General features: G+C 58.8%; 58 protein-coding genes, 2 tRNA genes and 3 pseudogenes. 27 read left to right on the top strand and 36 right to left on the bottom strand.

The window, feature by feature from the left end; translation table 11 throughout:
* The first annotated feature begins 421 nt into the window (after positions 1-421).
* Complete coding sequence (locus AC07VU_RS26155) at positions 422-1,045, top strand: HAD family hydrolase (protein WP_495030750.1); 624 nt, start codon at positions 422-424, stop codon at positions 1,043-1,045.
* Between the two features lie 23 nt (positions 1,046-1,068).
* Here AC07VU_RS26155 and AC07VU_RS26150 read toward each other — a convergent pair whose 3' ends face one another.
* Positions 1,069-2,082, bottom strand: a complete 1,014-nt coding sequence (locus AC07VU_RS26150) for an AraC family transcriptional regulator (protein ID WP_495030800.1) — start codon at positions 2,080-2,082, stop codon at positions 1,069-1,071.
* A gap of 171 nt (positions 2,083-2,253) precedes the next feature.
* On the opposite strand from AC07VU_RS26150, the gene AC07VU_RS26145 reads away from it, so the two are divergent.
* The 7 genes from AC07VU_RS26145 to AC07VU_RS26115 all read left to right on the top strand — a co-directional run bounded on the left by AC07VU_RS26145 (position 2,254) and on the right by AC07VU_RS26115 (position 7,916).
* Positions 2,254-3,105: a 3-hydroxybutyryl-CoA dehydrogenase gene (locus AC07VU_RS26145; protein ID WP_495030749.1), complete on the top strand. Its 852-nt coding sequence runs from the start codon at positions 2,254-2,256 to the stop codon at positions 3,103-3,105.
* Positions 3,098-3,694: a TetR/AcrR family transcriptional regulator gene (locus AC07VU_RS26140; protein ID WP_062822931.1), complete on the top strand. Its 597-nt coding sequence runs from the start codon at positions 3,098-3,100 to the stop codon at positions 3,692-3,694. Before AC07VU_RS26145 ends, AC07VU_RS26140 begins: the two co-directional genes overlap by 8 nt.
* 489 nt (positions 3,695-4,183) lie before the next feature.
* Positions 4,184-4,372, top strand: a complete 189-nt coding sequence (locus AC07VU_RS26135; protein WP_150050007.1) for a DUF1843 domain-containing protein — start codon at positions 4,184-4,186, stop codon at positions 4,370-4,372.
* Between the two features lie 34 nt (positions 4,373-4,406).
* Positions 4,407-5,051, top strand: coding sequence for a DUF1842 domain-containing protein (locus tag AC07VU_RS26130; RefSeq protein ID WP_053260436.1), 645 nt, complete (start codon positions 4,407-4,409; stop codon positions 5,049-5,051).
* Positions 5,052-5,104: 53 nt separating this feature from the next.
* Complete coding sequence (locus AC07VU_RS26125) at positions 5,105-5,686, top strand: DUF1842 domain-containing protein (protein ID WP_087088417.1); 582 nt, start codon at positions 5,105-5,107, stop codon at positions 5,684-5,686.
* A gap of 148 nt (positions 5,687-5,834) precedes the next feature.
* Positions 5,835-7,298: a GDL motif peptide-associated radical SAM/SPASM maturase gene (locus tag AC07VU_RS26120; RefSeq protein ID WP_007932309.1), complete on the top strand. Its 1,464-nt coding sequence runs from the start codon at positions 5,835-5,837 to the stop codon at positions 7,296-7,298.
* A 204-nt stretch (positions 7,299-7,502) separates the two neighbouring features.
* Positions 7,503-7,916: a VOC family protein gene (locus AC07VU_RS26115; RefSeq protein ID WP_053260434.1), complete on the top strand. Its 414-nt coding sequence runs from the start codon at positions 7,503-7,505 to the stop codon at positions 7,914-7,916.
* Between the two features lie 48 nt (positions 7,917-7,964).
* Here AC07VU_RS26115 and AC07VU_RS26110 read toward each other — a convergent pair whose 3' ends face one another.
* On the bottom strand, positions 7,965-8,471 hold the full coding sequence (locus AC07VU_RS26110; protein WP_495030748.1) for a winged helix-turn-helix transcriptional regulator: 507 nt from the start codon (positions 8,469-8,471) through the stop codon (positions 7,965-7,967).
* A gap of 115 nt (positions 8,472-8,586) precedes the next feature.
* Here AC07VU_RS26110 and fabF point away from each other — a divergent pair, with 115 nt between their 5' ends.
* Positions 8,587-9,855, top strand: a complete 1,269-nt coding sequence (gene fabF / locus AC07VU_RS26105) for a beta-ketoacyl-ACP synthase II (protein WP_495030747.1) — start codon at positions 8,587-8,589, stop codon at positions 9,853-9,855.
* Positions 9,856-9,946: 91 nt separating this feature from the next.
* Here fabF and AC07VU_RS26100 read toward each other — a convergent pair whose 3' ends face one another.
* The gene (locus tag AC07VU_RS26100; protein WP_207255304.1) at positions 9,947-10,402 is read right to left on the bottom strand and encodes a MarR family winged helix-turn-helix transcriptional regulator; all 456 of its coding nucleotides are present in this window, start codon (positions 10,400-10,402) and stop codon (positions 9,947-9,949) included.
* A gap of 309 nt (positions 10,403-10,711) precedes the next feature.
* On the opposite strand from AC07VU_RS26100, the gene AC07VU_RS26095 reads away from it, so the two are divergent.
* Both AC07VU_RS26095 and AC07VU_RS26090 read left to right on the top strand, forming a co-directional pair.
* Positions 10,712-11,266 carry a cytochrome b gene (locus AC07VU_RS26095; RefSeq protein WP_053260432.1) on the top strand — a complete coding sequence of 185 codons (555 nt, stop codon included), beginning with the start codon at positions 10,712-10,714 and terminating at the stop codon, positions 11,264-11,266.
* A gap of 281 nt (positions 11,267-11,547) precedes the next feature.
* Positions 11,548-13,356, top strand: a complete 1,809-nt coding sequence (locus tag AC07VU_RS26090) for a calcium-binding protein (protein WP_274306264.1) — start codon at positions 11,548-11,550, stop codon at positions 13,354-13,356.
* A 285-nt stretch (positions 13,357-13,641) separates the two neighbouring features.
* Here AC07VU_RS26090 and AC07VU_RS26085 read toward each other — a convergent pair whose 3' ends face one another.
* Entirely contained in the window at positions 13,642-13,839 is a 198-nt protein-coding gene (locus AC07VU_RS26085; protein WP_150049999.1) for a hypothetical protein, read from the bottom strand.
* An 873-nt stretch (positions 13,840-14,712) separates the two neighbouring features.
* The gene (locus tag AC07VU_RS26080) at positions 14,713-15,243 is read right to left on the bottom strand and encodes a hypothetical protein (RefSeq protein ID WP_274306263.1); all 531 of its coding nucleotides are present in this window, start codon (positions 15,241-15,243) and stop codon (positions 14,713-14,715) included.
* Positions 15,244-15,438: 195 nt separating this feature from the next.
* Here AC07VU_RS26080 and AC07VU_RS26075 point away from each other — a divergent pair.
* Positions 15,439-15,771 (top strand): annotated as a pseudogene (locus tag AC07VU_RS26075) (SOS response-associated peptidase family protein); the annotation flags it as partial.
* Here the strand turns inward: AC07VU_RS26075 and AC07VU_RS26070 are convergent.
* Together AC07VU_RS26070 and AC07VU_RS26065 are read right to left on the bottom strand one after the other, a co-directional pair.
* A complete protein-coding gene (locus tag AC07VU_RS26070) occupies positions 15,761-16,282 on the bottom strand; it encodes a lysis system i-spanin subunit Rz (protein ID WP_420801062.1) in 522 nt (173 codons plus the stop codon). The pseudogene AC07VU_RS26075 and the gene AC07VU_RS26070 sit on opposite strands and share 11 nt — an antisense overlap.
* Positions 16,279-16,830, bottom strand: a complete 552-nt coding sequence (locus tag AC07VU_RS26065; RefSeq protein WP_123410827.1) for a glycoside hydrolase family 19 protein — start codon at positions 16,828-16,830, stop codon at positions 16,279-16,281. The genes AC07VU_RS26070 and AC07VU_RS26065 overlap by 4 nt, the downstream gene beginning before the upstream one ends.
* Before the next feature lie 78 nt (positions 16,831-16,908).
* Between AC07VU_RS26065 and AC07VU_RS26060 the strand changes: the two genes are divergently transcribed.
* Together AC07VU_RS26060 and AC07VU_RS26055 are read left to right on the top strand one after the other, a co-directional pair.
* Complete coding sequence (locus tag AC07VU_RS26060) at positions 16,909-17,649, top strand: FkbM family methyltransferase (RefSeq protein ID WP_277588310.1); 741 nt, start codon at positions 16,909-16,911, stop codon at positions 17,647-17,649.
* 236 nt (positions 17,650-17,885) lie between these two features.
* Positions 17,886-19,046, top strand: a pseudogene (locus tag AC07VU_RS26055) (IS3 family transposase).
* A 127-nt stretch (positions 19,047-19,173) separates the two neighbouring features.
* On the opposite strand, the gene AC07VU_RS26050 reads toward AC07VU_RS26055, so the two are convergent.
* Together AC07VU_RS26050 and AC07VU_RS26045 are read right to left on the bottom strand one after the other, a co-directional pair.
* Entirely contained in the window at positions 19,174-20,520 is a 1,347-nt protein-coding gene (locus tag AC07VU_RS26050) for a phospholipase D family protein (RefSeq protein ID WP_495030746.1), read from the bottom strand.
* A 119-nt stretch (positions 20,521-20,639) separates the two neighbouring features.
* A pseudogene (locus tag AC07VU_RS26045) lies at positions 20,640-20,939 on the bottom strand (IS66 family transposase); the annotation flags it as partial.
* 322 nt (positions 20,940-21,261) lie between these two features.
* Between AC07VU_RS26045 and AC07VU_RS26040 the strand changes: the two are divergent.
* From AC07VU_RS26040 to AC07VU_RS26025, 4 genes are read left to right on the top strand one after another with little or no spacing between them, the layout of a single operon-like run.
* Positions 21,262-23,190 carry a hypothetical protein gene (locus tag AC07VU_RS26040; protein WP_495030745.1) on the top strand — a complete coding sequence of 643 codons (1,929 nt, stop codon included), beginning with the start codon at positions 21,262-21,264 and terminating at the stop codon, positions 23,188-23,190.
* A 15-nt stretch (positions 23,191-23,205) separates the two neighbouring features.
* Positions 23,206-24,414, top strand: coding sequence for a hypothetical protein (locus AC07VU_RS26035; protein WP_495030744.1), 1,209 nt, complete (start codon positions 23,206-23,208; stop codon positions 24,412-24,414).
* Positions 24,411-24,812 (top strand): hypothetical protein, encoded by a 402-nt coding sequence (locus AC07VU_RS26030; protein ID WP_495030743.1) that lies wholly within the window; start codon positions 24,411-24,413, stop codon positions 24,810-24,812. Before AC07VU_RS26035 ends, AC07VU_RS26030 begins: the two co-directional genes overlap by 4 nt.
* A gap of 1 nt (position 24,813) precedes the next feature.
* Positions 24,814-26,667: a DEAD/DEAH box helicase gene (locus AC07VU_RS26025; protein ID WP_495030742.1), complete on the top strand. Its 1,854-nt coding sequence runs from the start codon at positions 24,814-24,816 to the stop codon at positions 26,665-26,667.
* 401 nt (positions 26,668-27,068) lie between these two features.
* Here the strand turns inward: AC07VU_RS26025 and AC07VU_RS26020 are convergent.
* From AC07VU_RS26020 to thrS, 9 genes are all read right to left on the bottom strand, one after another.
* Positions 27,069-27,145: transfer RNA gene (locus tag AC07VU_RS26020), tRNA-Pro, on the bottom strand.
* A gap of 90 nt (positions 27,146-27,235) precedes the next feature.
* The gene (locus tag AC07VU_RS26015; RefSeq protein WP_007920509.1) at positions 27,236-27,592 is read right to left on the bottom strand and encodes a MerR family transcriptional regulator; all 357 of its coding nucleotides are present in this window, start codon (positions 27,590-27,592) and stop codon (positions 27,236-27,238) included.
* Complete coding sequence (ihfA, locus tag AC07VU_RS26010) at positions 27,573-27,875, bottom strand: integration host factor subunit alpha (RefSeq protein WP_002553164.1); 303 nt, start codon at positions 27,873-27,875, stop codon at positions 27,573-27,575. The genes AC07VU_RS26015 and ihfA overlap by 20 nt, the downstream gene beginning before the upstream one ends.
* Positions 27,876-27,878: 3 nt before the next feature.
* Positions 27,879-30,257, bottom strand: a complete 2,379-nt coding sequence (gene pheT / locus AC07VU_RS26005; protein ID WP_495030741.1) for a phenylalanine--tRNA ligase subunit beta — start codon at positions 30,255-30,257, stop codon at positions 27,879-27,881.
* Positions 30,258-30,293: 36 nt separating this feature from the next.
* Positions 30,294-31,310: a phenylalanine--tRNA ligase subunit alpha gene (gene pheS / locus AC07VU_RS26000; RefSeq protein WP_277588278.1), complete on the bottom strand. Its 1,017-nt coding sequence runs from the start codon at positions 31,308-31,310 to the stop codon at positions 30,294-30,296.
* 109 nt (positions 31,311-31,419) lie between these two features.
* Positions 31,420-31,776 (bottom strand): 50S ribosomal protein L20, encoded by a 357-nt coding sequence (rplT, locus tag AC07VU_RS25995; protein WP_007905879.1) that lies wholly within the window; start codon positions 31,774-31,776, stop codon positions 31,420-31,422.
* 30 nt (positions 31,777-31,806) lie between these two features.
* Positions 31,807-32,001 (bottom strand): 50S ribosomal protein L35, encoded by a 195-nt coding sequence (gene rpmI / locus AC07VU_RS25990; protein ID WP_002553160.1) that lies wholly within the window; start codon positions 31,999-32,001, stop codon positions 31,807-31,809.
* Between the two features lie 60 nt (positions 32,002-32,061).
* The gene (gene infC, locus AC07VU_RS25985; protein WP_169914426.1) at positions 32,062-32,613 is read right to left on the bottom strand and encodes a translation initiation factor IF-3; all 552 of its coding nucleotides are present in this window, start codon (positions 32,611-32,613) and stop codon (positions 32,062-32,064) included.
* Positions 32,613-34,535, bottom strand: a complete 1,923-nt coding sequence (thrS, locus tag AC07VU_RS25980; RefSeq protein ID WP_495030740.1) for a threonine--tRNA ligase — start codon at positions 34,533-34,535, stop codon at positions 32,613-32,615. Before thrS ends, infC begins: the two co-directional genes overlap by 1 nt.
* A 386-nt stretch (positions 34,536-34,921) precedes the next feature.
* Here thrS and AC07VU_RS25975 point away from each other — a divergent pair, with 386 nt between their 5' ends.
* Both AC07VU_RS25975 and AC07VU_RS25970 read left to right on the top strand, forming a co-directional pair.
* Positions 34,922-35,221 (top strand): hypothetical protein, encoded by a 300-nt coding sequence (locus AC07VU_RS25975; protein ID WP_009043058.1) that lies wholly within the window; start codon positions 34,922-34,924, stop codon positions 35,219-35,221.
* A 293-nt stretch (positions 35,222-35,514) separates the two neighbouring features.
* On the top strand, positions 35,515-35,727 hold the full coding sequence (locus AC07VU_RS25970) for a cold-shock protein (protein ID WP_003179963.1): 213 nt from the start codon (positions 35,515-35,517) through the stop codon (positions 35,725-35,727).
* Positions 35,728-35,800: 73 nt separating this feature from the next.
* Here the strand turns inward: AC07VU_RS25970 and AC07VU_RS25965 are convergent, their stop codons facing one another.
* Both AC07VU_RS25965 and AC07VU_RS25960 read right to left on the bottom strand, forming a co-directional pair.
* The gene (locus tag AC07VU_RS25965) at positions 35,801-36,112 is read right to left on the bottom strand and encodes an I78 family peptidase inhibitor (protein WP_274306136.1); all 312 of its coding nucleotides are present in this window, start codon (positions 36,110-36,112) and stop codon (positions 35,801-35,803) included.
* Between the two features lie 161 nt (positions 36,113-36,273).
* Positions 36,274-36,579: a hypothetical protein gene (locus AC07VU_RS25960; RefSeq protein WP_495030739.1), complete on the bottom strand. Its 306-nt coding sequence runs from the start codon at positions 36,577-36,579 to the stop codon at positions 36,274-36,276.
* A gap of 163 nt (positions 36,580-36,742) precedes the next feature.
* Between AC07VU_RS25960 and AC07VU_RS25955 the strand changes: the two genes are divergently transcribed.
* Positions 36,743-36,955 (top strand): hypothetical protein, encoded by a 213-nt coding sequence (locus tag AC07VU_RS25955; protein ID WP_007920523.1) that lies wholly within the window; start codon positions 36,743-36,745, stop codon positions 36,953-36,955.
* 34 nt (positions 36,956-36,989) lie between these two features.
* Here AC07VU_RS25955 and AC07VU_RS25950 read toward each other — a convergent pair whose 3' ends face one another.
* From AC07VU_RS25950 to AC07VU_RS25915, 8 genes are all read right to left on the bottom strand, one after another.
* Entirely contained in the window at positions 36,990-38,018 is a 1,029-nt protein-coding gene (locus tag AC07VU_RS25950) for a nucleoside hydrolase (RefSeq protein WP_007920524.1), read from the bottom strand.
* 40 nt (positions 38,019-38,058) lie between these two features.
* On the bottom strand, positions 38,059-38,463 hold the full coding sequence (rbsD, locus tag AC07VU_RS25945; RefSeq protein WP_007920525.1) for a D-ribose pyranase: 405 nt from the start codon (positions 38,461-38,463) through the stop codon (positions 38,059-38,061).
* Positions 38,460-39,377, bottom strand: a complete 918-nt coding sequence (gene rbsK / locus AC07VU_RS25940; RefSeq protein ID WP_274306133.1) for a ribokinase — start codon at positions 39,375-39,377, stop codon at positions 38,460-38,462. Before rbsK ends, rbsD begins: the two co-directional genes overlap by 4 nt.
* A gap of 22 nt (positions 39,378-39,399) precedes the next feature.
* On the bottom strand, positions 39,400-40,419 hold the full coding sequence (locus tag AC07VU_RS25935) for a LacI family DNA-binding transcriptional regulator (RefSeq protein WP_457276000.1): 1,020 nt from the start codon (positions 40,417-40,419) through the stop codon (positions 39,400-39,402).
* A 3-nt stretch (positions 40,420-40,422) separates the two neighbouring features.
* Positions 40,423-41,400 (bottom strand): ABC transporter permease, encoded by a 978-nt coding sequence (locus AC07VU_RS25930; RefSeq protein WP_053278214.1) that lies wholly within the window; start codon positions 41,398-41,400, stop codon positions 40,423-40,425.
* Complete coding sequence (locus tag AC07VU_RS25925) at positions 41,397-42,950, bottom strand: sugar ABC transporter ATP-binding protein (RefSeq protein ID WP_101337359.1); 1,554 nt, start codon at positions 42,948-42,950, stop codon at positions 41,397-41,399. The genes AC07VU_RS25930 and AC07VU_RS25925 overlap by 4 nt, the downstream gene beginning before the upstream one ends.
* A 57-nt stretch (positions 42,951-43,007) precedes the next feature.
* Positions 43,008-43,964: a sugar ABC transporter substrate-binding protein gene (locus AC07VU_RS25920; protein WP_009043052.1), complete on the bottom strand. Its 957-nt coding sequence runs from the start codon at positions 43,962-43,964 to the stop codon at positions 43,008-43,010.
* Positions 43,965-44,210: 246 nt separating this feature from the next.
* The gene (locus AC07VU_RS25915; protein WP_274306131.1) at positions 44,211-44,660 is read right to left on the bottom strand and encodes a hypothetical protein; all 450 of its coding nucleotides are present in this window, start codon (positions 44,658-44,660) and stop codon (positions 44,211-44,213) included.
* A 323-nt stretch (positions 44,661-44,983) separates the two neighbouring features.
* Between AC07VU_RS25915 and AC07VU_RS25910 the strand changes: the two genes are divergently transcribed.
* From AC07VU_RS25910 to AC07VU_RS25900, 3 genes are all read left to right on the top strand, one after another.
* Positions 44,984-46,072: an asparaginase gene (locus AC07VU_RS25910; protein WP_007920539.1), complete on the top strand. Its 1,089-nt coding sequence runs from the start codon at positions 44,984-44,986 to the stop codon at positions 46,070-46,072.
* A 235-nt stretch (positions 46,073-46,307) separates the two neighbouring features.
* Positions 46,308-46,544: a DUF1654 domain-containing protein gene (locus tag AC07VU_RS25905; protein ID WP_007920547.1), complete on the top strand. Its 237-nt coding sequence runs from the start codon at positions 46,308-46,310 to the stop codon at positions 46,542-46,544.
* Between the two features lie 4 nt (positions 46,545-46,548).
* Positions 46,549-47,238: an endonuclease gene (locus AC07VU_RS25900; RefSeq protein WP_457275999.1), complete on the top strand. Its 690-nt coding sequence runs from the start codon at positions 46,549-46,551 to the stop codon at positions 47,236-47,238.
* A gap of 103 nt (positions 47,239-47,341) precedes the next feature.
* Here the strand turns inward: AC07VU_RS25900 and AC07VU_RS25895 are convergent, their stop codons facing one another.
* Entirely contained in the window at positions 47,342-47,698 is a 357-nt protein-coding gene (locus AC07VU_RS25895; protein WP_101337355.1) for an SPOR domain-containing protein, read from the bottom strand.
* A 267-nt stretch (positions 47,699-47,965) separates the two neighbouring features.
* On the opposite strand from AC07VU_RS25895, the gene csrA reads away from it, so the two are divergent.
* A complete protein-coding gene (gene csrA, locus AC07VU_RS25890) occupies positions 47,966-48,160 on the top strand; it encodes a carbon storage regulator CsrA (protein ID WP_007920550.1) in 195 nt (64 codons plus the stop codon).
* 348 nt (positions 48,161-48,508) lie between these two features.
* Positions 48,509-48,757, top strand: a complete 249-nt coding sequence (locus AC07VU_RS25885) for a hypothetical protein (protein WP_007920551.1) — start codon at positions 48,509-48,511, stop codon at positions 48,755-48,757.
* Between the two features lie 64 nt (positions 48,758-48,821).
* On the opposite strand, the gene AC07VU_RS25880 is transcribed toward AC07VU_RS25885, so the two are convergent.
* The 7 genes from AC07VU_RS25880 to AC07VU_RS25850 form a co-directional block, all read right to left on the bottom strand.
* Positions 48,822-49,283, bottom strand: coding sequence for a DUF2214 family protein (locus AC07VU_RS25880; RefSeq protein ID WP_495030738.1), 462 nt, complete (start codon positions 49,281-49,283; stop codon positions 48,822-48,824).
* A gap of 135 nt (positions 49,284-49,418) precedes the next feature.
* On the bottom strand, positions 49,419-50,825 hold the full coding sequence (locus tag AC07VU_RS25875; RefSeq protein ID WP_219734950.1) for a carbohydrate-binding protein: 1,407 nt from the start codon (positions 50,823-50,825) through the stop codon (positions 49,419-49,421).
* A 117-nt stretch (positions 50,826-50,942) separates the two neighbouring features.
* Positions 50,943-51,572 carry a lytic polysaccharide monooxygenase auxiliary activity family 9 protein gene (locus AC07VU_RS25870; protein ID WP_495030737.1) on the bottom strand — a complete coding sequence of 210 codons (630 nt, stop codon included), beginning with the start codon at positions 51,570-51,572 and terminating at the stop codon, positions 50,943-50,945.
* 323 nt (positions 51,573-51,895) lie between these two features.
* Positions 51,896-52,246 (bottom strand): hypothetical protein, encoded by a 351-nt coding sequence (locus AC07VU_RS25865; protein ID WP_007920558.1) that lies wholly within the window; start codon positions 52,244-52,246, stop codon positions 51,896-51,898.
* Between the two features lie 156 nt (positions 52,247-52,402).
* Positions 52,403-52,765, bottom strand: a complete 363-nt coding sequence (locus AC07VU_RS25860) for an NUDIX hydrolase (protein ID WP_277588270.1) — start codon at positions 52,763-52,765, stop codon at positions 52,403-52,405.
* Between the two features lie 169 nt (positions 52,766-52,934).
* Positions 52,935-53,402, bottom strand: coding sequence for a DUF3757 domain-containing protein (locus AC07VU_RS25855; protein WP_277588269.1), 468 nt, complete (start codon positions 53,400-53,402; stop codon positions 52,935-52,937).
* Positions 53,403-53,825: 423 nt separating this feature from the next.
* Positions 53,826-53,902 (bottom strand) — tRNA-Val (locus AC07VU_RS25850).
* Between the two features lie 183 nt (positions 53,903-54,085).
* On the opposite strand from AC07VU_RS25850, the gene AC07VU_RS25845 reads away from it, so the two are divergent.
* The gene (locus AC07VU_RS25845) at positions 54,086-55,369 is read left to right on the top strand and encodes an NAD(P)/FAD-dependent oxidoreductase (protein ID WP_277588268.1); all 1,284 of its coding nucleotides are present in this window, start codon (positions 54,086-54,088) and stop codon (positions 55,367-55,369) included.
* Positions 55,370-55,649: the final 280 nt, after the last annotated feature.

Raw genomic sequence — 55,649 nt, 5'->3', positions numbered from 1 at the left:
GGAGTGAGGGTATGCCGAGCCTAGGCGAGGCAACGAGTGGTGGGGCAAAGCGTTTTGGTTACTTTGGCGCTTTTCCAAAGTGACCCGCTGTAAAAGCGGAACCGTAAGTGGCCGTGACCGCAGGAATGGATATGTACCCAGTCCAAAAAATGCAGCGCCAGAGCCGACGCCATCGCGAGCAAGCTTCGCTCCTACAGATACAGAAGCCCACAACATAACCGCCAGTGGCCGTGACTGCAGGAATGGATATGTACACCATCCAAAAATGCAGCAGCAGAGTGTCGACGGATAAAAGGATGACGCTAGCCCTGCCCCCAAAAGCCCCGACGCCCCCGCATACCGACACGCCAGCAAATTGCATTGCGCCGCCTGCCGTCGCAGGATGTCGCCCTGACCCACAACCGCTCAAAAGGACGTGCTGATGACAATTCGTGCTGTGGTTTTCGATTTTGGTGGCGTGCTGTTCGACTGGAGCCCGCACCACCTGTACCGCCAACTGATCCCCGACGATGCCCGCCGCCAATGGTTCCTCGAGACCATTTGCACCCAGGCCTGGAATACCCAGCAGGACGCCGGGCGGCCCCTGGCCGAAGCGACCCGCAGCCTGGTGGCCGAACACCCGGAGCATGCGCCGCTGATCGAGGCCTATTACGGGCGCTGGCCGGAAATGCTCCGCGGCCAGCTGGATGACGGCGTGGCCTTGCTGGAAGAACTGCACCAGGCGCAGATGCCGCTGTTCGGGCTGACCAACTGGTCCCAGGAGACCTTCCCCTACGCCTGGGACAACTATCCGTTCCTCCAGCGTTTTCGCGACATCGTGGTGTCCGGGCAGGAGCGGCAGATCAAGCCTGACGCCGAGATCTACCACACCGCCCTGCAGCGCATTCGCGCGCACCTGCCGGAGGTGGCGCCGCAGGAGTTGGTGTTCATCGACGACCACGCGCCGAATATCGTCGCCGCCAAGGCCCTGGGCTGGAATGCGATTGAGCACCGGTCGGCGGCAGAGACGCGACGGCAGTTGCAGGTCTTGGGGTTGGCGGTTTGAACTGACGCCGGCGCGCCAGCCCGTCAGGTCATCGGCTGGTAGCGCGCGCGATAGCGCCCGGGACTTTCGCCGGTCCATTTCTTGAACGCGCGGTGGAAGGCGCTGGGCTCCTGGAAGCCGGTGCGCTCGGCGATTTCGCCGATGCTCGCGCGGCTCTGGCGCAGCAGTTCGACGGCCATGGCGCGGCGCACTTCGTCCTTGATCTCCTGGTACGACACGCCTTCGCGCTCCAGGCGCCGACGCAGGGTGCTGGGGCTGACCTGCACCTCGCCGGCGAAGGCTTCCAGGGTCGGCCACTGGCTGTAGTGACTGCGGCGCAGGCGTTGATAGACCTGGGTCGCCAGGCCGTGCTGGTTGCGAAAACGGATCACCAGCCACTGCGGCGCGCTGCGCAGAAAGACCTTGAGCGAGGCCAGGTCCTGGACCACCGGCAGGCGCAGGAAACGGCTGGCGAATTCGATTTCGGTGCGCTCGGCGCCGAAGGTCAGGTTCGGCCCCCAGAGCAAGGCATCGTCGCTCAGGGACAGGCGCGGATAACGAAAGTCGGCGCGGTCGATGGGAATGCGCCGCCCGCCGAGCCAGCACAGCAGGCTGATCATCAGCACCAGGAAGGTCTCTTCGCCAAAACGCCCGGCGGCGTCATCGCAAGGCTGGCTGTCGAGGCTCAGCACCGCGCGCTTGCCGCGCACGCTGAGGCTGCCACGGAAGTCGCGCAGGAACAGGCCGAAATTGGCCAGGCATTGGCGCAAGGCCTTTTCCAGGGTCGGCTCCTGGATCAGCCCGCGGCAGATCAGGGCGAACGCCCCCGGCGGCAGGCCGTGGGAATCGAGCTGGAAAAACTCGTCGCCCAGCTCGCGGATCTGGATCAGCCACAGGGCCGCGAACGCGCTGGCCGGCACCCGCGCCTCGGGCTGGCCGAGCAAGGCCGGATCGATGCCCGCTTCGGCCAGCACCGCGGCCAGGCGCTCGGGCCGCTCACGCAAGGCGTGGACCATCACCTGCACGAAGTAGACCGCGACCGAATCCTTTTCCCGCATGGAATGACTGCTCTCTGTGGCTGTGGACATGGCAAAAAACGCCAGCGCGGCTGAGCGCTTTTGGCATAGGCCGGGGTCGGCGCGGGCACTAGACTCGCGCCTCGAAGGTTGCATTGCAAGACGCGCTCGCGCTGCGCTGCGACACCTCCGGACGAAGAAAGAGAAGCCAAGATGAATCTGCAGAATATCGGTGTGATCGGCGCCGGCACCATGGGTAACGGTATCGCTCAGGTCTGTGCCCAGGCCGGGTTCGAAGTGACCTTGCTGGACATCAGCGACAGCGCCCTGCAAAAGGCCGTGGCCACCGTGGCCAAGAACCTCGACCGGCAGATTGCCAAGGGCAGCCTGGACGAAGCACAGAAACAGGCGACCCTGGGGCGCATCCGCACCAGCACCGACTATGCCAGCCTGGTCGACGCACAACTGGTGATCGAAGCGGCCACGGAAAACCTCGAGCTGAAACGGCGGGTGCTGCAACAGATCGCCGCCCAGGTTTCCAGCACCTGTGTCATCGCCTCCAACACCTCGTCGCTGTCGATCACCCAGCTCGCCGCCAGCGTCAGCGCGCCCGAGCGCTTTATCGGCCTGCACTTCTTCAACCCGGTGCCGGTGATGGGGCTGATCGAAGTGATCCGCGGCCTGCAGACCAGCGACGCGACCCACACCCTGGCCCTGGACATGGCCACCCGCCTGGGCAAGGTCGCGATCACCGCCGGCAACCGCCCGGGCTTCGTGGTCAACCGGATCCTGGTGCCGATGATCAACGAGGCGATCCTGGTATTGCAGGAAGGCCTGGCCAGCGCCGAGGACATCGACGCCGGCATGCGCCTGGGCTGCAACCAGCCGATCGGCCCGCTGGCCCTGGCCGACCTGATCGGCCTGGACACCCTGCTGGCGATCCTTGAGGCCCTCTACGATGGCTTCAACGACAGCAAATACCGGCCCGCGCCGCTACTCAAGGAAATGGTCGCCGCCGGTTACCTGGGGCGCAAGACCGAACGCGGCTTCCACCGCTATGGCTGAGCGTTGCTCGCGTTTTGCCGAAAGCCGCGACAAGGCCCTGGAGCTGTTCGCCAGCAAGGGTTTCGGCCAGGTCGGCATGCGCGAGCTGGCGAGCCACCTGGGGCTGACCCCGGGCTCGCTGTATCACCATTACCCGAGCAAACAGCACCTGCTGCTGGACCTGATCGAAGAGTTCTACGACGAACTGCTCGGCACCCTGGGGCGCATCGAACGGCGGCGCAAGGCGCCGGACGATCGCCTGCGCACCCTGATCCGCGCCCACCTGAAACTGCATCGGGAACTGCCTCGGCATTTCCGTCTGGTGGAGCGCGACAGCGGTTGCCTGAATCAGGACCAGCAGCAGCGCGTGCGTCAGCTGCGCGAGCAATATGAACGCCGCCTGCTGATGCTCCTCGGCCCGCTGCCACGGCTCGGCGACGCGGCGCTGCTGGCCACCGGGCATGCCATCGCCAGCCTGCTCAACAGCGCGCCCGGCTGGCTGGACGAACAGCCACTGACCGAGCACGAGCGCGAAACCCTGCTGGAACACCTGCTCAGCGGCGCCCTGGAACGGCTGTTGAACAGCGCGCCGCAGAGCGCCGTGGCCTGAACCGCGGCGCAACGGCAATTGCCGACCACCCCGCCAAATCACCGCACCTGCGACCATCGACTGCCGACCGCATTCCCACAGACAACAACCGCCCCTGTAGCCGCTGCGCATTCCCTCTGGCAAAAAATGACCTCCTGTAGCCGCTGCCGCAGGCTGCGTGAAGGCCCGCAGGGGCTTCGGCGTCCGTGAGTTCGCCGCGAGCCTGCGGCTCGATCGCAGCCTTCGGCAGCGGCTACAGGTAAGGTGGATGGCGGGGCATGTTAAGTGGCGGCGCCGGCTTGTATTCATTCCTTGTAAGCGGTGGGTCGCTGATTGCCAAACGCGCTATAGGGCCGCGCCAGTTCCTTGTCCTGCCTGGATATATTTTTTCCCGATAACGGCTATTCAAAGTTATTTGTTCACCCTCGCGTTTGCCCCGTGCCCGGCCTGCTTAACTGCAAAAGCTGCCGGATAGCGCAGTCTCTACAATCTCCCACGGAAGGCAACGCCATGAGTTCATCCTCGCTCCACCCCATCACGCCTTATGGCGTGGCGATTCAAGAAGCAATCTCCCTCGGCAACCTGCCGCAGATGAAGTCCCTGCTCAAACAACGCGATACATCCCAGAAAGAATCCAAGGATCTGAGCAGCGCTTACGAGCAGTTGGCACAGGAAGTCGCCCGTCTGGAACGGCGCTAAGGTCGTTCCATTTTCTAATGCACTGGAGGCAATCATGTCCGGTTCCACTTCGTCCAATCTTGGCTTGTTTCCCCTCAGCTACCGGATCGGCACTTCGATCCCCGGCGCGCCGAGCCTCACCCTTGACCTGCTGGTCTACACCCCCGAGCAGACCGTGCGCGGCACCTCGCTGGTGACCCAGGCCACCAACCCGCCGCTGGAGCTGCAGTCCGATGTGTGGGGGCAATACACCTACCTGACCGTCATGCCACCCAGCACCAGCAAGATCCTGGTCACCGCCCAGGGTAATCAGGGCGGGCCGGGCTCGAACTCGATCATCACTTTCAAGATTCAACTGGTGGTGGATCACGACTGGAAGAACGGCATCGCCAACTACCAGTACTACAACGGCCAGCGCTGGGTATCGGTGGAGAACGTTCCCGCCCACCTCGTCGAGTCGGTGCCCTCCTACGCCTTCTCAGCCTTGCCGATACCGCTGGAGCCCGGCCCGGTCCTGCTGCCCTATCCACCGATCACCCCGCTGTATGCCGCGCCGATTCATGGCGCCATCGCCAGCGGCGACCTGGCCCAGATGAAGAGCCTGGCCAGCCTGGCCCAGCAGCAACTGGAGCAATTGCCCCAGCTGCGCAGCGCGCTGGACGCGGCCAAGGACGAGATCGGCAGGCTCGAGCGACGCTGACCATGGCGCGCCAACCCATCCGGCTTCCCTGAACAAGAACAAGGAGTTGCACCATGCAAACTGGACTGTTCCATACCCGCATCCAAGCCACCACGGGGCTGTTGGGTGCCCCGGTTCTGACCCTCGACCTGTTGGTCAACACCGTGCAGAAAAAAGTCAGCGGCGTGGCCCGAGTGTTCAAGAGCACCTACCCGCCGGTGAACTTCTTCGCCGACGTGTGGGGCGATTACTCCCAGTTACAGCTGCACCCGTCGACCGAAGGCCACATCATCCTGAGCCTGACCGGCAACCCCAGCGGTCCGACCAGCCAGATCGCCGCGACCTTCCAACTGCACGGGATTCTCGGGCTCGACTGGGCCAGTGGTTTCGCCAGCTACAAATACTGCTACCAGGGCAACTGGCAGGACGTGCAGCACGCCACGGTCAGCCAGGCATCGATCCCGCACCCCGAGCCCGTGCCTCATCACCCCGTGCCGCTGTATGCGGTGGCGGTGCAGCAGGCACAAAGCAGCGGTGACCTGGCGCAGCTCAAGGCGGTCGTCCGCCAGGGCGAGCAGCAACTGGCCAGCGGCGATGCGCTGCGCAGCGCCTTGCAGCAGCTGAACGCCGAGATCGCCCGCCTCGAAGCTCGCTGAAAGGTGGCGTCCGGGCCTGGCCTTCCCCAGGGCCAGGCCCGGGTCCCCACTGGCAAACCCTTTGTCCGCCCGGGCCGGCATCGCCAGGGACGGCGCGGACATCCGCCAGGTTCGTGCCGCGCGCCTGTGTGCGCGCAAAGGACTGTCCATGTCAGCCAATCGCCCCGCCCGCTACCTCAGCGAAACCGACCTCAAGCGTTACGTACCGGTGCATGTGGTCTGGGAAATCACCCTCGCCTGCGACCTCAAATGCCTGCATTGCGGCTCGCGCGCCGGCCACCGACGCCCCAATGAATTGAACACCCAGGAATGCCTCGACGTGATCGACGCCCTCGCCGCCCTCGGCACGCGGGAGGTCACCCTGATCGGCGGCGAAGCCTATTTGCGCAAGGACTGGACCCGCCTGATCCAGGCCATCCACGACCACGGCATCTACTGCGCGATCCAGACCGGCGGGCGCAACCTGACCCCGGCGAAAATGCAGGCCGCGGTGGAGGCCGGGCTCAACGGCGTGGGGGTTTCGCTGGACGGCCTAGCGCCCTTGCACGACGCCGTGCGCAATGTCCCAGGCTCCTTCGACAAGGCCGTGGACACCCTGCGCCGGGCCAAGCAGGCCGGGCTCGCGGTCAGCGTCAACACACAGATCGGCGCGGCCACCCTGCCCGACTTGCCGGAGCTGATGAACCAGATCATCGAACTGGGCGCCACCCATTGGCAGATCCAGCTGACGGTGGCCATGGGCAACGCGGTGGACCACCCGGAACTGCTGCTGCAACCCTATCAACTGCTGGAAGTGATGCCGCTGCTCGCGCGCCTCTACCGCGAAGGCCAGGAACGCGGCCTGCTGATGAACGTGGGCAACAACATCGGTTACTACGGCCCTTACGAGCATATGTGGCGCGGCTTCGGCGACGAGCGCGTGCACTGGAGCGGCTGCGCCGCCGGGCAAACGGTGCTGGCCCTGGAAGCCGACGGCACGGTCAAGGGCTGCCCTTCGCTGGCGACGGTGGGGTTTTCCGGCGGCAATGTGCGCGACATGAACCTGCACGACATCTGGCACTACAGCGAGGGCATGCATTTTGGCCGCCTGCGTTCGGTCGACGACCTCTGGGGTTATTGCCGCACCTGCTACTACAACGACGTGTGCCGCGGCGGCTGCACCTGGACCTCGCACTCGCTGCTGGGCAAGCCCGGCAACAATCCGTACTGCCACTACCGCGCCCTGGACCTGCAGAAAAAGGGCCTGCGCGAACGCATCGTCAAACTCGAGGACGCCGCCCAGGCGTCGTTCGCGGTCGGTCGCTTCGACCTGATCACCGAACGCATCGACACCGGCGAGACGGTCAGCAGCGTCAGCGACAGCGGCCAGGTGATCAAGCTGGCGTGGATCAACCAGGGGCAGAAATCCCCCGAGGAAGGACGCCTGCCCACCCAGCTGGCGCTGTGCCGCGGCTGCTGGCAGTACATCCATGCCCACGAAACCACCTGCCCGCACTGCTCGGCCGATGTGGCCAGCGCCGAGGCCGACTACCTGGCCGACCGCGCCCGGCAACAGGCGATCATGGATCGCCTGACTGGCCTGCTGGGTATGCCCCAGACGCGTCTGGTATAGCCAACCTAGGCCCGCCGCCAACCGGGCGGCGGGCCGTGCCCCAAGGGTGATAACCCGCCACGGGGCCATGAGAAATCCGTCTAAAAACAAGCCCATTGCCACACAGGTTTAGGCTTTGCTAGTGAAGGCCTCACCCCATCAGCTTTTGCCAGCGGGCTGGCTCACCCGGCGCGCCCGCGGCCCCTGCCATCCGGGAGTCCCAGCATGAAAATCAATCCCTATCTGATCTTCAACGGCGATTGCGCCGCCGCCTTCAAGTTCTACGCCCAGTGCCTGCAAGGCACCCTCGAAGTGATGATGACCTTCGGCGAAAGCCCCGCCCGCGACCATGTTCCCGCCGAGTGTCACGACCGGGTCATCCACACCCGCCTGCTGGTGGGCGACCAGGCCATTATGGGCTCGGACAGCACGCCCGACCGGCCATATTCGGGTATCCACGGCTGCTCGATATCACTGAATGTCGACAGCATCGCCGAGGCCGAGCGGGTGTTCGCCGCGTTGGCGGACCAGGGCACTGTGCAGATGCCGTTGGAGGCCACCTTCTGGGCGGCGCGCTTCGGCATGCTGGTCGACCGCTTCGGCGCCTCGTGGATGGTCAACTGCGAAAAGGACCAGTGACAAGCGCCTGTCGTTAAGCCAGGGGGGCCGCGGCGATCCGCGGCCCCTTCAGGCCTCGCCCTCGGCCTCCATCGCCCGCAGCCCCTCCAGCCGCTGACGTATGCCTTCGCTGGCCATCGGCCCGGCCTGGACCGTGCACGCCTCCAGCGGCACCGGGCGGCCATCGGCCAGGTCGGCCATCATCGGCCGCACCGGCCTGCCGGTGGCGCGCTCGACGATCTGCACGCTTTCCCCTTCCGGCGCGTAATGGCGATTGCCCCAGGCGACGAACGCCATCAGCACCACACGAAAATCCTCGCCCCGGGCCGTCGGCACATATTGGTAGCGCAGCGGCCGCTGGCTGTAGGCCTGACGCTCCAGCAAGCCGTCCTCGACCAGCGAATTCAAACGCCGGGTGAGCATGTTGGGGGCGATCTGCAGGCTGCGGGAAAACTCCTCGAAACGCCGCAGGCCATGCAGGGCATCGCGCATGATCAGGATGCTCCACCACTCGCCCACCCGTTCCAGACTGCGGGCAATCGGGCATTCGTCGTGAAGGAGGGTCTTGCGTTGCATGGCGGTTCCTCGGATTTCGCAGTTGCGTATTTGTGGTTCGGGCATGTTACTTTCATGATGATAGTGACGTCCATAGAGCGACACACCCCACACGAGATGAAGGAGCACAAAGGTCATGAACAAACGCATTGTCGTCACCGGCATGGGCGCATTGACCCCGCTGGGCTGCGGCGTCGAACAGGTCTGGCAACGCCTGCTGGCCGGGCAGTCGGGTATCCGCCGGCTACCGGAAGCATTGATCGGCGACCTGCCGATCAGCATCGGCGGCCAGGTTCCCGACCGCATCCAGGACCCGCAGGCCGGCTTCGATCCGGACGCGCTGCTGGCGCCCAAGGAACAGCGCAAGATGGACCGCTTCATCCTGTTAGCCCTCGCCGCCGCCCAAGAGGCGCTGGCCCAGGCCGGCTGGGCGCCGCAGACGGCAGAGGCGCAGGAACGTACCGCCACCATCATCGCGTCGGGCGTGGGCGGTTTCCCGGCCATCGCCGACGCCGTGCGCACCACCGACAGCAAGGGGCCGCGCCGTCTTTCGCCGTTCACCATTCCGTCCTTCCTCAGCAATATGGCCGCCGGTCATGTGTCGATCCAGCATGGCCTGAAGGGGCCGCTGGGCACGCCGGTGACGGCCTGCGCCGCGGGCGTCCAGGCCATCGGCGACGCCGCGCGGATGATTCGCGCCGGGGAGATCGACGTCGCGGTCTGCGGTGGCACGGAAGCCACGATTCACCGGGTCAGCCTGGCCGGTTTCGCGGCCGCGCGCGCCCTGTCGAGCGACTTCAACGACACGCCGGAACGCGCATCGCGGCCCTTCGACCAGGCGCGCGACGGCTTCGTGATGGGCGAAGGCGCCGGGCTGCTGGTGATCGAGGAGCTGGAACACGCCCTGGCAAGGGGAGCCACGCCGATCGCCGAACTGGTGGGCTACGGCACCAGCGCCGACGCCTATCACATGACCGCCGGGCCGGAGGACGGCGACGGTGCCCGCCGCGCCATGCAGCAGGCGTTGCGTCAGGCCGGCGTCGAGCCGTCCCAGATCCAGCACCTGAACGCCCACGCGACCTCGACCCCGGTGGGCGACAAAGGCGAGCTGGCGGCGATCAAGAGCGTGTTTGGCAACCACAGCGACCTGGCCATCGCCTCGACCAAGTCGGCCACCGGCCACCTGCTGGGCGCCGCCGGCGGGATTGAAGCGATCTTCACCATCCTGGCGCTGCGCGACCAGATCGCCCCCGCCACCCTCAACCTGGAAAACCCGGATGCCGGCGCCGAAGGCCTCAACCTGATTCGTGGCCAGGCCCAGCCTCTGGCGATGGAATACGCCATGTCCAACGGCTTCGGGTTTGGCGGGGTGAATGCCAGCGTGCTGTTCCGGCGCTGGGGGTAAGGCCGGGATTGTTCGCCGGGCACAGGGCGGTTTCAGTGCGGCTTCGCTGAAACCTCGACGTGCCCGGCCAGCCTTGTGCAACGGGGTATTTTCAGTTGGTTGTCGACACGTCCGGCACCTTCGCCAGGTTGGCGTGCATGCGCATCAGCATGGCTTTGAGCTGCTCCACTTCCGCCTCGCTGAAACCCTGGATGGCCACCTCCTCCCAATACATCGCCCGTGGTACCAGCGACTCCACCAGGGCCAACCCCGCGGGCGTCAGGCTGATGCAGACCTGACGGCCATTGGCGTCCTGCCGCTCGCGCAGGATCAACCCCAGCTTCTGCATGTTGGTCACTTGCCGCGACAAGGTGGAGATCTCCGCCGAAACCCGTCCGCCCAGCTCGCCAAGGCTGAGCCCACCCTGTTCCCGAAGCACCGCAAGCACTCGGTACATGACCAGCGTCAGGCCATGCTCGCCAAGCTCCTGGGAAAAGCACTCGCCCATGCGCACCCCGACACGAGTGACCAGGTAAGGGACGGCGGTGGAAAAACAGTAACTGTTCAAAGGTTCAGACCTCGGTATCCATTGCTGAGACGGCTCTGCGCGGGGGCATGTTACGTCGTTGAGCTGATCCGGTGAAATGCGCCTGTCCCTTTCATTCGACACTGCCCGAATGGAGATGGTGGAAAACATGCACTTACAACTATTGCAAATACAACACTTGCAAATACAAATATCTGTTGAAATACTCCTTCCGCGATCGCCCTCGACCCAAGGCCGCCATCGCGTTCCGAGCCAAGGAGGCGACACCCGGTTGACTCAACCGACGGCAACCCGGAGTCCTTCCACCGTTCACAACGGCAGATTGTCCCTATGAATGCTTCCTCTTCCTACAGTCTGGCAGCACGGCTTTTCCACTGGAGCATGGCGCTGATCATCATCGGCGCCTGGCTGATCGGTTTTTACTCCGCCAACCTGCGTGGCGATGTGCCCAGGGGCGGCCCGGCGGTCTTCGTGCACAAGGCGATTGCCAGCACCGTGCTGTTCCTGCTGCTTGCCCGGCTCTGCTATCGCTTGACCCACCGCTACCCGGCCATGCCCAGCAGCGTCTCCAGGGCGATGTCCGGTATCGCCCATATCGCCCACGCCCTGCTCTACCTGATCGCCATGTTGGCCGTGCCGCTTTCGGGCTGGTACTGGAGTTCGGTCGCCGGTCACCCGATACCGCTGCTGGGTCTGTTCAACCTGCCGCCCATAGCGCCGGTGGATCAGTCCCGCTACGACCTGGCCATGTGGATACATCGCCTGCTGTCCTGGGGCGCCGGCGCCTTGATCCTGGTCCACGTGCTGGCGGCGTTCAAGCATCACTTCTTCGACAAGGACGACATTCTTGCGCGCATGTTGCTCAGGGTTCGCCGCCGCGGCTGACGCCCGGGCTGGAAGGTAGAGAGGATGGGCGGCTGCAAGCCACCCTCGAGCTAACCAAACTGTAATGACGCCGGATTTATAGCGGCTGGATCGGGCTTTTACTAGGACGATCGTGCCAATGCCCCCCTTGCCTGGCCCACACCCTCCAAATGAATGAGTAGCTTGGGCGCAGATTCCGGAGCGCGCAGTCACCAGGCTCTGAAATCCGAGCGAAGAAGAACAAGAAGACTTCAGCTCTTGTTTTTGTTCATGACTTTTTAGTTTGTGAGGGAAAACGAACCATGGCGATATTCGACTACAAGGGCCAAGACGGCCGCGTGCTGATTTCAGATGCCTGGAACCTGGCCACCTACACCAGCGGCGTAGCGACGGTAGGCGCGCTCTATCACTTGCCCGGGGCGGTCCTGGGCGAAGGCAACACCTTTGTCCTGCCCAAGGGCTGGCGCGAGATCAGCGCCAGCGACCTGGGCATCGACGGCAGCCACCTCGACCTGACAGGCAGCTTCAAGGGCGAAAACGTATCCGGCTCCCAGGCCAAGGTATTCGGCCAATACGACGAGAGCGGCAAGCTGGTGAAAATGGGCTTTTCGATTGCCGGCACCAACTCGCCGATGGACTTGCTGGGATACCCGGCAATGATCGACAACTCCTATATCCACGGCTACGACTACCTGCTCGACTCGATCAAGAACTACGCCACCAGCCATAACCTGACGGGCAAGGATGTGCTGGTCACCGGCTACAGCCAGGGCGGCTCCGTGACCAACAGCATGTACCTGGGCAGGGAAAACCTGGCCGACGGCTTTTTCAAGGATTCGGACTACTTCGGCATGGCGTCGCCAAAGGCCAGCAACAGCGACGGAATCTTCAACTTCGGCTTCGAAAACGACATCGTGCACCGGCTGATCGGCGAACAGACCGACCTGAGCGGCGCCATTCTCGCGGCCCTCAAAGGCAGTGACGCCAGCTACACCTCGACCACCGACAACATCGTGCTGTTCGACACGGTCTACGCTTTGCCCACCTGGCCCAACGGCCCCTTCTCCGTGATCAATCCCAACGGTTGGGTGGCGCACCTGGAAGGCGTTTTCATCAACCCCATCCAGCGCATCGGCCAGTCGACGTTCTACGACTACATCGAGCGTGACAGCACCATCGTCATCAGCAACCTCGACCCGGTCAGCCGCAGCTTTACCTGGGTCAGCGACAAATACTCCCCCACCTCCAACCACTTCGGCACACCGGCCTTTCTCCTCGGCACGGACAGCGCGGACAAGCTGCAGGACGGCAGGAACGACGATTTCCTCGACGGCTTCGCCGGCAACGACAGCTTCAGGGTCAGCACCGGCACCGACATCGTCGCCGGCGGTGTGGGCGACGACAAAGTCTTCCTGCAGGGTACGGTCACCAGTTACGAAGCCGTGCGCCTGAGCGATGGCAGCCTGTTTCTCAACGACACCAATGGGCGTTACGGCCTCAAGGAGCTGCACGACGTCGAGCATGTCGAGTTCGAAGGCCTCCTGGGCCAGGCCTTGACCCCGGCCTTTACCGTGACCGGCAGCAAGCTCGATTTCGAAGGCCTGTTCGGGTCGGACAAGAGCTACGCCAAGGCCACCGAAGGCACGCAGTTGGCAGACCTGCTGAAAGGTACCGCCTCCCGCGACCTGATCTTCGGCCAGGGCGGCGACGATCTTATCGAAGGTGGCGCGGGCAATGACCTGCTGCACGGTGGAAACGGCAACGACACCCTGCTCGGCGGCAGTGGCAATGACGCACTCTACGGCGGCGCGCACAACGACATTCTGGTGGGTGGCCTGGGCAACGACACCCTCAGCGGCGGAGTGGGCAGCGATCTGTTTGTCTTCGACGTGGGCGGCTTCGGCCATGACGTGATCAGCGATTTCAACGTTCACCAGAATGGCTTCGATCAGTTGGTGTTTTCCAAGTCCTTGTTCGCCTCCACGGCCGCCGTCCTCAGCGCCACCAGCCAGCAAGGCAGCGACAGCCTGATCGTGGCGGGAGACAGCAGCATCACCCTGGTCGGCTTCAACCCCGCGCAACTGAGTGCGGACATGATCAGCCTGGTCTGATGCTCGATGGGCACACCCTCCGTTCAGATGAGGGTGCTGCCCGATCAACCTTGGCCATTACAGAAACGAACAGGGCCCACCTTACGGTGGGCCCTTCTTTATTCTCTCGATCCTTCACGTCCCCCCACCTGACCGGTCTCCCATGCGGGTAATCCATCGGCTATCAGCGTCTCAACCTCGCCTGGGGGAAAGACCGGGATGAAAAAGCCCGGCTCTGGGCCGGGCTTTGACAGGAAAGCGTCCTGGATCGTTGACAACTCACTCTTCTGGCACTCGGAGAAAACCTCAGTCGTGCAAAAGGCTCGAACCATACTCGTTATAGCTATTGCCCAGCGCGGAAGCGCCACCGCCGGTATTCAACTTCGTGTAATTGCCGCCGAGCTTGCAGGCATCCGAGAAACAGGAGCGTGTCGTCGTTCCGGAGCACGCACTCAACACCACCGTTGCGGCAATCAACACAACTTTTAAGCCGTTCACCTTCATGTTTAGCATCCCCTGGTCAGAGCTGAGTACCGATGAACCGTAGGCAAATCCATCCTACGCCCTCCTATTGGGGGAACGCATTTAAATGCAGGTATCAACATTGAAATGCTTGAGGAGCGTTTAGCTGGCGCCGGGAAAGCAGACTGCAAAACCAGCAACACAAAATCCCACAAATGAAAAAGCCCAACCTGTGAAGATTGGGCTAAGTCATTGAAAAACATGGTCGGGACGGAGTGATTCGAACACTCGACCCCTAGCACCCCATGCTTGAAAATGCACATAAAGTGCTGATTTTATTGGGCCTTTACCGGCGCTCGCTGCAAACGATGCCGTACCGGCCCCAACCGAATTTCACAAATCCCCGAAAAAGTCCCCACCCTTCTCCGGCGTTCTGCCGACCGAACACAATCTCCCACCACACCTCGTCGCCTAGAACAGCGCTCCGACCATGCCTCAATCACTGAATATAAAAAACAGCTCAAACTTGAAACAGTCCCGTGGAGATCGACTACACCTCTAATTGGCTAGGCCTCCCTCGCCTTTGGAAATATGCAAGCAATCAACCCGCCTGCTAGAGAACTAGATCCAGAAACTCAGCTTGCAACTGCGAAAGGTTCGGGACGAAGAAAGACAAGTTCGCGGGGCGTCTCCGACAGAGGGAGTGCAGAAGCGACGCCCATGCGCCAGAAGATCAGCGATCTCGACGAGATCAAACAGGAGAGAGACAGATGATCTGCGGCAGATGACTGACTTGAAGCCTCAGCCAAAAACGATTGTCTAAGCTATGGACTCAGGTAAGGACTTAACCATGTGCCATATCGCAGCACCGGGAACGACCGCGAGGCCCGGAGATCCTGGCCTCGCGGTAGCAGATCAGTTGTTCCCGCTAACAGTGACATCGGGCCCTGTAGCCGGAACATTTTTCGGCTCAACCGGTCCTAGGGTGAGCGATACAAGAGTCAAACTATTATTTAGGAGTTCCGTACCCTCCCCACTAGTCCTTGTGGCTTGCCACCGAACTTTGGTGTATCCATCAGTGTCAGGCTCACATTGGATTTCTTGACCAGAAGGAACGTTTTTACAAGTGAAACTCATGCTCTCTTGTTGCTTTAAATTGCCCGGATTCTGCCATTGCGCCTTCGCGATCTCCTGCTTTTGATCATTGAGCACACTCCCGAGCTTAATGGTAAAAGAGGCAGATATAACGGTATAGGGCGTATTGTTTTTAAATATTGGAGCAGCGACGGCATTCGTCTCTTTTGGGTAGACCTCAACCATATCCAGACCGAGCTCCAATACACTGGGCAAATCTAACGTGATCAAGATGTCGTTCTGAGTGAAGAGGGTGAAAGTTGTAGCGCTCCCTTGATCTAATTGAGAAACCTTCTTAGCTGACCCAGGCATTTTAATCTCCTTATTTCCATATAATTTAAGTTCCGAATAAGAACTTTTCCATTTTCATGCGAGTCCAATTCTAGATACGCGCTAACAATCCTAGTTGATCACCTCTTCCTGTCAACTTTGTAACTATCGAACAGAAATAACAATTTAGCATCAACCTTATTACCAATAAAAATATGGCTCTGAAGATAGGCTGTACGCCGAGATGGTGCGCCTTCCTTTTACGCCTCAATCGGTCAACTCCCGACCGGTGACAATACGCCCAGTGAGCATGACGGATTCGTCATCATCACTGCCGTCACCCAGGGCGGCATGGTCGACATTCACGATCGGCGGCCGGTTGTCTTGTCCCCGGAACTGGCCCGGGAATGGCTTGACCCGACGACGTCATTGGAGCGCGCCGAACAGATGGTGCTGCACCAGTGCGAACCATCCGAACCATCCGAGACGTTCGAGTGGTTCAAGATCGACCACACCGTGGGCAACTCACGCAACCAGGGGTCCCACTTGATAGCCCCGATCAGCGTGTAAGCGCTCGAACATAGGCCTGGCAAGCCTGCAGGGCGATCAGCCCCCGGTCGCCGTCGTCGGTGATGCTGATAATTCGTTGAGCATGCGCTGGGTCAAGTCGGGCTCTCGGGGCTCCATGAACCACGCCGCCGGTGGTGGGGGTGGCAGGCAGGTTGCTGCAACTGGCTGCATCCGCGGCGTCGACAAGGACTGACAGCCGCAGGTCAGCAGTAGCAAGGCGATCGCGCAGGCGAGCTTGGTCTTTCTGAGCATTGGTCAGCTCCTGGTGGTGGGATTGGTCGGCGGTGGCCAGGCGCTGCTCGAGCGCCAGGCGCTTGGCTTGCTCAGCCTGCTGCTGGGCGCTCGCTGCATTGCTGATCGCGCTCAGATCATCCTGGTGCTGACGGGCAACGTCGGCCAGCTGCTTGCCGTAGCGCCAGTCCTGCACCTTCCAGGCCGCGCCCGCGCCGGCGGCGAGCAGCAGGCCGGCCAATACCAGAGCACCCGCCAGGCGCAACACCGCGGGGCTCACTGCAACACCTCCCGCGCCCGCGCCCAGATCTGCAAGCGGTCCTCCAGCCCGTTCAAACCACCGTTGATGCGGCGAGTGATGCTGTTGAACTGGTCGCGGTCCGCCAGCTCGTTAAGACCGTTCTGCTGCCAGAACCAGGCGGCCGACTCTGCGGCCCACTGTGGCTGCTCCAGCAGCTCAGGCGTCCGCAGCAGGCGTTCATCATCGAACAGTGCAAGACTGCACTGCCGGTAGTTGTTGTGACCAGTGATCTGGATCAGCCCGCGCCCACGGTACTTCTGGCCGTCGCCATCAGCTGCCGGGGTATTGCCCAGCTTTTCAGCCAGCTTGCCCGTGTCGTACTTGCTCAGATACTGGGAGCTGCCCAACTCTCGCACGTACTGCAGCTGGCCGGACTCATGCCCGATCTGAGCAAGGAAAGCCGCTATGCGCTTGGGCGTACTGATTTGCCGACGACTCATGGCCGCGTTGAGCGCTGACACAAAAACGCCGGCTCTGGCGCCGGCGTTCGGGAGGATCTGCAGCAATTGCTGCGATGTGATAGACATTCTTTTCTCCAGGAGGGATTAGACGTACAGTGGCGCTCTGAGGTTTATTCTGTTAAATAAAAAAGGATTGAGTCGCTCATGGAACTAAAGCGCTTATCAGAAGCAGTGATGCATCGATGGAAAACCAAAGAAGTTCATGACACTGATTTTTATGGTTTTACAATAGGCTCAAGACGCATCAACACAATACTTGACATAGGTGCAAATCTTGGCCAAAGCATCATATCCTTCCGAATACTTTTTCCAGATGCGACCATTCACTCGTACGAAGCAAACCCGATACTTATAGAAGAACTAAACAGCCTAGCCAGCGAAGTACCCGGAAACATAGAAATAAACCCTTACGGCTTAGCCGACAAAGGGGGCAGTTTTTATTTAAATATACCATACTCAAACGACGAGGCTTTCATAGAAGAGGCTTCTATCACGGACTCATATTACGAACTAGCTTGGGTTAAGCAAAAATTCTTGGAGCGCGGCGGGCTTACAAGGCTTGAAAAGATCAAATGCGACTTGAGGGTTGGTGATGATTTAAAATTATCTCCTGACCTAATTAAGGTTGACGTCGAAGGTGCCGAATCGATGGTTCTTCGCGGATTAAAAAAAACAATCGAGCGCTCGAAGCCAATAATAATGGTAGAAAACTCAGATTGGCACAATGTGTCCACAATCATGAAGTCATTGGGATATGTCGCACGACGCTATGATCACGATAAAAATAAGTTGTTGCCGATGAATGGACCAACAACAAACACATTCTATATATACCAAGGCCTTAGCCTGACTGATTCCATCAAGAAATTATTATTTCTCAGATAATCCATAAGACTGTATTGGGCACTCTAAGCCGGATGCCCAATACACCGTTGGTTATTAGAGTTACAGTGCCACTTAATCTGGATCGGTGTTTGTCTTGGCTTCCTGTGGCGAGGCAGGCCACTCAATCGTCATCGGATATCCCATCTGCGCTTCGACCTTACTGAGAGCGACTTGTAGTGGTCTAATGAAACCAGACACCCATTTAGGCGAGAATGCTCGCCAGATAGAGGTGTCTGATGACCAAGCAACGTCGTTCCTTTTCCGCTGAGTTCAAACGCGAGGCCGCAGGCCTCGTGCTCGATCAAGGCTATAGCCATATCGAAGCCTGCCGTTCACTCGGGGTTGTCGAGTCCGCGTTGCGTCGCTGGGTTAATCAGCTTCAGCAGGAGCGCACCGGCGTTACTCCGCAGAGCAAGGCGCTGACGCCTGAACAGCAAAAAATCCAGGAACTGGAAGCTCGAATTGCTCGCCTTGAGCGGGAGAAATCCATTTTAAAAAAGGCTACCGCGCTCTTGATGTCGGAAGAACACGAGCGCACGCGCTGATTGATCAGTTGAGTGCACAAGAGCCGGTTGATTGGCTTTGCACAGTCTTTGAAATCACTCGTTCGTGCTACTACGCCCACCGCCTCAGACGTCGAACTCCGAACGTTGAACGACTTCGATTACGCAGTCGAGTCAACGAACTGTTCACGCAAAGTCGCAGCGCTGCCGGCAGCCGCAGTATCGTGTCGATGATGCAGGAAGATGGCGAGCAAATCGGGCGGTTCAAGGTACGTGGCTTGATGCGAGAACTGGAACTAGTCAGCAAACAACCTGGCTCACATGCCTATAAACAAGCGACGGTCGAGCGTCCTGATATTCCGAACACCCTGAACCGGGAGTTTGAGGTACCGGTACCCAATCAGGTCTGGTGTGGCGACATCACCTACATCTGGGCGCAAGGGAAATGGCATTACCTGGCTGTCGTGCTGGATCTCTACGCGCGTCGAATTGTGGGTTGGGCGCTGTCGAACAAGCCGGATGCGGATCTGGTTATCAAGGCGTTGGACATGGCTTACGAACAGCGTGGCAGGCCTCAAGGCCTGCTGTTCCACTCGGATCAGGGGTCGCAATACGGCAGTCGCCAGTTTCGCCAACGGCTCTGGCGTTACCGCATGCGCCAGAGCATGAGCCGCCGGGGAAACTGCTGGGATAATGCGCCGATGGAACGCATGTTTGCAGCCTGAAAACTGAATGGATACCGACCGAGGGCTACATGACAACCCAAGAAGCGCACCGGGACATCAGCCATTTTTGATGCATCGGTACAACTGGATTCGACCGCACCAATTCAACGGCGGACTAGCGCCAGCTCGGGCCGAGAAAAAACTTAACGTCGTGTCCGGGATTAGTTGACCACTACAGTACCGTCTTTCCACTCGTGAGGAGCGCGTGATTTTGCATCGAATCATCCCACCCCTCGCAACTGTGCATCGTCAACCCATTGGCAGGCGCTAGTCGCCTGACATCCCTGCTGTGGAGCTCAATAAACCTTCACATCGTAGCCCAGTGCTCTCAACGCCTTGCTGGTGCGACCGTTGCGCGGTGGGACCACTTCCGGCCGGGCCCAGCCGATCACCTCGGCTAGCGAGTTCAGGCCGTAGCGTGGGATGCTGTACTCCCAGTCGCGCCCAGCATGGTACAGGCGCAACCAGATTTCATTATCTTGCCCTTCGTAGAGCACATGGTGGAGTAGTTTACGAACATCCCATCCCTTGCGGTTGCGCTGACGCAGGATGAGTTCGGCAAAGGGCCGCACACGTGACTCCCTATCCAGCGTTTTCAGCTCAGGAAAGCCAAGCTCGGCGGTTGGCACTTTTATTATGTGCTCCATGGTGGCATGGGTGTTGCGACACAGGACGGCGAATTCCTCACTAGATAGTTCGAGCACCTTACCCTGCGCCAACAACTCACGCACCGCCGGTGCACTCTCATAAAGCGCGTAGTCTTCGTACGATGGCGCTTCCGACAAAGACTTCCACCACCTCAGTTCAACCTCCAGTGCAGCCTGCGGGTTGGCCCGATGGTGTTCGTGGAAGTCCTCGTATGGCTTGCGCTGGGCGTCGCCGACATGATTGTAATAGTAACCATGCAGAAATTGATCGACATGCCAAGCACTTGGAACATCGGCACTCACCCATTTGGGTCGGTAGTCACCCAGTTGTTGCTGGATGCTCTGCAGAATACCGAGCGTTTCTAACCACTCCTGCTTGAAATTGTCCTTGCGTCGGTCAAAGGCGGCCTGCTCTTGGACAAAGCTCGGACCTTCCCATTCGGGATGGCTGCGCTTCTTGCGCGACTCGTCGTAGATGCCCTTGTTCCAGAGGTTGAAGCGCTCCATTTCAGCGATGTAATCCGCCGAAATAGGGATGGTCACTTCCAGTTCACGCAGGTAGTCGAAGAGGTCTTCCAGCTGGTTGTCCATTCCATTGGCGAGCAACTCGTCTGCCGTCAGGAAAACTCCCGCTTCAATATTCGTAAGCCACCCATTATCGGTATGGTTGGCCGAGCCAATATAGGCGCCGTAACCTTTCCACCAAATAACCTTGGGGTGAAAGCGGTCGGGGACAAAACGCGTAAACACATTGTCTTTCTGATGCTTGAACAGGCGCTTAAGCAGCTCCACCGAAACGGGCACAGTGTGGTCGTAGCGCATCCATAGGTCCAGACGCAGCTTGTTATCGACGCAATGGCCGACCAGGTCCTGGGTGATATCGGATGCACTACTACCATAGGCCACGGCAGCCAACACGCCATCCACCTCGACATCGGCTCCAGGTAATAGGTCGCGCAGGTGTACCCCATTAATTCGATTGGCGATCAGTTTCATGTCGACTCCTTTCAACGTATTGCAATGGACGATGGGCACACGACGCTACTATATCCGTTCAATCACGAATTGAGCGGTAAGCGTCCGGTCAACTCACCTTGCGCAAGTCAGTTCGGTATTTACCGACGCGGTAGCAACTGAGCAATCTCACTTGCTCGCTGCGTTGGCAGGCGCGTAAGCACATCCTTGAGATAAGCATACGGGTCATGCCCATTGATGCGCGCTAACTGGATCAGGCTCATGATCGCAGCCGCCCGCTTGCCGCTGCGTAGCGACCCAGCAAACAACCAGTTCGACCGCCCAAGCGCCCACGGCCGGATCAAGTTCTCGATCTGGTTCTTGTCGATGGGAACAGCACCATCCTCGAGTTAGCGCGTCAGCGATACCCAGCGTTTAAGACCGTAATCCAGGGCCTTGGCCATACATGCTTCTGAGAAGCATCTGATCGTCTAATCCCTCCCGATCTTCAAGAATGGCTACTGAAGGATTCGCATCATCGCGATCCGTCAAAGGGCGGGCTCGCCATCCACAACATCCCCCGCTTGCCCCGCTGCAACCGCCATCGCTGCTGGGACTTATTCGATAGTAGGCGCATACCTTTTGCTAGCCTGAATGGCCTTTCGACATCACTTTCGTGATAAACCTCTCAAGGAACGTGCATCGCCGCCGATGCGCTCGGATTGGACTGTCTGAATGCAGACCAGGCGCAACCTCGGCGACCTATCTGAAGGATGAGATGACATGGACATGAAAGAGCCCCTCGAACAGGGTGTTCTCTATGCGCAGGCTGGCTTAAACGAACTGCAGAACCAGTTCCTGACCAATACATTGGATCAGTACTCGGTGATGCTCAAGCAATCGATCACGAGAAAAGACGGTGAGTATGCAAACTGGGCTCTGGACAAACAGCAGGGTCGAATCGCAGAAGCTCACCATGCGGGCTCGTACAACATCGAAGCAGCCGGCAAAGGTGCCAACAACCACCGAGCCACGTTGGACGTAGGGCGACACAATGACCCAGTCACCGACATCCGCATCAACACCCCCGATGGTTCCAAGGACTACCAGCTAAAGTTCTACAAGACTGCCAAGAAAAGCACCAAAGCCATCAACCATGGTGACTACCAGGACGTAGGCAAAATCGTCCCGGAGGAGCAGCTCGCTGACGCCCGAGTTGTTGCCAAAGACGAGGCAGCCAACAACGCCCAGAAACGGCCCGAGGTCAGCAAGAACTACAAAAAGACCGCAGAAACCCTGGATGACTCGATCCACTCGGACGATCGCCTTGACATCAAGAGCAAGCCACTCAAGCGCCGCGGTAAAGGCAGCTCTGAGGAACTCGTCAAAGAGACCACCGAAAAAGACAAAGGCCCTGAATACGCAGAAAAAGACCGCGTGCGCGCTGAGTTCAATCGCATGCAGTACGCGAATGCAGCTAAGGCTGGAGCAATCGGCGGGGCCACGCTAAGCGCAGCTTCCGAGCTACTTGGCATCATGCGCAGCGATGAGCACCTCACGATGGAGCAGTGCTATGAGGCAGCCGAGCGCATTGTTCTGAGCTCGATCAAGGGGGCCGGCAATGCCATTCTGGTCACCGGCATTCAGCACCTTGGCCAGAACCTGATCGACAGCGCCTCGCACACCGTACTCAAGAACGCAGGCGGCCACCTGATTAAAGGCAACATAGCTTCGGCTGTCGCCAACATCGCGGTGAGCCTCGGCCAGAACATCTACAAGTTCTCGCGAGGCGAAATCGACAGCTTGGAGTTCGGTGGCTCAATGATCAGCACCACGGTATCGGTGGTGGGCGGATCCTTGGCGTACAGCGCAGGCACCGCGACGGCGACCTTCCTGGGCCAATGGGTGGCCTCCGAGATCGCCTCCACAGCTCTGTTTGGCACCACACTTGGAGCCCTTGGCCCCATTGCGCTGGGCGCCGTATTCTCGATTGGGTTCTCCTTCGCTGTCTCTGCTTATGTTGGCCACTTCGCCGGCCAAGGTAAAAAACTGGCGATGGAGGACATGCAGGCTGCGATGTCCCAGCTCACCAACGGCTCAATCAACCTGTCGCAGTACGCGGGGTTGGTCGGAACGATGTCCGAGTTCAAGTTCGAGTGGAAGGACATGCTGCCGTTTTCCGGCAGTATCTCGGTGTTCTCGGAATACCGTGCTCGCAAAGGTCAGCTTATAGCCGTGCAGAAGCAGATCGAGAAGCAGATCGCCAGCCTACCTTCCCAAGAGGCTGAATCCCTCTATCAGCTTAAGGCCAGCTACCAGCAGAAAATTCTGCAGATCGAGGAGGACTACGAGCGTCAGCGCCAAGAGATCACTTGGCAGGCGGGTGAGCGCTATCAGATGTTGAGCAAAGACCTGAATGCTCACCTGGAGCTTCAGTTCCTCCTGTTCACCCCAATCAAGAACACCCTTCTCGGCGAGCGCAAAGCGCTCCAGGCTGCCGGTACCGAACAGCAACTCGAACAGGCGCGCATGGACGCCTATCGCGAGGAGCTCAAAGCGCTGCAGCAATCCCTTGAAGCGACTGCATTCGAGGGTGGTGACACCGACAAAATCGCACGGACGATGCTGGCCACGATCGATGTCCGTCTCACGGACGTGCTGCCTGAGCAGACGTCGTGGGACCAGGCCTACGAATTTTTTGTGCGCCCGTAGTGCAAGGAGCCCAGAATGCTAAAGAAACTTGTCCATTACTTCACCAGCCGTAGCCTGGATAAACATCTGCAAAAAACGCAGTGCATGATCGATGAGTATGAGCGCGAAGCCGCGGCTAGTCAGGCCCGGGTTAAAGCTCAAGCCGACGCGTACAAATTGCAGATCCAACAGCTCGCCAAGCTGCGCGAGGAAGAGCTCAAGCAGTACGTTGAGTTCCTCAACGATCACATCGAGAAGACCACGGACTACATCGACCACCTCAAAGACCTCCCGCAGGCTATGTTCCTGTGTATCGAGGCATGGTTGCGCAAGAACATCAGCGAGCTGCGCTGGAATCTTGAGCGAGACAAAATCCAGGTCATCCGATCCACGATTTCGTACCTAGATGAGCTCAATCAAGAGATGATCCGGCTTTCGCGCGCCGAGGAACGCCACACCTGGCAAGCACAAATTGCGAATCGTCCGCCTCGCGTCACAACCCCGGAGATCACCAAGTTCGTCAAACAGTTTGCAAGAGATGCCAAGTCCGATGCCAAGGACTATGAGCGCGATCTGAGCCGTATCAAAAGCTATCAAAGCAAGCTGCGAAAGCAGCTAAGTGACCTCCGAATTTCCACCTCCACGCTCAAGGCAGAGAAGGAACGAAACAGTGAGCAACACCAGCTCGTGAGGCAGCGTGTGAAGCTCCTCTACGAGCAGTGCGGTACCAAATTCAGAGAACTGCAGGATATCTTCGAAAACTACTATCAGTTCTCGGATAGCGAGTCGCCTCTGGCCAACCTATGGATTTCGCAAATGCCCAATGGCGGTACGCTTAGGGAAATCAATCAGGTGCTCATCGATACCAGGCCCGATTGGGAAGACGCCAAACGCAGAACATCAGAGCTCAATCATCGTAAAGCGATTATCCAAACGCGCATCAAGTGGGCTCATGACTTTCAAGAGTTTTCCACACTCGACGCGGACAAGGTAGCGCGCTCGGAGATTTTCCATTCGCTGGCAGCCGCTCGCGAACACCAGGACAACTTCTACGCAGCCCGCCAGGTGTTCACATCTCGCCGCGATGAAATCAAGAAACTCATGGGATGGATCAACGACCTGCACCCCTCAAAAACTATCGAGCAGGTATTCACCCTGCTCGCGCGCAATGACGCAGGCATTTACTGGCCAGCGATCGGCCTGGCAACCAAATCAGTACGTCACCCAGCAAGGAGGCAACAGTGAGCACATCAAGCACAACGCGCGTGAAGCTGAGCTTCCAATGGGGCGCCTGGCAATTCCGGGAGTGCTTCATCGGTATTTCCGAGGCCGTGCGACTGGGCTACGCCACTAACGATGAGTTGATCAACGCCCTACCTCAATTTACGGTCAACCGCCTCGTCCTGGGTTTGGACAAACTGCTCGCAGCAGAGATGGCCCACATCAACATGGGCACGCTCTCCATCGATGATGACATGCGCATCGTCGAGGCACTCGCGGCTGGCCAGGTGCTTGAGTTGCCGCTAAGCATCGAACAGCTGGAACGAAACGATCCACTGATGAGCAAGATTCTGATGGGCATTGGCGTACGTAACCCAGCGGGTGCATTGGCGCTCTTGAAGCCTAAAGTCGAGGGGGTTTGAGATGACATCTAAAGAGCACTTCAACGAGAGCGACCTAAGCACGTCCCCCTCTCCTGTCTCACCGGCACCAGACCTCATCGACCACATAGACGACTGGCTGGAGTACCTGGTCAAGCTTGTCGAGATCACAGCCGATCCTATCACCCGCGCAAAGTATGAACGGCAGATCAGGTACGTCCTCAGATTCCGCAGTGGTGCCAACTGCAACGTCGCTCACAACAACACCTTGGCCAAGTATTACACCGAGGCGGCAGGATCCGGAGTCGATACATCGGGCAGCAAGTCAGCTGAGAAAACCCGCGCTACCGATCGCAAAACGAAGGTAGGTGCTGAGCTTGCCGAACTGGGCCTGCACGATTCGATGGCCATCCACGCCACAGCACCGGTGCAGGAGTGCTACCTGGCTGACACCTATGCCTACTCCCAAATCCAGAAAGCCCTGGCTTGCGAAGACATCTTCTTCCTCCAAGGGCCTCCCGGTACCGGTAAAACCACCGCAATCGTGGAGATCATCCTCCAGACCCTGCGCAGCAAACCCGACGCGCGAATCCTCATCAGCTCTGAAACACACGTCGCGGTCGACAACGCCCTTGATCGTCTGACCACTCACCTTTCAGTTGCCGATATGTCCATGGTGATGCGCTACCCACGCTTCATGGTCTCCACCTTGGAAAACCCAGCCTCCATCGAAGTCCAAGCGCTTGATCGGGCTGATGCCGTATGGAGAGATGCGTGGGAGAAAGCGCCGGAGCTCACAGAGCGTTTGTGGCAAAAGCTGGATCGCGGACGCACGAACAGCGATGGGAGCATCGAGCTTCCCCGGTGGTTGGTGCGCAACCTCGCCGACCGGCATCAGATCATCGGCGTGACCTGCAACCAGGTGGATCACTTCGTCGACAAGGACAGTGACATGTTCGACCTGGCCATTGTCGATGAGTGCTCCAAAGCCACCCTGCCCGAGTGGCTCATGGCACTCGCAGTGGCTCGCAAGTGCGTGCTGGTGGGCGACCACAAGCAGTTGCCACCGACCTTTTGCAAAGAAGAGTCTTCAGCCCTCTCGGCACTCGACAAGGCCCAGGAGAAGCTCATCAGAGGCGGCGTCATCGAGCGCATCTTCGAGAATTTCCCCGAGCACATGAAAGGCACGCTGCTCAAGCAGTACCGGATGCTGCCAGAGATCGGCAAATTCATCTCCAAGCACTTCTACAACAACGGCCTCGACCACAGCCGCACGGAAGGTAATGGCCTGTTCGAGCACTTCGCCTGGCTGACCTACGACTCCAAGGGGTACTTCGTCCCCCCTGAACGCGGAGAAGAGGAAAAGACATTGATCAACCAGCGCGAGATTCAGATCATCCTTGATCGCCTGAAGACGATGTGTAAGCAAATCAGCGAAGCAAAGTCTGCTGTGATTGCTGAGGCCTCAGCCCGCGGCGATACCGTGGGCTCTGGTGATGTGATGATGGATGCCAGCACCACCGTTCTTCAAAGCGAAGAGTCCAAGCCCTACTTCAGCGACGGCAAGCGGCTGGGCGTAGCCGTGATCACGCCGTACCGCGCACAGTGCAGGCAGCTCAAGCTCGCCCTGGGCAAACTCGATTTCCGCGAGCACCTGACAATCGAGGTGGATACCGTCGATGCGTTCCAAGGGCGTCAGGCTGACGTCGTCTTCTTCTCGTTCGTGCGTACCGTCGGGCCCGCCACGTTCTATGCAGACGACCGACGCATGAATGTCGCCATCTCCCGGGCCAGAGACTGTGTCTACCTGGTGGGAAGCATCGAATACATCCGAAGCAAGAGGCTGCCGGCACTGACAGCGCTTGTGGGAAGACCGGTGATTTCTATGGTTGGATGAATCAGGCCGCGCAAGCCTCGCTCTCAGCGGCAGCCTACCCTGGTCACGCGGCTTCAGGTGGATCGATAGGGGGCTGAGAGTTTGAATGGATAAGCTTCGAGCCCCAGACCTTCTAGCCCCGATTTGCTGACATTTCGTCTTATGGGGCTATTGGAACTTCTTGGTTAGCGCAGCCCCCCCCAACAGTCAAAACTGGAGACTGCTGAAGAGTCGTCAATTAGTTCCCCTCATAACCTCCACCGCCGAACTTACTGCGGGGGACATTGGCGCCCAAAAATCTCGCGTCCACTTTCTTCGAAGCAGACGATGATTCCATCCAAAGCCAGTCGTTTCGTAGGAGTAAAAACCTTTAAAAATAAAAAGGGGTCGCGAGATAAAATCTCGCAACCCCTTGAATTATATGGTCGGGACGGAGTGATTCGAACACTCGACCCCTAGCACCCCATGCTAGTGCGCTACCGGACTGCGCTACGCCCCGACTAGGCGTGTTACTGGGTTTGCTTCTTAACGAAGCGTTCAAGAATATATCGCAAGCTTTTGAAATATGGAAGTATTTTAAAGGCTGAAATTATTTCTTGAGTACTACCAGAACGTCCTCCAGTTCGGAGATCATCTGACGGATCAATTGCTTGTACTGGGTGGTGTCGTCTTTGGCTTCATCACCGGAAAGGCGCAGGCGTGCTCCACCGATGGTGAACCCCTGATCATACAGCAACGCGCGGATCTGCCGGATCATCAGCACATCCTGGCGCTGATAATACCGGCGATTTCCGCGGCGCTTGACGGGGTTGAGTTGAGGAAACTCCTGCTCCCAATAACGCAGCACATGCGGCTTGACCGCACAGAGCTCGCTGACTTCACCGATGGTGAAGTAGCGCTTGCCCGGAATGACCGGGAGCTCGTCGTTATGACTTGGTTCCAGCATAAGCCTCAACTCGGGCCTTCAACTTCTGCCCTGGACGAAAGGTGACCACACGGCGTGCCGTGATCGGGATTTCTTCACCCGTCTTCGGGTTGCGGCCAGGTCGCTGGCGTTTATCCCGAAGATCGAAGTTACCGAAACCGGACAGTTTGACCTGTTCGTTGTCTTCGAGAGCGTGCCTGATTTCCTCAAAAAACAGCTCGACCAATTCCTTGGCCTCACGTTTATTCAGGCCCAGCTCTTCGTAGAGACGTTCGGCCATTTCAGCTTTCGTCAGAGCCCCCATACGTCACTTCCTTAACGTGGCGTTCAACCTTTGTTCGAGCGAGGTGAGGATATTTTGCGTCGTGGAGTTCACCTCATCGTCATTAAGAGTGCGCGATGGATGCTGCCAGGTCAAGCCAACTGCAAGGCTTTTTCTATGAGGATCAATGCCTTTACCCTGGTACACGTCAAACAACCTGAGGTCTGTCAGCCATTCGCCTGCATTCTCACGGATTACATCCAGTACCGCACTGGCAGCGACATCGCGATCAGCCAGCAAGGCCAAGTCACGACGTACTTCAGGAAAGCGCGACAACTCACGGAATTCAGGCATTTTTCCCGAGGCTACTTCGGCCAGAACCAGCTCGAAAACGAAGACCGGACGGTCGAGACCGAGGGTTTTCGACAATTCAGGGTGGATAGCGCCAATATAACCAACCAGACGACCTTCACGCTCGATGCGCGCGGTTTGACCCGGGTGCAACGCAGGGTGCTTGCCAGGCGCGAAAGTGAACGCATCGAGTGCACCGGCAAAACCCAGCACCGCTTCCACATCAGCCTTGACGTCGAAGAAGTCCACAACATCGCGGCCTTGTGCCCAGCCTTCCGGCAGACGGGTACCGCATACCACACCGGCCAGCATCGGCTCTTGCTTCAAGCCTTCCAGTTGACCGACGAAACGCAGACCGCTCTCAAACAGACGGACACGGTCCTGCTGGCGGTTCAGGTTGTGCTGAAGCGCCTTGACCAGCCCCGGCCACAGCGAGGAACGCATGGCAGCCATGTCGTTGGAAATCGGGTTGGCCAGCAACAGCGGCTCGACTCCCGGATTAAACAACTCGAACTGTTTCGGATCGATGAAGCTGTAAGTAATAGCTTCCTGATAACCGCGGGCCACCAGCAAACGACGCAGCTCAGGCAGATCGCTACGAGCTTCGGCTTTGGCTTGTGGAGCCAGACGCGCCTGAGGGTAGCGAACCGGTAGGCGGTTGTAACCGTACAGGCGAGCCAGTTCTTCGATCAGATCGACTTCCAGGCTGATATCAAAGCGATGGCTTGGCACCTCAACGCGCCACTGCCCTGCTCCATCGGCGGAAATCTTCAGACCCAGAGCACCGAGCAGACGCTCGACTTCTGCCGCTTCGATTTCCATGCCCAGCATCTGGGTGATGCGCTCGGCACGCAAAGTGACCGGAGCGATCGAAGGCAGGTGCTGCTCGCTGACTGCTTCAATGATCGGGCCAGCTTCGCCACCAGTAATCTCCAGCAACAAGCCGGTGGCGCGCTCCATGGCTTCACGGGCCAATTGCCAGTCCACACCACGCTCGTAGCGATGCGAGGCGTCGGTGTGCAGGCCATAGGAACGGGCTTTACCAGCGACAGCGATCTGGTCGAAGAAGGCACTTTCCAGGAAAACGTCGCGGGTAGTTGCCGCTACACCGCTGTGCTCGCCGCCCATGACACCGGCAATCGCCAGGGCACGGGTATGGTCGGCGATAACCAGGGTATCGCTGCGCAGGGCCACTTCCTGGCCGTCGAGCAAGACCAGCTTCTCGCCCTCTTCGGCCATCCGCACACGGATGCCACCGTTGATTTCGGCGAGGTCGAAAGCATGCAGCGGTTGCCCCAGTTCCAGCATCACGTAGTTGGTGATGTCTACGGCCGCATCGATGCTGCGTACATCAGCGCGACGCAGACGCTCGACCATCCACAGCGGGGTCGGCTTGGACAGATCAACATTACGGATAACCCGGCCCAGATAACGCGGGCAAGCTGCGGGCGCCAACACTTCAACCGGACGCACTTCATCGTGCGCAGGTGCCACGGATAGCACCACCGGACGGGCAACAGGCGCTGCGTAGAGCGCGCCGACTTCACGGGCGAGCCCCGCCAGCGACAGGCAGTCACCGCGGTTAGGAGTCAGGTCAACTTCAATGCTGGCATCGTCCAGTTCCAGGTACTCACGGAAATCCTTGCCTACCGGCGCATCGGCCGGCAATTCCATCAGACCGTCATTGCCCTCTCCCACCTGCAGTTCTGCCTGGGAGCACAGCATGCCGTTCGACTCGACACCGCGTAGCTTGGCCTTCTTGATCTTGAAGTCGCCAGGCAGCTCCGCGCCGATCATGGCGAAAGGGATCTTCAGGCCCGGACGCACGTTTGGCGCACCGCACACGACCTGGAAGGTTTCCGCACCATTGCTGACCTGGCAAACACGCAGTTTGTCAGCATCTGGGTGTTGCTCGGTGCTCAGCACCTCGCCCACCACCACACCACTGAAAACACCGGCGGCCGGCGTTACGCTATCGACCTCAAGACCGGCCATCGACAGACGAGCAACCAGCTCGTCGCGACTTACCTGCGGGCTTACCCAGCCACGCAGCCATTGTTCACTGAATTTCATCCTGCTCTCCTGAAAGATTCGTTACGGGCGTGCGACCTAGCGAAATTGCGCGAGGAACCGCAAGTCGTTGTCGAAGAACAGGCGCAAGTCATTCACGCCGTAACGCAGCATGGCCAGACGCTCGGCGCCCATGCCGAAGGCAAAGCCCTGGAACTCTTCCGGATCGATCCCGGACATGCGCAGCACGTTCGGGTGAACCATGCCGCAGCCCATGACTTCCAGCCATCCGGTCTGCTTGCAGACACGGCAGCCCTTGCCGCTGCACATCACACATTCCATGTCGACTTCAGCGGACGGCTCGGTGAACGGGAAGTACGAAGGACGGAAGCGCACTGCCAGTTCTTTTTCGAAGAACACCCGCAGGAACTCTTCGATGGTTCCCTTGAGGTCGGCGAAATTGATGTCGCGATCGATCAGCAGGCCTTCGACCTGGTGGAACATCGGCGAGTGGGTGATATCGGAGTCGCTACGGTACACACGGCCTGGGCAGACGATGCGGATCGGCGGCTGCTGCGATTCCATGGTGCGGACCTGTACCGGCGAGGTATGGGTGCGCAACAGCATGTTCGCGTTGAAATAGAAGGTGTCATGCATCGAACGGGCCGGGTGGTGGCCTGGGATGTTGAGCGCCTCGAAGTTGTGATAGTCGTCTTCGACCTCAGGGCCTTCGGCGATGCCGTAGCCGATATGAGTGAAGAACTGTTCAATACGTTCCAGAGTCCGGGTCACAGGATGCAGACCGCCGGAGACCTGGCCACGGCCAGGCAGGGTCACATCGATGGACTCAGCGGACAGTTTGGCAGCCAGCTCGGCTTCTTCAAACAAAGCCTTACACGTATTGAGAGCCTCTGTAACACGCTCCTTGGCAACGTTGATCAGGGCGCCGACCTGCGGGCGCTCCTCTGCCGGCAAATTCCCCAGGGTCTTCATCACCTGAGTCAATTCACCCTTCTTGCCAAGGTACTGAACCCGGATTTGCTCCAGGGCATTGATGTCTTCAGCGCTTTGCACAGCCTCTAGTGCTTGAGAGACCAGCGCATCCAGGTTTTCCATGTACAGACTCCAGATACAAAATAGGGGAAGAGCTTGTAGGCTCTTCCCCTATTTATGACGTTTAACACCTGGGCCCACAGAGGTGAGCCCGGGTGACTGTCGGGGGTACTTAAGCCAGAGTGGCTTTAGCTTTCTCGACAATCGCAGCAAACGCCGCTTTTTCGTTCACTGCCAGATCAGCCAGAACCTTACGGTCGATCTCGATGGACGCTTTTTTCAGGCCGGCGATGAAACGGCTGTAGGACAGACCGTTGATACGAGCACCAGCGTTGATACGAGCGATCCACAGAGCGCGGAACTGACGTTTTTTCTGACGACGGTCGCGGTAGGCGTATTGGCCTGCCTTGATTACCGCTTGCTTGGCAACACGGAATACGCGGGAGCGCGCGCCGTAGTAGCCTTTAGCAAGTTTCAGAATTTTTTTGTGACGTTTACGGGCAATGACGCCACGCTTTACACGAGCCATGAGTTACTTCCTCTATTCTTGATCCAAAAATTAACGAAGGCGCAGCATGCGCTCGACTTTTGCCACGTCAGACGGATGCAGCAAGCTGCTACCGCGCAGTTGACGCTTACGCTTGGTCGACATTTTGGTCAGGATGTGGCTCTTGAAAGCGTGCTTGTGCTTGATACCGTTAGCAGTTTTCAGAAACCGCTTAGCAGCACCACTTTTGGTTTTCATCTTTGGCATGTTCGGATACTCCGCATTCAGTTGATAAACATAATCAGAAGGCCTGCCGTGCCCTGTTGATTACTTCTTCTTTTTCGGGGCGATGACCATGATCAGCTGGCGTCCTTCCATCTTAGGATGCTGTTCGACCGAACCGTACTCTTGCAGGTCAGCTTCAACCCGCTTGAGGAGTTCCATCCCCAGCTCCTGGTGGGCCATCTCACGGCCGCGGAATCGCAAGGATACCTTGGCCCTGTCCCCGTCACTCAGGAAACGTACCAGGTTGCGCAGTTTTACCTGGTAATCCCCTTCCTCCGTCCCTGGACGAAACTTGATTTCTTTTACCTGAATCTGCTTCTGGTTCTTCTTCGCCGCGGCAATCTGCTTCTTCTTCTCGAAGATCGACTTGCCGTAGTCCATCACACGGCAAACCGGCGGGACTGCGTCGGCGGAGATTTCCACCAGATCAAGCTTGGCTTCTTCAGCAATACGAAGCGCTTCATCAATCGAGACGATGCCAATCTGCTCGCCGTCAGCGCCAATTAACCGAACCTCGCGTGCCGAGATATTCTCGTTGATCGGGGCTTTCGGTGCAGCTCGTTTATCTTGTCTCATTTCACGCTTAATAATAATTACTCCGAATCTGGGCGACCACGCCGGGAAACCGCTTGTGCAAGGAACTCCGAGAATTGGGCGACGGGCATCGAGCCCAGGTCAGCACCTTCACGGGTACGCACAGCGACAGTCTGCGTCTCGACTTCCCGATCTCCAATAACCAAGAGATAGGGAACCTTGAGCAAAGTATGCTCGCGGATTTTAAAGCCGATCTTTTCATTTCTCAAGTCAGACTTGGCACGAAATCCGCTTTGGTTGAGGGTTTTTTCCACTTCGAGGGCAAAATCTGCCTGTTTATCAGTGATATTCATCACTACGGCCTGGGTCGGAGCCAGCCACGCAGGGAACGCCCCTTCGTAATGCTCGATCAGAATCCCGACGAAACGCTCGAAGGAGCCGAGGATCGCCCGGTGCAACATCACCGGATGTTTACGGCTGTTATCTTCGGAAACGTATTCGGCACCCAGACGGATCGGCAGGTTGAAATCGAGCTGCAAGGTACCACACTGCCAGACACGACCCAGGCAGTCTTTCAGCGAGAACTCGATTTTCGGACCGTAGAACGCCCCTTCGCCCGGTTGCAGGTCATACGGCAGCCCAGCGCTATCAAGCGCGGCAGCCAAGGCATTTTCAGCGCGATCCCACAGCTCGTCGGAACCCACACGCTTTTCAGGGCGAGTGGAAAGCTTCATTTCGATGTCCTTGAAGCCGAAGTCGGCATAGACATCCATGGTCAGCTTGATGAACGCGGCGGATTCAGCCTGCATCTGCTCTTCGGTGCAGAAGATATGCGCATCGTCCTGGGTGAAGGCACGCACACGCATGATGCCGTGCAATGCACCGGACGGCTCGTTACGGTGGCAGGCACCGAACTCGGCCAGACGCATCGGCAGCTCGCGGTAGCTCTTCAGGCCCTGATTGAATACCTGCACGTGGCACGGGCAGTTCATCGGCTTGATGGCGTAGTCGCGGCTTTCCGACTCGGTGGTGAACATGTTTTCGGCGTAGTTGGCCCAGTGCCCGGATTTCTCCCACAGGCTGCGATCGACCACCTGCGGAGTCTTGATCTCCAGGTAGCCATTGTCGCGTTGCACCTTGCGCATGTACTGCTCGAGCACTTGGTACAGGGTCCAGCCGTTCGGATGCCAGAACACCATGCCCGGCGCTTCTTCCTGGGTATGGAACAGGCCCAAACGCTTGCCGATCTTGCGATGGTCGCGCTTCTCGGCTTCTTCGATACGCTGGATGTAGGCCGCCAGCTGCTTCTTGTCCGCCCAGGCAGTGCCATAGACGCGCTGCAGTTGCTCGTTCTTGGCATCGCCGCGCCAGTAGGCGCCGGACAGCTTGGTCAGTTTGAAGGACTTGAGGAAACGAGTATTCGGCACATGCGGACCACGGCACATGTCGACGTATTCTTCGTGGAAGTACAGGCCCATGGCCTGTTCGTTCGGCATGTCCTCGACCAGGCGCAGCTTGTAGTCTTCGCCGCGAGCCTTGAACACTTCAATCACTTCGGCGCGCGGAGTGACCTTCTTGATGACGTCGTAATCTTTCTCGATCAGCTGCTGCATGCGCCGCTCGATGGCCGCCAGGTCGTCCGGGGTGAAAGGACGCTCGTAGGCGATATCGTAATAGAAGCCTTCATCGATCACCGGACCGATAACCATCTTCGCTGTCGGATACAGCTGCTTGACTGCGTGGCCAACCAGGTGAGCGCAAGAGTGGCGAATGATTTCCAGCCCCTCTTCATCCTTTGGCGTGATGATTTGCAGGGTCGCGTCGCTGTCGATCAGATCGCAGGCGTCGACCAGTTTGCCATTGACCTTGCCGGCTACGGTGGCCTTGGCCAGACCTGCACCAATGGATGCGGCGACCTCGGCTACGGAAACCAGATGATCGAATGAACGTTGACTGCCGTCGGGAAGAGTAATAGTGGGCATGGCGCCTCCTCTCCTAGTGGTGACCCCTACCAAAGGTCACGTGGGTTGGGATGAGCCAGTACGCGGTTCGATCCAGGCCGTTCGTGACGAACGCCTGCCTCACAGTGGCAGGAGCCTTGCGGCCAACCGGTAAAACGAACCAGAGTGACTGGAGTTCAAATCAGAAAAAAATAGAGGCATAGACCGCAGTGGGATTGAAACTCGCCCAGAGCTTGAAAACACCCAAGCCGGGCATGCTAGCACAGATGAACGGTCATCGCGCCGTACTTCCCACCGGGACCAGCGTATCCGCGCTTTCTTTCGAGAAAGTGAACTTGGTGTGTACGCAAGGCCTCAAATACACCGAGAATCGCCATTCTTGTACCAATCCCAGGAGAGCTCGACTCATGCGCCTCACCCAACTATTCGCCCTTGCCGCCCCTTTCGCCCTGCTGCTGCCACTGAGCGCTCAGGCCGCCTGGCCAGCCGGGGTACGTGCCGAATACATGAAGGATTGCACGGCTGCCGCCAGCCAGAGCGTTGATGTGAAAAGTGCAGAAAAGCACTGCGCCTGTGGTGCGGACAAGCTCAATGAGAAATTCACTACAGACGAAATCAAACAGCTCATGAGCAAGCAGACTCAACCGGATCCGGCGCTGAGAACCAAGGCCCTGGACGCTATTGCCGCTTGCCGGGTGGTGAAATAAGTCTTTAATGCGCGAGAGACGGCCCTGTTTCAGGCTCGATGCGATCTGAAAACCGGCCTTTTTTCACAATTTACGCAGCTTTTACGGCTTTTTTTATCACCGAATATTTTCAGCGAAAGCCCCTTAAACCGGGGCCTTCAGCTGATCGGAGCAACAAAACGGACTCAACCACCTGGGAATCGGCACGTCCGGGGGGCTCCCAAGTCGAACATTTCGACTATGATAGCCCGGTGTGCCCAGTTGGCCTGAGCAGCACAGTACTACTGAAAATATATGTTTCTTGGAGATACACCATGTCTAATCGCCAAACCGGCACCGTAAAATGGTTCAACGATGAAAAAGGCTTCGGCTTCATCACTCCTCAAGGTGGCGGTGACGACCTGTTCGTACACTTCAAAGCTATTGAAAGCGACGGTTTCAAAAGCCTGAAAGAAGGCCAGACCGTTTCCTTCGTGGCTGAGAAAGGCCAAAAGGGTATGCAAGCTGCACAAGTTCGTCCTGAGTAATTTCTCAGCGAGCTGAAAAAACCCCGTCCATGTGACGGGGTTTTTTATGCACGGTGCAAAAGCGCTGACGCTATCAGCCGCAGTTGACCCGAGTGACCACCAGGTTGTTATCGGTGTTGAGGTTCAGCCGATCGGAACGGTATTCCAGGGTGATCATGTCATTCGGCTTGAGAATACGGGCATTCTGCGCACCTGCGCGAGTACGCGCCTGCTCCAGCAGCTCAGGCGAAGCTTTTTTGCCAATGGCGAATTCGGCCGCCTTAGCCTCACAGCGGCTATGGCCGCTCTCGGTAACTACCGGATCCTTATCCGGCGAAGAAGTGCTGCATCCCGTCAAAACGACTGCAGCCAACAAGGTACCGAATGACGCGAGCTTCCAAGGCATGAAGCCTCCTTTTCAAAAATAAGCAGAGATAGTGCGACAACCGCTCTGACTATTGGTTTCACAAACGGACTGGCCAATGGCCTCTTGGCCAGGCAGCGGGCAAGTCTGCATCAGGTACGGCCACGTTTTCATGCAGCAATCGTGACCGGATATGAACAGCCTCAGTAAATATCGATGTAATCGAATGGTGGCTTCGGCCAGTTCTGTTTCAACGCGTTAAAAATCTGCGTCACCCAGACCTCATCGCTGGCCGCTACCCGCCCGACATAACCGGAACCGGCGGCCCAGGTCTCCAGCCTGAACAGCAGGCCGTCGATGTCCACGCCACCGACCACGCCCGACGAGATATAGGCAATGCCCGCCTTGGTCACTCGCAGCTGGGTATGCACATCGTCACTGGCCGACGCCAGCAACTGGCGCACCGCCTCGAAGGTCAAGGCATCAGGGTTGTTCAAATCGATCTGCACACTGGCACCCCTTGAAAACAGACAATGACCAAGTGTCGCACAGCCCTCCCCTCATGCCTAAGTCGGAGTGCGAAAATCCCGCCAAGGTGTTTAACTCTACAAAACCGGAAGCCCTCGACAAGCGCCTGTCCGGCCCTATCCTTTCCGAGCTCGCGAGACTTCCATGGCCACCGTGACGATCGACGCCGACATCAAAGCCAAATGGCCCGAAGGCCACTGCTCCTACAGCCCCGGCAGCCCCGAAGAGCTGGCGATCATCGGCATCGACTTACTGATCAGGGAGCTGGGCACCGAAGCGGCCCAGACATTCATCGAGCAGATATTCGAGAAGTATCCCGGCGAGCACTCGGGCACGCCGGATACAGAGAAGGCGTAACGCCCGACAGGCTGGCACCTGCCGGGAATATCACTTATTTCAGGCGAGCCAGACGCTCGGTCAGCAGATCGAAGAAACCCTGGGCATCGCCATTCTCCACCCAGAACACGTTCTTCTCCTGCTTCAGGCCGTCGTACCAATCGACGATGGTCTGACCGAAGGTCGGCCCTTCACGGCTGTCGATCACCATGTTGGCCTGGCGCCCGCTGAACAGTTCGGGCTTGAGCAGGTAGGCAACGACAGTCGCGTCATGCACCGGACCACCCGGGATGCCGTAGTGCTCCATGTCACCCTTGACGTATTCGTTGAGGATATCGCCCACCACCTTGCTGGCATTGTTGTTCAAGGCCGCGATTTTCTGCAGGCGCGCATCGCTGGTCAGCACCTTGTGGGTAACGTCCAGCGGCAGGTAAGTCAGCTTCACGCCGCTCTTGAGCACCACCTCGGCGGCCTGCGGGTCGGCGAACAGATTGAACTCCGCCACCGGGGTGATATTGCCGCCGTTAAAATGCGCCCCACCCATGACCACCACTTCCTTGATGCCTTGAGTGATATCCGGTGCCTGGATCAGCGCCAGCGCCAGGTTGGTCTGCGGCCCCAGCATGGCGATGGTGATGCTGTGGGGCTTGGCGGCGCGCAGGGTGTCGATCAGATAATTGATCGCACTGCCCTCGGCCAGGCCCTTTTTCGGCTCATGCACCGTGACCCCGGAAATGCCTTCCTTACCGTGAATATTCTCGGCATAGATCGGCGTGCGCAGCAGCGGCTTAGGCGCGCCGGCGTACACCGGCACCTCTTCGCGCCCCGCCCATTCACGGGCCAGGCGCGCATTGCGCGAGGTCTTGTCCAGGCGCACGTTGCCGGCCACCGTGGTCAGCGCGCGGATCTGCAGTTCTTCCGGCGACGCCAGGGCGAACAGCAACGCAACCACATCATCGGCACCCGGATCGGTATCGATGATCAGATCGATTTTTTCTGCCGCATGGGCGCTGGTAGCAGTGAACAGGGACACGAGCAGAACACTCCGGATCAGGTGTTTCAGTAGCTGAGCATAGCGGTGCATGGCGCACTCCTTTGCGTGGTTGAACAGGGAGAGGCAACGCTCAGAACGTCACCCCGGCAATCAAAGCGATGTTGCAATAAGGCTGACACTCCCCCGTGCGAACGATTGCCCGCGCCTGGCGGCTGAGCACCTTGAACTCACCGTGGCTCAACAGCTTGCGCGCGCCCAGCGCCCCCTCGGCACTCAACGCCTCGAGCGCTTGCAGGGTCGGGGATTGTCGATCCAGGATCTCCTGCGCCAGCACATGGCCTTCCACCTGCATCTCGCACAGCACCACCTGCAAGGTGCTGAGGAAATCCGGAATACCCTGGGTCAAGGCCAGGTCGATCAATTCGACGCCCGGCGGTACAGGCAGGCCGGCATCGCCGATGACCACGATATCGCCGTGCCCCAGGGAGGCAATCAGTCGCGACAGGGCGACATTGAGCAAGGGTGTTTTTTTCATGCCGGAGAGAACGCCTGTACGTCGGACAACGTGGGAATGGAAGGTTGCGCACCTGGGCGGGTCACCGACAGCGCTGCCGCGACCTGACCGAAACGAATCGCCTCGGCCTCGCTCTTGCCGGCGGCCAGGGCGGCGGCAAAACCACCGACGAAGGTATCGCCGGCGGCCGTGGTGTCGACCGCCTTGACCTTGGGCGCCGGAAAATGCTCGAAGCTCGTGCCATTGGCGAACAGCGAGCCCTGGGCGCCGAGCGTGATGATGACCTTGCCGGCCCCGGCGGCGATCAAGCGGGCGGCCGCGGCTTCGGCGCTCGCCAGGGAATCCACCGGCAAGCCGCTGAGGGCCGCGGCCTCGCTTTCGTTGGGAATCAGATAGTCGATGGACGCGTACCAGTCCGCTGGCAACGGGCCACTGGCCGGTGCAGGGTTGAGGATCACTGTCTTGCCCAGTTCACGGCCACGCTTGAGGCTATGCCCCACGGTGGGCAGCGGCACTTCGAGCTGGCAGATGATCACGTCGGCCGCCTGCAGCACCTTGTCGAAGCCGCTGACCACTTCTGGCGTGAGCCGACCATTGCCACCGGCCACGATCACGATCGCGTTCTGACTGCTGTCGTCCACCACGATCAAGGCGACTCCACTGGAGCCGGCGACAGCGGTGACGGCCTGGCAATCGATCCGTTCAGCGAGCAACGCCGAGCGCAATTGCTCGCCGTAGGCATCATCACCGACGCAGCCGATCATCGATACCTGGGCACCCAGGCGGGCCGCCGCCACCGCCTGGTTCGCCCCCTTGCCACCGGAAACCGTGGCGAACGACTGGCCGATCAGAGTTTCACCGGCACGCGGCAGCCGCTCGGCCCGGGTGACCAGGTCCATATTGAGGCTGCCTACTACCACTACTTTTGCTGGCATACATCGATACTCACAATTCGATTCAACGGTACTCGGCGAATGCGCCGGCCACAGGCGCCGTCGACTCGCGCAGGACAATGCTTGGGGTGACGATACGCTGGTTGGTCGGCAATCCAGGGGTGGCAATGCGGCGCAACAACAGCTCCGCCGCCTGCTCGCCCAGTTGCAGGATCGACTGGCCAACTGTAGTCAGCGCCGGATACACATAACGGCTCATCTGGATGTCGTCGAAGCCGATCACCGACAGTTCGCTCGGCACCCGGATATTGCGCTCCGCCGCCGCACGCAGCACACCGATGCCCATCATGTCGTTGCCGGCGAAGATCGCGCTGGGCCGGTTGCGCTCCAACAGCTGGGCCGCAGCGTGATAACCGCCGGTACTGGTGAAGTCGCTCTGCAGGATGCGCTGCGCAGGCACCTCCACGCCGGCTTCGCGCAACGCCCGCTGGAACCCCGCCAGACGCAATTGCGCCACGCTGGTGTAGTCCGGGCCGCCGATGCAGGCGATATCGCGATGGCCCAACTCGAGCAGATGACGGGTCGCCAGATACGCACCGTATTCGTGGTCGATACGCACCAGGTCCGCATCCACCCCTTCCAGCCCGCGGTCGACGATCACCATCGGCGTGCGCACGGCGGCCAGGCCCTTGGCCAGCCCGCCGTCGCCACCGGCCGAGGTCACGATCAGGCCGTCGATGCGTTTTTCCAATAGCACCCGTAGGTAGCTGCGCTGTTTTTCCGGGTCGTCGTCGGAGTTGCAGAGAATCACGCAGTAGCCGTTGCGCTCGCAATAATCCTCGATCCCTCGGGCCAGCTCGGCGAAATACGGGTTGAGGCTGTTGGGCACCAACAGGCCGATGGTCGCCGTGGTCTTGGCCTTCAGCGAGCGCGCCACGGCGCTGGGCACGTAGTCGAGCTGCTGGATCGCCGCCTCGACCTTGATCCGCACTTCCTCGCTGACCGGACGCGTCTTGTTCAGCACGTGGGAAACCGTGGTGTAGGAAATCCCTGCGAGCGCCGCCACATCTTTGATCGTTGCCATGACTCAGCTCCGCCGGCTTGCGCGTTGGCTGCGATAAGTATCCAGTACCACCGCAATCACGATGACCGCGCCGGTGATGATGCGTTTGGTCGGCTCGGTCGCGCCGATCTGCGCCAGCCCCGCGGCCAGCACCGAGATAATCAATACGCCGAAAAAGGTGCTGATCACCGACCCGCGCCCGCCCATCAGACTGGTGCCGCCAATCACCACGGCCGCGATAACTTGTAGCTCCAGGCCGGAACCGGCATTCGGGTCCGCAGCCTCCAGGCGGGAAATCTGGAACAGCGCGGCGATGCCCGCCAGCAGCCCCATCAGGCTGAACACCAGGATCTTGTAGGGTTTTGGGTTGATGCCCGCCAGCCGCACCGCTTCCTCGTTGGTGCCGATGCCGATCAGGTAACGGCCGAACACAGTGCGCGTCAGCACTGCCTGGGCGATGAAGATGATCAGCAAGGCAATGATGAACGATGGCGAGATACCGAAGGCGATCGGGTTCGACAACCAGGCGAAGGCATCACCGATATAGGCGGTGCGCGAGCCGGTCATCTGGTAAGCCACGCCACGGGCCATTTCCAGCACACCGAGGGAGACGATGAACGAAGGAATACGCCAGGCGACAGTGATCGAACCGGTGATGGTTCCGGCCAATGCCGCGCAACCCATGCCCAGCAATGCCGCCGGAACCACGCTCCAGCCCCAGCCGAGAATCGCCACGCTGACGGTGGAGGCCGCCAGGGCCAGCACCGAGCCGACGGACAAATCGATGCCGCCGATGATCAGGACAAAGGTCATCCCCACCGCCAGCACCATCAGGTCCGGGATCTGGTTGGCCAGGGTGCTGAAGGTGTCATAGGAAAGAAAGTGGCTGCTCAGTGTCGAGAACAGCGCAATCATTGCCAGCAAGGCACCGGCCAGCCCCAGGTAGGTACCCAGGCCGTAATAGTTGCCGCCACGTTTGCCGGCCGAAGATGCAGTTGTCATGGAAGATCCCTAGGCGCCGCTTCGTTGAGCAACGCATCACGTTTTTGATAGCCGGCGAAAGCGGCGGCAAGCAGTTCATCCTGGGTCCAGCTGTCGCGCTCGAAGGTATCGATCAGGCGCCCGGCGGACAGCACGCCAATGCGATCGCAGATCAGCATCAGCTCCCGCAGGTCGCTGGAGACCACCACCAGCGCCTTGCCCTGGCGGGTCAGTTCGCCAAGCAGGCCATAAATATCGAACTTGGCGCCGACATCGATGCCCCGGGTCGGCTCGTCGAACAGCAGCACCGCGCAATCGCGCTCCAGCCAGCGGCCGATGACCACCTTCTGCTGATTGCCCCCGGACAGTTCGGACACCAGTTGCGCTGGCCCCGAACTGCGAATGCGCATGGCATCGATCTGCCGCTGCGCCAATGCCGATTCGTCACGACCATTGACCAGGCCGCCACTGGAGATCTCCGGCATGTTGCCCAGGGCGATATTGGCGCTGATGGATTGCGTCAGCAGCAGGCCTTCACCCTTGCGGTCCTCGGTGATCAGGGCAATGCCGTGGGCCACTGCATCGACCGGTGAACGGATATTCGCCACCTGCGCCGGATAACCCAGGGCCACCGTGCCGCTGTCAGCCTTGTCGGCGCCGAAGATCAGTCGCAACAGTTCGGTGCGCCCTGCCCCGATCAACCCGGAAATACCGAATATCTCGCCGCTGCGCACCTCGAAAGACACGTCCAGAACCTTGTCGGAACGACTCAGGCCGCTGACCGTCAGAGCCGGCGCGCCAATCTTGCGCGGGCCGAGATCGATGTGTTCGCCCAGCTCGCGCCCTACCATCAGGTTGACCAGTTGCTCGCTGTTGTAATTGGCCATCGGCTCGACACAGACCAGGCAACCGTCGCGCAGCACCGCAATGCGCTGCGCGACCCGGGCCAGCTCTTCCAGGCGATGGGAGATATAGATGATGGCGACGCCACGGGCCTGTAGACGAGTGATCTGTTCGAAGAGCAACTCGACTTCGCGAGCCGTGAGCATCGCGGTCGGCTCGTCGAGGATCAGCACATGGCAGTCGCCGATCAGGTTGCGCGCGATCTCCACCATCTGCTGGTGGCCAATCCCCAGTTCGCCGACCAGGGTATCGGGGTCGATCGCCTCCAGGCCGACCTGGGCCATGGCTTCGATCGCAGCCTTGCGCAACTGCTTGCGACTGATCCAGCCGCCGAGGCTGGGCAGGTTATCGAGGAACAGGTTCTCGGCCACCGACAGCGTCGGCAACAGGTTGAGTTCCTGCATGACCATGCGGATGCCCAGCTCTTCGGCCTGGGTGCGACTGCCGGGACGGTAAGCCTGACCGTTGAAGCGCATCTCGCCGGTGGTCGGGGTCACCAGGCCACCAATGATTTTCGACAGGGTGCTTTTGCCCGCGCCGTTTTCCCCGGTCAGCGCCAGCACTTCCCCACGCATCAGCGTCAGGTCGATGCCGGTCAATACCGGTTGCGCATAGGTCTTGCCGATACCGCTGACCGAAAGGACAGCGTTCACAGCGGAAACTGACATAAGAAACTCTCCATGCGCCCGCCTGTTCAGGCGGGCGCCGTTGCGCCGCCAGAAAGATTACTGGGTGACCAGCTCAACCGGAGTTTCGATCACGCCATTGGCGCCACCGTCCACCTTCTCGCCCTTGAGGATCTTCAGCGCCGTCTCGATACCGAAGACCGCCTGCTTGGCGGCGAACTGGTCGGCGGTCGCCAGCACGCGACCGTCCTTGAGCATCGGCTTGATGGCATTGATGTTGTCGTAGCCGACCACCTTGACCTTACCGGCCTTGCCCGCCGCGCGCACCGCCGAGACGGCACCGACGGCCATGCTGTCGTTGCCGGCCAGCAGCGCCTTGAGGTTCGGGTATTCGCTGAGCATGGCGGCGGCGACGCGGTTGCCGGCATCGATTTCCCAGTCGCCGGATTGCAGCGAGACCACCTTGATCTGCGCGGCCTCCATCGCATCCTTGAAGCCTGCGGTGCGCTGCTGGGCGTTGGTGGTGGTCGACACGCCTTCGATGATGCCGACTTCGTCCCCGGCCTTCAGGTCCTTGGCCAGGTACTCGCCCACCAGGCGCGCGCCCTTGCGGTTGTCGGGGCCGACAAAAGGCACGCTGATGTTTTTGCTTTTGAGTACGGCCGGATCCAGCTGGTTGTCGATGTTGATCACGGTGATACCGGCGTCCACCGCCTTCTTGATCACCGGCACCATGGCCTTGGAGTCCGCCGGGGCGATCACCAGCGCGTTGACCTTGGAAACGATCATCTGCTCGACGATACGGATCTGGTTGGCGGTGTCGGTTTCATCCTTGATGCCGTTGGAAACCAGGTCGAAATCGGCGGCATGGTCTTTTTGATAAGCCTTGGCGCCGTCTTCCATGGTGAGGAAAAATTCGTTGGCCAGGGATTTCATGACCAGGGCGACCTTGGGTTTTTCCGGGGTCTCGGCGAATGCCGAAGAAAGGGGAAGCGTAGCGGATGCGGCAGCCAGAACAGCGACAGCGAGAAGACGTCCAGCGAATGGCAGCTTCATGGATTCACTCCGATCTTATGATTATTGTGAGCAACGCTTGCGCCGGAGTACGCTCGACAACCTTCAGACCCCGATTAACGCGGCTTGAAGCGAACCTGAGAGGTGTATGACTTTTATCGCCCAGGGCCTGCGCAAACGTTTGCGTAAAACCAACTATGCGAACCCTGCCGCTATTTGTCAACGGGGAAGCCAAGCCCATGAGCCGCCCGGAACGCCAGGACAGGCGCCTCGTACGACATCACACAATCATGCGGTGGTACTGACCAGCGTGCCTGACGAAGCGTCCTTGCTCAGTTCCTTGACCAGCTTCCCCACCACTTCCTGCAACGCACCGCTGGTATCGGCGAGCTGGCCTTGAATCGCCATCACCACGGTCGCCTTGGCTTCAGGGGTCGGGTAGCTCGCCGCCTGGGCAGCAGCCAACTGCTGCTGTTGCTCCTGCAATTGGGCCTGCAGTTCTTTCATGCGCTTGAGCAGCATTTTCACCACCAGGCTTTGATTGTCCCCTTCAGAGCCTTGGGTCTCTGCCTTCTCGGCCTCGGAAGCGGATGCCACTCGCAGCTTGCCCTCTTCATCGATCCCCAGGGCTTGCGCAGCGCTATCGGCGGCGCCCTGGCTCAGAGCCTCGATAGTGGCCGGTGATTTACCGTTGATGGTGATGGCCCCGGCAGCGGGAAAACCGACAGAAATAGACATGTGAGCTCCATAAAGAAACGATCCTTGAAGGGCATCGGCTGCAAGGGCCTTCTCTTTAATTCAGCCTTTTCCTCAGGCTAACCAGAACTGTCGGACAACCGAACGTAAATCTTCCGAGCATTCGGAAAACCGGACAACGAAACGGCCACCGAATCCGATAACTAAAAATAAATTGATATAAATCATTAAGTTAAAAGAGTTTTGCGACCAAAGTCCGGCTGGTACAGATCCTGCTGTTCCCTTTCGCCCGCGGCATTCAGATCTGTCTCGGGTGTATCTAGATGAACCTGCACCAGCACCGTCTCACTACTAGAGAGAAAATAATGAAATCTGCTTTCAACACCCTTGTTCCGGGCGCTTTGGCCCTCCTCTTGCTCCTTCCGACTGCATTGCAGGCCAAGGAAGTCGAAACCAAACAGAAGCTGGCCAACGTGGTCGTGCTCGCTACCGGCGGCACCATTGCCGGCGCTGGCGCCAGTGCCGCCAACAGCGCCACCTACCAAGCCGCAAAAGTCGGCATCGAGCAGCTGATCGCCGGGATCCCCGAGCTGAGCCAGGTCGCCAATGTGCGCGGCGAACAGGTCATGCAGATCGCCTCTGAAAGCATCACCAACGAAAACCTGCTGCAACTGGGCCGCCGCGTCGCCGAACTGGCCGACAGCAAGGACGTCGACGGCATCGTCATCACCCACGGTACCGACACCCTGGAAGAAACCGCGTACTTCCTGAACCTGGTGGAAAAGACCGACAAGCCCATCGTAGTGGTCGGATCCATGCGTCCGGGCACCGCCATGTCCGCCGACGGCATGCTCAACCTGTACAACGCCGTCGCCGTCGCCGGCAGCAAGGAAGCCCATGGCAAGGGCGTGCTGGTCACCATGAACGACGAGATCCAGTCGGGTCGCGACGTCAGCAAAATGATCAATATCAAGACCGAAGCCTTCAAGAGCCCATGGGGCCCGCTGGGCATGGTGGTGGAAGGCAAATCCTACTGGTTCCGCCTGCCGGCCAAGCGTCACACCCTGGATTCGGAATTCGACATCAAGACCATCAAGAGCCTGCCTGACGTCGAAATCGCCTATGGCTACGGCAACGTCAGCGACACCGCCTACAAGGCCCTGGCCCAGTCCGGCGCCAAAGCCATCATCCATGCCGGTACCGGCAATGGCTCGGTGTCTTCCCGCGTAGTGCCGGCCCTGCAGGAGCTGCGCAAGAATGGCGTACAGATCATTCGTTCGTCCCACGTCAATGCCGGCGGCTTCGTACTGCGCAACGCGGAACAGCCTGACGACAAATACGACTGGGTCGTGGCCAACGACCTGAACCCGCAGAAAGCCCGCATCCTGGCCATGGTCGCTCTGACCAAGACCCAGGACAGCAAGGAACTGCAGCGGATGTTCTGGGAATACTGATTGGCCCGCCCGACCTGTTCTGGTCGGGCACCGCTCTACCCCGCACTCGCCCGCACTGGGCGAGTGCTCCGCCCCGGTTGGCCTGCCCTCTTCTTTATCCCGCAGATAAAAAACTCAATCGTTTTGCAGCAATCCGCGGATATCGCTGTCAGAAGAACCTCTTGAATTTTAAGCGGTTGCGAAATTTCCTACAGTAAAATACTGTACGCGCATACAGCTTAATAAGGAATGTTCCGTGCCCGCCGCAGCACCACCAAGCTCTTATGAACGCCTCGGTTTGCGCGTTCAGAAAATCATCAATTCGCCCAACGCACAAAAAGCCAAGGCCGCCCTGATCTTCCGTCAGCCCGACGAAGCGGTCGACGAGTGGGAGCGCCTGCTCGAAGAAATCGCCGAAAACGACAACGTCACCCTCGCCTATCGCGATGACGGCGGTGTGCAGATTTTCTGGGTTGTGCCGAAGGAAGACTGAGTCGATGATTGCCCGCTGTTTTGCTGTACTGCTGTTTTGCGTTGCCCTGAATGCCCACGCCGATGCGCCCCGTACCTTCAACGAAGCGAAGAAAATCGCCTGGAAGCTGTACGCCCCGCAATCCACCGAGTTCTACTGTGGCTGCAAGTACAGCGGCAATCGGGTCAACCTCGCCGCCTGCGGCTATGTCCCCCGCAAGAACGCTAATCGCGCCGTGCGCATCGAATGGGAGCACATCGTTCCCGCCTGGCAGATCGGCCATCAGCGTCAATGCTGGCAGCAAGGCGGACGCAAGAACTGCACGCGCCACGACCCGATTTATCAACGTGCCGAAGCCGACCTGCACAACCTGGTACCGAGCATCGGCGAGGTCAATGGCGACCGTAACAACTTCAGCTTCGGCTGGCTGCCGGCGCGGTCCGGCCAGTACGGTTCGTGCCTGACTCAGGTCGACTTCAAGGCCAAGAAGGTCATGCCGCGCCCATCCATTCGCGGCATGATCGCCCGGACCTACTTCTATATGAGCAAGCAGTACAACCTGCGCCTGTCGAAACAGGATCGTCAGTTGTACGAAGCCTGGAACAAAACCTATCCGGTACAACCCTGGGAGCGCCAGCGCAATCAGAGCGTGGCTTGTGTGATGGGGCGTGGCAACGAGTTCGTCGGCCCGGTCAACCTGAAGGCCTGCGGCTGATATCCGTCCGGGTTGCCGATAAACGTCCGGGGCATGGACAGCCCCCTCAAGGATGATTGAGCGCCGGCAAGACCGGCCTTGACCCGGCACCCAAAAGAACGGCTTATTGCGCGACGCGGTGCTCGATTACCTGCGGCTCGATATTGCGCTTCTTGGCCTTGGTCAGCTTCTCGACCAGCTCGGCTTTCTTGGCTTCGGCTTCGGCCTGGGAATCGAACGGGCCGATCAGCACCCGATCCTTGCCATCTTCGACGACGACATAGGAAATGATCCCGTGTTCGATCAGCCAGCCGGCCAGATCGCTCGTCGCCTGAGGCAGGGTGCCGGCGACCAGCACATCCCATTGCGGCGTCGTGGCGGTCTGCGGCGGCTGTGCCTGGACAACCGGCGCCACCTTCTTGTCCACCTCGGCATGCTTGCCTTCACCGCATCCCGCCAATGCCAGGACCGCCATCATCATCGCTACTGTGCGCACAACCTACCCCTTGAAAGTCTGAGGCGGCGATTTTAGCACCCCAATCCCCTGCACAAACGCCACAAAATCAGCGCAAAACAAGGAGAATGATATTTATCGCCTCTGTATAGTTGCACCTCGGGAATTAATACAGCGTCTGCGCGTCAGAAAGAGGCACCCACACAGTGGTACTTCGCAGTAATCTATACGCACTACTACCGACATCTGCACTGTCTGAATCAGGTGCCCTACTAAGCAATCAAGGAGAAGATCATGCTGATACTCACCCGCAAGGTCGGTGAAAGCATAAATATCGGTGACGACATCACGATCACCATTCTGGGCGTTAGCGGCCAGCAAGTCCGGATCGGCATCAATGCCCCGAAAGACGTCGCAGTCCATCGCGAAGAAATCTACCAACGGATCCAAGCCGGCCTCACCGCCCCGGACAAACGCGAAACACCTTGAGCGCCATGAGCGGCCAGCCCTTTGTCTCATCACAATGGCTGGCGCAGCGTCATCGTTGATTGATTCCCCGCAGCATCCTCCCCCTCTTCAAATGGCAGCGGCGCAGTTCAGGCCGCCAGCGCCAGCCCTGGCAAAAGTGCACTACCCAAGCCCTTCACTGATAGCGCTCCATCCCGGCAATCTGTCGATACGACTCGGCCGGGAGAAAGCCCTTCCTCGTTTTTGTATAAATACTCAGTAGCGTGGCAATGAGCAGGAGGAGTAATTTCAAGACCTACCGCCTCCGCGAACCCGCCGAGGCTCCCCCCCTTGCCATCGGCAGATGCTTTACGAACAAGGAGCGGTCATATGCAAGAGTTCGCTTACCTTCTGATCACCAACGACCTGAATGCGATGCGGACCATTGCCGCCTGCTCGACGGAGGGGCTCTACGAAGTCAAACGCGGAATATTCACCTTCCGCTCCGAGGCCAACGTCGACTACCTGCACCGCGTGCTGGCTATCGTCAGCGACGAGTTCGGCATCATTCCCGTGCAGCAGGCCGAGTTCAAAACCAACCGGGCCACCATCAGCAAGGCTTTCAGCCAACTCTGCTAGAGCGCGCGGTGCTCGATGACGCGCAACAGCCCGCAGCGAGCCCAAGCACACGCGACTCCTCACCTCATGACTGGCCGAACATGACCCCACGTGCCATGCCACTGGCCGCCACTACTATCAACACAATCAGCAGCGCCTGCAGGTGGCTGATGCGCGCAAACAGCGTGGCGCGACCGGTATCGATCGACGCCCCGCGCCCCAGGGCGATTCGCCATTTGATCAGCACAACCATTGGCCATATTTCGAGCAACAGGATGATGACGAACAAGGTCATCTTGATGTGAAACAGCGGCTGGTGCAGGTAGTAATCCGTGCCTTTTTCGTAACCAGCAAAGGCGCGCAGCAAGCCGGTGATCAACAACACCGCGGCGGCCAGCCCCCAGCCATTGTCGGCCAGCAGAGCCCGGCGCACGTCCGCCCCCTCGGTGAGCACACGGCGCAACGCTGTACCGCGATTGAGCACCGCCGCAAAGGCGACAGCAAAGGCCAACAGGTGTACGGCCGCGAGAAACCAGTGCATGAGCATCGCTCCACTCTCCATTGACGGATGACAAAAAACGGCCTGTGAGTATTAGCCCATAACCCGCAGCTTTGCCTTGCCCGATACCCAATAAAAAAGGCGCCCGTCATCGGGGCGCCTCTGCACTGCTCCTAGCCGCGCTCACGCACGACGCTGAACCGCCACCTTGGCCCAAAGGGTGAAGGCGACATCCGGAGTCCAGCCGGCATTCGAGGTGTGCTCTTGAAAGCACAGATACAGATTGCCCTGATAAGTCACACCATCATCTTTGCGATAGTGATGATTCAACTGCCATTCCGGGTATTGCGGGTCAGGCACCCCGCCAGCGGTCTTGATGTTCAGGCTGGTACTGGGCAGCGACTGATTACCCTGGGCGTCCGTGGCGCTGACAAAGTAGCTGTACAGCGTATCGGTTTTCAGCCCCTCGTCCTTCAAGGTCAGCGAGGCCGTCTGGGCCACCGGCTTGCCATCGCGAAACAGGGTGTAGAACTCGATCGGACGAACACCGTGGGCAGCACTCCAGCTCAAGGTCACACTGTTCTCTGTCTGCGCGGGAGAAAACAGGTTGCCCGGCGCCGAAGGTCGCTCCTCGCCGCTGCCACCATGGATCAGCGGCGCATAACGATCACGGAACTCCCAGTTGTAACGGACGCCGTACTTGTTGAGGCCGTCATCCCAATTGACCGACCAGGTCATCAGGCCCTTGATCGACAATCCGGCACGATCCAGACGCTTGAAGGCATTGCTCACCGCCGCTGGGTCAATGACATACCCGGTCGCGGCCGCATCGACGTTGGCCGGCAGACCGATCACGAACTTGTCGGCAGGGATGGCGATATAGCCACGCGTACCGGTGACCAGGCTCTCGGTCAGATAAAACAGAAAGTCTTCCTTCAGCGCGTCATTGTTCTGGGCAATCCAGGCACCCTGCCCGCCGTTGGCTTCCTGGACCCACAGACCGTCGCCGCCCTGGTTGTAGTATTGCGGCGCGATGAAATCGTAGTAGCCATCCAGCGCCTGGATATAACCGACGTATTTGCCGCCGGTGGCGAGGTAGGGAAACTCCGGCGCCATGCTGATGATGAAGTGCTTGCCCTCGCCTGCGTAGTGATCCTTCACCAGCTTGAGCGCCGCCGGCAGCACGATCTTGTTGTCGGCAAAATCGATGGCGCTTTGCTCGAGGTCAATGTCTAGCCCGTCGAAACCATAGGTTTCCACCAGACGGATGATTTCGTGGGCCAGCGCTTGCTCGTTGCCTTTGTGCAACTCGATATGAGCGTCCGCACCACCAAGGGAAATCAACACTGCCCGCCCCTGGCTGTTGAGCACGCCAACCTGACGCCGGAACTCCTCGTCCGACAGGTTGTAGGGCTTGAAGGTGGGAATGCCGTTGCCCTTCATGAAGGCTACCGCCACCACGTTGTATTCCCTGGGTACATCCACCAGGTCGAGGTTGGCGAACTGCCCCTGCTGGTAGCCATCACTGGGGCCTGCCGGCCAGTTGTGCCAGAAGCCCATGAGGATCTTCTTGCCTGCGATCGACGGCATCAACGATGCCGAATCATTCGCCTGAGTCTTTACCGCTGCAAAGTTGATCTTGTTCACGTTCTAATCCTTCAGAACCATTTAAAGAGAATGACAACTTCTGCTGTTATTCAAAGTCGACTATTTGAAGTCGACGTCGAACGCCTGATAGAACGCATTGCCAGTGTTGGCGACAATCCACGCCAGAACAATCACGTGATGGCCTTTCTTGTTCTTGGGCAGTGTCACTTGATGTTCGACCTTGGCCTTCATTTCATCGCCGTGCTGGTCATACGGAACTTGTGTGTAGAAGTCCTCGAAGAAAGCCTGCGGCTCCAGTTGCGCACGACTGATACGCTGTCTCGGGTCCCAGCCATCTTTGGTGATGAACCAGCTGTAACCGCGGGTCACATGAGGAGCGGTGTACTCCCACTTGACCTGAAACACCTGCCCCGGATCGACGTTGAGCAACGGCCAGGAGAACGAACGCCCAAGCTTCCTCGACATTTCTTCATTGGTGAAGTTGAGGCAGTCACGCTCGTCGGTCTTGCCGCCGCTGAGGATATGCCCATCAGCCGGTGGCACAACGCTGGCGACGTCGCTCTCGTATGGTTTCTGAAAAGGTCCGCCCACCAGGGCCGGGAAATTTTTACCGCCTTCCATCTCATTGACCTGCCAGGTGCCGAGCAGCCCCAGCTCGACGGCGACAGCACCACGGCTGGAGGGGGATACGACACGCCCGTGTTTCGGTTGAACTAATGGTTTATTCATTATTTTTCACTCCTTTGATTAAATGAATCTCCTTCTTGAGGAGAACTTTTAAACTAGTCCAAATCAGTGTTTTGTCTACTGATCCCCGCATACAAAATGTCGAGCAAATTGTTGCACCTCAACAAAGCCGGAACATCAACCAATAATTACAGCACAAACCTACAGAGAGAAAGGCAAATAACTTACACAGGCCAATAAATAAATATTCAACTAGCCTCTTGTTAACCAACCCTTCAGGAAAAACAATGGAGATCTTCAATAAACCATAAACCCGGCAAGAGCCGGGTTCATGATCTGTTTACTGGATAACGTTCAAAAAGGAATTACAGGCAAGTCGCCAATGCGGCCAGTCTACGCTTGGCGACCCAGTTGTCCTGGACCGCGTAATAATTGACGGTGGTACCCGAAGCCTGCCCCCGAATATCGGCAAAGGACTCCGCCGAACGGGTATAGACCGTGTATCCACCCACCTTGGCAGACTCCAGATAGGCCGACGCATCCACACCGAACACAGCTTCGTCCTGCCAGGCAAACTGCACACACTGCGCCACGATTTGCTCCGCCTTGGCCGACGAGAGCACCTTGTAGGGGCTCTTCGAACGCGCCTCATTCATCGCCGAGCCGGCACATCCCGCCAGCAACGCCACGACCATTACCGCCATCAACACCCGCATCACACTACCTCGCCGTAAAAACGCGACTGTATCACTCACATGCCAAGCCATTGGCATTCGGCTGCGAGAAAACCGCTCGCAGGCCATTTCGCGCACTGGCCGAAAAAACAAAAACCCGCGCAAGGCGGGCTTCTTCATGAATCGATAACACCTCGGTTAAAGGCGGCGTAAAAACGAGCTCACAATACTCTTGGTGGCGGCCGTTGCATCCAGCTCACGGGCAGCCCCATAGGTATGCCAAGCGATGGCCGCAATTTCATTCAAGGGCCGGGCATCCTCGGCATTGGCCACGGCAACCTCGAATACGTGATGTCGTACATTGCCGGCGTCGAACTCCAGGATGTAAAGAGGCTCACTGGCATCCAGCCCTGTCTCCTCACGCAACTCACGTATCGCGGCAGCAGCGAGAGACTCCCCAGGCTCGACCTTGCCGCCCGGTAAAGACCATTTTGCGCGATCCTTGCGGACAAAAAGAATTTGCCCTCCATGCGCACAAATCACCGTCGCTCTACTCTTCATACCTGCACCCTACCCGACCACTTCCTGCCCGCATTGCGCAGGGAACGTGCATACAGACCGAAAACCGACTTAAAAGTGTCATAAAATTGTCATTAAATACATAAGCATTAAGGATGCCAAAAAGACAACGGTATAGCCTGGAACAAAACCCATCCATACAGACAGACATTCACTTCAAATAAAAACTGCATGCATCTCTATAGGTATCCGTGCATTCCAGGATTGTTGATGAGGAGAAGTCTCGAGACTCTTTCCATGACAACGAGTTTCCAATCCACATGACCTGCTTGTAATGACCGCCGAGATCAAGATGCATATTCAAATATCGGCCACCGGAGGTCACATAGATACAGCTATTTATAAAACCAACTTTATCGACACCTTGGTGAGTCAATACAAAATAGCTTTTCTCGAAGTTGGTAACAGCTTCCATGGCACCGTCAACCAGCACACCTACCCATTCAGCACCCTCACTTTTAGCTGGCGCGCTAAAAACACCCATCATGCCCTTGATATCTCGCGGCGAAGGACATGATTCCTGATCACCCGGCCAATCAGGGATATTGAGGTAATTGCTAGCATGCACGAATGTAAATAGCTGCGAACACAGCAACATCCAACCCAACAATCTAGACACGCTCCATTCCTTCGTAAATATCAGAAGGAAGGTTCTATCAACTAGAACAACTTTAGAATGTAGGACGATTCCTAAAATATTAGATTTTTCTCTTAAGACCAGCAGTCTCTACATCGAAGCGCCCGCTCTTGGTGGTCAGTTGCAAAGGGCAGTCACAACGACGCCCCTGACTAAAGCGTGCTATCCACCTGGACCAGGCCAACCTCCAACGCCGCGAAGATCGCCAGCTTGAAGTCATCGGTGGACCTTGAAAGAACACTATCAGGAAGGGCACGCCGAAAAAGGAGATCGTGTACCTGGAGGCAGGTGCCGACTTGGCCTTTTGAGTGGCGGCTTTGCAAAGGTTTTGAAAACCGCGGACAACAAAAAAGGGCCCACCTTTCGGTGGGCCCTTCCAGACCGCCCAGCAGAGCGGATTTTGTTTGGTAGGCGCGATTGGACTCGAACCAACGACCCCCACCATGTCAAGGTGGTGCTCTAACCAACTGAGCTACGTGCCTGCTGTGAGGCGGCATTCTACGGAATTCCGGAGGGGTGTCAACACCTTTTTTGCAGCTAACCCTCTGAATATGCGAATTTTTATTTTTTGAGCCTGCCAACAAGATTTTTCGATGGCTGGTAGGCGTTTTTCAACTCAGGTAGGATCCACGCAATCGTCAAGAATATTAAACAGAGGTTGCAGGATGGCGAACACACCTTACCCACAGTCGTATTACGCGGCGTCAGCCAACGCTGCTCCAGCCCGCCCGCTGCTGCAAGATGATGTGGAAACCGATGTCTGCGTGATCGGTGCCGGCTACACCGGCCTTTCCAGCGCCCTGTTCCTGCTTGAGAATGGCTTTAAAGTCACCGTCCTGGAAGCGGCCAAGGTTGGCTTCGGCGCCTCCGGGCGTAACGGTGGACAGATCGTCAATAGCTATAGCCGCGACATTGATGTGATTGAACGCAGTGTCGGCCCCAAGCAAGCTCAACTGCTTGGCCAGATGGCCTTCGAAGGCGGCAGGATCATCCGTGAGCGGATCGCCAAGTATCAAATCCAGTGCGACCTGAAAGATGGCGGAGTGTTCGCCGCCATCACCAGCAAGCAGATGGGTCACCTGGAGTCGCAGAAGCGCCTGTGGGAGCGCTACGGCCACACCCAGCTGGAATTGCTGGATCAGCGCCGCATTCGCGAAGTCGTCGCTTGTGACCTGTACCAGGGCGGCATGCTCGACATGAGCGGCGGGCATATCCACCCACTCAATCTGGCACTGGGTGAAGCGGCAGCCGTGGAATCCCTGGGCGGTGTTATCTACGAGCAATCCCCGGCGGTACGCATCGAACGCGGTGCCAATCCGGTGATACATACCCCACAAGGCAAGGTCAGGGCCAAGTTTGTCATAGTCGCGGGCAACGCCTACCTGGGCAACCTGGTGCCGGAACTGGCCGCCAAATCGATGCCATGCGGCACCCAGGTCATCACCACAGAACCCTTGAGCGATGAGCTAGCAAAAAGTCTGCTTCCCCAGGACTACTGCGTCGAGGACTGCAACTATCTGCTGGATTACTACCGTCTTTCCGCCGACAAGCGCCTTATCTTCGGCGGCGGCGTGGTGTATGGCGCTCGCGACCCGGCGAATATCGAAGCAATCATCCGACCGAAGATGCTCAAGGCCTTCCCGCAACTCAAGGATGTGAAGATCGGCTACGCCTGGACCGGCAACTTTCTGCTGACCCTGTCGCGCCTGCCACAAGTCGGACGCCTGGGGGACAACATCTATTACTCCCAGGGCTGCAGCGGCCATGGCGTCACCTACACCCACCTGGCCGGCAAGGTACTGGCAGAGGCCCTGCGCGGCCAGGCAGAGCGTTTTGACGCCTTTGCCGAGCTACCGCACTACCCCTTCCCTGGCGGCCAGCTGTTGCGCACCCCATTTACTGCAATGGGCGCCTGGTATTACAGCCTGCGGGACAAGCTGGGGTTCTGATAACCTGCCCCTCTGCAAATAAAAAACCGCCCATAAGGCGGTTTTTTATTTACAGAAAGGCAATATCGACTGCCTGAGCAGCATCGAAAAAGCCGGATTCCGAAAACAAAAAACCCCGGTCTTTCGACCGGGGTCTTTGCTATCGATCCGAAGAGCTTGCAGCTTCTTCGTCACTTGAAGGCGTTCAGCGTTCCTTCAAGTAGATATGGCGCAGCGGACGGGACTCGAACCCGCGACCCCCGGCGTGACAGGCCGGTATTCTAACCGACTGAACTACCGC

It is taken from the genome of Pseudomonas sp. GW821-FHT02B10 (genome assembly GCF_059421865.1).
The sequence above is the reverse complement of the archived record's forward strand: the minus strand, read 5'-3'. Positions and strand labels throughout refer to the sequence as shown.

Coding starts and splice junctions, on each gene's coding strand:
- AC07VU_RS25935 (WP_457276000.1), bottom strand. CDS start 40,419: ATGGCAACGATCAAAGATGTGGCGGCGCTCGCAGGGATTTCCTACACC.
- csrA (WP_007920550.1), top strand. CDS start 47,966: ATGCTGATACTCACCCGCAAGGTCGGTGAAAGCATAAATATCGGTGAC.
- AC07VU_RS25870 (WP_495030737.1), bottom strand. CDS start 51,572: ATGAATAAACCATTAGTTCAACCGAAACACGGGCGTGTCGTATCCCCC.
- AC07VU_RS26050 (WP_495030746.1), bottom strand. CDS start 20,520: ATGAAACTGATCGCCAATCGAATTAATGGGGTACACCTGCGCGACCTA.
- AC07VU_RS26060 (WP_277588310.1), top strand. CDS start 16,909: ATGGAACTAAAGCGCTTATCAGAAGCAGTGATGCATCGATGGAAAACC.
- AC07VU_RS25845 (WP_277588268.1), top strand. CDS start 54,086: ATGGCGAACACACCTTACCCACAGTCGTATTACGCGGCGTCAGCCAAC.
- AC07VU_RS25975 (WP_009043058.1), top strand. CDS start 34,922: ATGCGCCTCACCCAACTATTCGCCCTTGCCGCCCCTTTCGCCCTGCTG.
- AC07VU_RS25910 (WP_007920539.1), top strand. CDS start 44,984: ATGAAATCTGCTTTCAACACCCTTGTTCCGGGCGCTTTGGCCCTCCTC.
- AC07VU_RS26115 (WP_053260434.1), top strand. CDS start 7,503: ATGAAAATCAATCCCTATCTGATCTTCAACGGCGATTGCGCCGCCGCC.
- AC07VU_RS26080 (WP_274306263.1), bottom strand. CDS start 15,243: ATGCCTGGGTCAGCTAAGAAGGTTTCTCAATTAGATCAAGGGAGCGCT.
- rbsD (WP_007920525.1), bottom strand. CDS start 38,463: ATGAAAAAAACACCCTTGCTCAATGTCGCCCTGTCGCGACTGATTGCC.
- pheT (WP_495030741.1), bottom strand. CDS start 30,257: ATGAAATTCAGTGAACAATGGCTGCGTGGCTGGGTAAGCCCGCAGGTA.
- thrS (WP_495030740.1), bottom strand. CDS start 34,535: ATGCCCACTATTACTCTTCCCGACGGCAGTCAACGTTCATTCGATCAT.
- AC07VU_RS26090 (WP_274306264.1), top strand. CDS start 11,548: ATGGCGATATTCGACTACAAGGGCCAAGACGGCCGCGTGCTGATTTCA.
- AC07VU_RS25950 (WP_007920524.1), bottom strand. CDS start 38,018: ATGCACCGCTATGCTCAGCTACTGAAACACCTGATCCGGAGTGTTCTG.
- AC07VU_RS25895 (WP_101337355.1), bottom strand. CDS start 47,698: ATGATGATGGCGGTCCTGGCATTGGCGGGATGCGGTGAAGGCAAGCAT.
- AC07VU_RS26095 (WP_053260432.1), top strand. CDS start 10,712: ATGAATGCTTCCTCTTCCTACAGTCTGGCAGCACGGCTTTTCCACTGG.
- AC07VU_RS26110 (WP_495030748.1), bottom strand. CDS start 8,471: ATGCAACGCAAGACCCTCCTTCACGACGAATGCCCGATTGCCCGCAGT.
- AC07VU_RS26085 (WP_150049999.1), bottom strand. CDS start 13,839: ATGAAGGTGAACGGCTTAAAAGTTGTGTTGATTGCCGCAACGGTGGTG.
- AC07VU_RS26130 (WP_053260436.1), top strand. CDS start 4,407: ATGTCCGGTTCCACTTCGTCCAATCTTGGCTTGTTTCCCCTCAGCTAC.
- AC07VU_RS25900 (WP_457275999.1), top strand. CDS start 46,549: ATGATTGCCCGCTGTTTTGCTGTACTGCTGTTTTGCGTTGCCCTGAAT.
- AC07VU_RS26150 (WP_495030800.1), bottom strand. CDS start 2,082: ATGCGGGAAAAGGATTCGGTCGCGGTCTACTTCGTGCAGGTGATGGTC.
- AC07VU_RS26065 (WP_123410827.1), bottom strand. CDS start 16,830: ATGTCTATCACATCGCAGCAATTGCTGCAGATCCTCCCGAACGCCGGC.
- AC07VU_RS25915 (WP_274306131.1), bottom strand. CDS start 44,660: ATGTCTATTTCTGTCGGTTTTCCCGCTGCCGGGGCCATCACCATCAAC.
- AC07VU_RS25930 (WP_053278214.1), bottom strand. CDS start 41,400: ATGACAACTGCATCTTCGGCCGGCAAACGTGGCGGCAACTATTACGGC.
- fabF (WP_495030747.1), top strand. CDS start 8,587: ATGAACAAACGCATTGTCGTCACCGGCATGGGCGCATTGACCCCGCTG.
- AC07VU_RS26135 (WP_150050007.1), top strand. CDS start 4,184: ATGAGTTCATCCTCGCTCCACCCCATCACGCCTTATGGCGTGGCGATT.
- AC07VU_RS25970 (WP_003179963.1), top strand. CDS start 35,515: ATGTCTAATCGCCAAACCGGCACCGTAAAATGGTTCAACGATGAAAAA.
- AC07VU_RS25860 (WP_277588270.1), bottom strand. CDS start 52,765: ATGAAGAGTAGAGCGACGGTGATTTGTGCGCATGGAGGGCAAATTCTT.
- rplT (WP_007905879.1), bottom strand. CDS start 31,776: ATGGCTCGTGTAAAGCGTGGCGTCATTGCCCGTAAACGTCACAAAAAA.
- AC07VU_RS25865 (WP_007920558.1), bottom strand. CDS start 52,246: ATGCGGGTGTTGATGGCGGTAATGGTCGTGGCGTTGCTGGCGGGATGT.
- AC07VU_RS25880 (WP_495030738.1), bottom strand. CDS start 49,283: ATGCTCATGCACTGGTTTCTCGCGGCCGTACACCTGTTGGCCTTTGCT.
- AC07VU_RS26120 (WP_007932309.1), top strand. CDS start 5,835: ATGTCAGCCAATCGCCCCGCCCGCTACCTCAGCGAAACCGACCTCAAG.
- AC07VU_RS25965 (WP_274306136.1), bottom strand. CDS start 36,112: ATGCCTTGGAAGCTCGCGTCATTCGGTACCTTGTTGGCTGCAGTCGTT.
- AC07VU_RS26140 (WP_062822931.1), top strand. CDS start 3,098: ATGGCTGAGCGTTGCTCGCGTTTTGCCGAAAGCCGCGACAAGGCCCTG.
- AC07VU_RS25920 (WP_009043052.1), bottom strand. CDS start 43,964: ATGAAGCTGCCATTCGCTGGACGTCTTCTCGCTGTCGCTGTTCTGGCT.
- AC07VU_RS25955 (WP_007920523.1), top strand. CDS start 36,743: ATGGCCACCGTGACGATCGACGCCGACATCAAAGCCAAATGGCCCGAA.
- AC07VU_RS25885 (WP_007920551.1), top strand. CDS start 48,509: ATGCAAGAGTTCGCTTACCTTCTGATCACCAACGACCTGAATGCGATG.
- pheS (WP_277588278.1), bottom strand. CDS start 31,310: ATGGAAAACCTGGATGCGCTGGTCTCTCAAGCACTAGAGGCTGTGCAA.
- rbsK (WP_274306133.1), bottom strand. CDS start 39,377: ATGCCAGCAAAAGTAGTGGTAGTAGGCAGCCTCAATATGGACCTGGTC.
- AC07VU_RS26125 (WP_087088417.1), top strand. CDS start 5,105: ATGCAAACTGGACTGTTCCATACCCGCATCCAAGCCACCACGGGGCTG.
- rpmI (WP_002553160.1), bottom strand. CDS start 32,001: ATGCCAAAGATGAAAACCAAAAGTGGTGCTGCTAAGCGGTTTCTGAAA.
- AC07VU_RS26145 (WP_495030749.1), top strand. CDS start 2,254: ATGAATCTGCAGAATATCGGTGTGATCGGCGCCGGCACCATGGGTAAC.
- AC07VU_RS25875 (WP_219734950.1), bottom strand. CDS start 50,825: ATGCCGTCGATCGCAGGCAAGAAGATCCTCATGGGCTTCTGGCACAAC.
- AC07VU_RS26015 (WP_007920509.1), bottom strand. CDS start 27,592: ATGCTGGAACCAAGTCATAACGACGAGCTCCCGGTCATTCCGGGCAAG.
- AC07VU_RS26155 (WP_495030750.1), top strand. CDS start 422: ATGACAATTCGTGCTGTGGTTTTCGATTTTGGTGGCGTGCTGTTCGAC.
- ihfA (WP_002553164.1), bottom strand. CDS start 27,875: ATGGGGGCTCTGACGAAAGCTGAAATGGCCGAACGTCTCTACGAAGAG.
- AC07VU_RS26035 (WP_495030744.1), top strand. CDS start 23,206: ATGCTAAAGAAACTTGTCCATTACTTCACCAGCCGTAGCCTGGATAAA.
- AC07VU_RS25925 (WP_101337359.1), bottom strand. CDS start 42,950: ATGTCAGTTTCCGCTGTGAACGCTGTCCTTTCGGTCAGCGGTATCGGC.
- AC07VU_RS26025 (WP_495030742.1), top strand. CDS start 24,814: ATGACATCTAAAGAGCACTTCAACGAGAGCGACCTAAGCACGTCCCCC.
- AC07VU_RS26040 (WP_495030745.1), top strand. CDS start 21,262: ATGGACATGAAAGAGCCCCTCGAACAGGGTGTTCTCTATGCGCAGGCT.